56 protein-coding genes and 1 pseudogene are annotated in these 55,475 nt (G+C 61.0%); 33 read left to right on the top strand and 24 right to left on the bottom strand.

Going from position 1 to position 55,475, the window contains the following annotated elements; translation table 11 throughout:
- Positions 1-66: 66 nt before the first annotated feature.
- Positions 67-621, top strand: a complete 555-nt coding sequence (locus HX786_RS03715; RefSeq protein ID WP_008430812.1) for a UPF0149 family protein — start codon at positions 67-69, stop codon at positions 619-621.
- Positions 622-756: 135 nt separating this feature from the next.
- On the opposite strand, the gene HX786_RS03710 is transcribed toward HX786_RS03715, so the two are convergent.
- Both HX786_RS03710 and HX786_RS03705 read right to left on the bottom strand, forming a co-directional pair.
- Positions 757-1,386 carry a lytic polysaccharide monooxygenase auxiliary activity family 9 protein gene (locus HX786_RS03710; protein ID WP_178911746.1) on the bottom strand — a complete coding sequence of 210 codons (630 nt, stop codon included), beginning with the start codon at positions 1,384-1,386 and terminating at the stop codon, positions 757-759.
- Between the two features lie 212 nt (positions 1,387-1,598).
- Positions 1,599-1,952 (bottom strand): DUF1428 domain-containing protein, encoded by a 354-nt coding sequence (locus tag HX786_RS03705; RefSeq protein WP_003215254.1) that lies wholly within the window; start codon positions 1,950-1,952, stop codon positions 1,599-1,601.
- Positions 1,953-2,126: 174 nt separating this feature from the next.
- Between HX786_RS03705 and HX786_RS03700 the strand changes: the two genes are divergently transcribed.
- The 3 genes from HX786_RS03700 to HX786_RS03690 all read left to right on the top strand — a co-directional run bounded on the left by HX786_RS03700 (position 2,127) and on the right by HX786_RS03690 (position 4,706).
- Positions 2,127-2,927: an isocitrate lyase/phosphoenolpyruvate mutase family protein gene (locus HX786_RS03700; RefSeq protein ID WP_178911745.1), complete on the top strand. Its 801-nt coding sequence runs from the start codon at positions 2,127-2,129 to the stop codon at positions 2,925-2,927.
- Positions 2,928-3,027: 100 nt separating this feature from the next.
- On the top strand, positions 3,028-4,284 hold the full coding sequence (gene aroA, locus HX786_RS03695) for a 3-phosphoshikimate 1-carboxyvinyltransferase (protein WP_178911744.1): 1,257 nt from the start codon (positions 3,028-3,030) through the stop codon (positions 4,282-4,284).
- 32 nt (positions 4,285-4,316) lie between these two features.
- Positions 4,317-4,706: a hypothetical protein gene (locus HX786_RS03690; RefSeq protein WP_003215239.1), complete on the top strand. Its 390-nt coding sequence runs from the start codon at positions 4,317-4,319 to the stop codon at positions 4,704-4,706.
- A 528-nt stretch (positions 4,707-5,234) separates the two neighbouring features.
- On the opposite strand, the gene HX786_RS03685 is transcribed toward HX786_RS03690, so the two are convergent.
- Positions 5,235-6,146 carry an NAD synthetase gene (locus HX786_RS03685; RefSeq protein WP_178911743.1) on the bottom strand — a complete coding sequence of 304 codons (912 nt, stop codon included), beginning with the start codon at positions 6,144-6,146 and terminating at the stop codon, positions 5,235-5,237.
- Positions 6,147-6,331: 185 nt separating this feature from the next.
- Between HX786_RS03685 and HX786_RS03680 the strand changes: the two genes are divergently transcribed.
- Positions 6,332-6,820, top strand: coding sequence for a type VI secretion system tube protein Hcp (locus tag HX786_RS03680; protein WP_177047195.1), 489 nt, complete (start codon positions 6,332-6,334; stop codon positions 6,818-6,820).
- A 49-nt stretch (positions 6,821-6,869) separates the two neighbouring features.
- On the opposite strand, the gene HX786_RS03675 is transcribed toward HX786_RS03680, so the two are convergent.
- Both HX786_RS03675 and HX786_RS03670 read right to left on the bottom strand, forming a co-directional pair.
- Positions 6,870-7,244 (bottom strand): tautomerase family protein, encoded by a 375-nt coding sequence (locus tag HX786_RS03675; RefSeq protein ID WP_178911742.1) that lies wholly within the window; start codon positions 7,242-7,244, stop codon positions 6,870-6,872.
- 4 nt (positions 7,245-7,248) lie between these two features.
- The gene (locus tag HX786_RS03670; RefSeq protein ID WP_087692706.1) at positions 7,249-7,527 is read right to left on the bottom strand and encodes a carboxymuconolactone decarboxylase family protein; all 279 of its coding nucleotides are present in this window, start codon (positions 7,525-7,527) and stop codon (positions 7,249-7,251) included.
- A 107-nt stretch (positions 7,528-7,634) separates the two neighbouring features.
- On the opposite strand from HX786_RS03670, the gene HX786_RS03665 reads away from it, so the two are divergent.
- Entirely contained in the window at positions 7,635-8,492 is an 858-nt protein-coding gene (locus HX786_RS03665; RefSeq protein ID WP_178911741.1) for a LysR substrate-binding domain-containing protein, read from the top strand.
- Here HX786_RS03665 and HX786_RS03660 read toward each other — a convergent pair.
- Entirely contained in the window at positions 8,489-9,094 is a 606-nt protein-coding gene (locus HX786_RS03660) for an NAD(P)H-dependent oxidoreductase (RefSeq protein ID WP_178911740.1), read from the bottom strand. The two genes, HX786_RS03665 and HX786_RS03660, sit on opposite strands and share 4 nt — an antisense overlap.
- A gap of 90 nt (positions 9,095-9,184) precedes the next feature.
- On the opposite strand from HX786_RS03660, the gene HX786_RS03655 reads away from it, so the two are divergent.
- On the top strand, positions 9,185-9,787 hold the full coding sequence (locus HX786_RS03655) for a TetR/AcrR family transcriptional regulator (RefSeq protein ID WP_178911739.1): 603 nt from the start codon (positions 9,185-9,187) through the stop codon (positions 9,785-9,787).
- On the opposite strand, the gene HX786_RS03650 is transcribed toward HX786_RS03655, so the two are convergent.
- Complete coding sequence (locus tag HX786_RS03650; RefSeq protein ID WP_178911738.1) at positions 9,784-10,458, bottom strand: GNAT family N-acetyltransferase; 675 nt, start codon at positions 10,456-10,458, stop codon at positions 9,784-9,786. The genes HX786_RS03655 and HX786_RS03650 overlap by 4 nt on opposite strands.
- 95 nt (positions 10,459-10,553) lie before the next feature.
- Complete coding sequence (locus tag HX786_RS03645; protein WP_003215222.1) at positions 10,554-11,444, bottom strand: LysR family transcriptional regulator; 891 nt, start codon at positions 11,442-11,444, stop codon at positions 10,554-10,556.
- 111 nt (positions 11,445-11,555) lie between these two features.
- On the opposite strand from HX786_RS03645, the gene HX786_RS03640 reads away from it, so the two are divergent.
- The 7 genes from HX786_RS03640 (at position 11,556) to HX786_RS03610 (ending at position 19,537) form a co-directional block, all read left to right on the top strand.
- Complete coding sequence (locus tag HX786_RS03640) at positions 11,556-12,782, top strand: MFS transporter (protein WP_178911737.1); 1,227 nt, start codon at positions 11,556-11,558, stop codon at positions 12,780-12,782.
- A 46-nt stretch (positions 12,783-12,828) separates the two neighbouring features.
- Complete coding sequence (locus tag HX786_RS03635) at positions 12,829-13,539, top strand: FadR/GntR family transcriptional regulator (RefSeq protein WP_008436372.1); 711 nt, start codon at positions 12,829-12,831, stop codon at positions 13,537-13,539.
- Positions 13,540-13,644: 105 nt separating this feature from the next.
- A complete protein-coding gene (gene lhgO / locus HX786_RS03630; protein ID WP_177050575.1) occupies positions 13,645-14,838 on the top strand; it encodes an L-2-hydroxyglutarate oxidase in 1,194 nt (397 codons plus the stop codon).
- 58 nt (positions 14,839-14,896) lie between these two features.
- Positions 14,897-16,222: an MFS transporter gene (locus HX786_RS03625; RefSeq protein WP_008436370.1), complete on the top strand. Its 1,326-nt coding sequence runs from the start codon at positions 14,897-14,899 to the stop codon at positions 16,220-16,222.
- An 81-nt stretch (positions 16,223-16,303) separates the two neighbouring features.
- Positions 16,304-17,161, top strand: a complete 858-nt coding sequence (locus HX786_RS03620; protein WP_003215212.1) for a CAP domain-containing protein — start codon at positions 16,304-16,306, stop codon at positions 17,159-17,161.
- Between the two features lie 139 nt (positions 17,162-17,300).
- Positions 17,301-17,720, top strand: a complete 420-nt coding sequence (locus HX786_RS03615) for an organic hydroperoxide resistance protein (protein ID WP_177042206.1) — start codon at positions 17,301-17,303, stop codon at positions 17,718-17,720.
- A gap of 140 nt (positions 17,721-17,860) precedes the next feature.
- A complete protein-coding gene (locus HX786_RS03610) occupies positions 17,861-19,537 on the top strand; it encodes an ATP-binding protein (RefSeq protein WP_178911736.1) in 1,677 nt (558 codons plus the stop codon).
- Between the two features lie 3 nt (positions 19,538-19,540).
- Here HX786_RS03610 and HX786_RS03605 read toward each other — a convergent pair whose 3' ends face one another.
- Positions 19,541-20,668, bottom strand: a complete 1,128-nt coding sequence (locus HX786_RS03605) for a sensor domain-containing diguanylate cyclase (protein ID WP_032899500.1) — start codon at positions 20,666-20,668, stop codon at positions 19,541-19,543.
- Between the two features lie 150 nt (positions 20,669-20,818).
- Here HX786_RS03605 and HX786_RS03600 point away from each other — a divergent pair, with 150 nt between their 5' ends.
- The 3 genes from HX786_RS03600 (at position 20,819) to HX786_RS03590 (ending at position 23,029) form a co-directional block, all read left to right on the top strand.
- Positions 20,819-21,346 (top strand): GNAT family N-acetyltransferase, encoded by a 528-nt coding sequence (locus HX786_RS03600; RefSeq protein WP_177042201.1) that lies wholly within the window; start codon positions 20,819-20,821, stop codon positions 21,344-21,346.
- 133 nt (positions 21,347-21,479) lie between these two features.
- On the top strand, positions 21,480-22,520 hold the full coding sequence (locus HX786_RS03595; RefSeq protein ID WP_178911735.1) for an alpha/beta fold hydrolase: 1,041 nt from the start codon (positions 21,480-21,482) through the stop codon (positions 22,518-22,520).
- Positions 22,520-23,029 (top strand): cytochrome P460 family protein, encoded by a 510-nt coding sequence (locus HX786_RS03590; protein WP_003215197.1) that lies wholly within the window; start codon positions 22,520-22,522, stop codon positions 23,027-23,029. Before HX786_RS03595 ends, HX786_RS03590 begins: the two co-directional genes overlap by 1 nt.
- Positions 23,030-23,128: 99 nt before the next feature.
- Here HX786_RS03590 and HX786_RS03585 read toward each other — a convergent pair whose 3' ends face one another.
- The 4 genes from HX786_RS03585 to HX786_RS03570 all read right to left on the bottom strand — a co-directional run bounded on the left by HX786_RS03585 (position 23,129) and on the right by HX786_RS03570 (position 27,857).
- Entirely contained in the window at positions 23,129-23,557 is a 429-nt protein-coding gene (locus tag HX786_RS03585; protein ID WP_178911734.1) for a molybdopterin-binding protein, read from the bottom strand.
- Between the two features lie 164 nt (positions 23,558-23,721).
- A complete protein-coding gene (locus HX786_RS03580) occupies positions 23,722-25,131 on the bottom strand; it encodes an OprD family outer membrane porin (protein ID WP_023658889.1) in 1,410 nt (469 codons plus the stop codon).
- Between the two features lie 204 nt (positions 25,132-25,335).
- On the bottom strand, positions 25,336-26,745 hold the full coding sequence (locus HX786_RS03575; RefSeq protein ID WP_178911733.1) for an amino acid permease: 1,410 nt from the start codon (positions 26,743-26,745) through the stop codon (positions 25,336-25,338).
- Positions 26,746-26,822: 77 nt separating this feature from the next.
- A complete protein-coding gene (locus HX786_RS03570) occupies positions 26,823-27,857 on the bottom strand; it encodes a histone deacetylase family protein (RefSeq protein ID WP_178911732.1) in 1,035 nt (344 codons plus the stop codon).
- A 118-nt stretch (positions 27,858-27,975) separates the two neighbouring features.
- On the opposite strand from HX786_RS03570, the gene HX786_RS03565 reads away from it, so the two are divergent.
- Positions 27,976-28,476 (top strand): Lrp/AsnC family transcriptional regulator, encoded by a 501-nt coding sequence (locus HX786_RS03565; RefSeq protein ID WP_010169686.1) that lies wholly within the window; start codon positions 27,976-27,978, stop codon positions 28,474-28,476.
- Between the two features lie 226 nt (positions 28,477-28,702).
- Here the strand turns inward: HX786_RS03565 and HX786_RS03560 are convergent, their stop codons facing one another.
- A complete protein-coding gene (locus HX786_RS03560) occupies positions 28,703-29,740 on the bottom strand; it encodes an alpha/beta fold hydrolase (protein ID WP_178911731.1) in 1,038 nt (345 codons plus the stop codon).
- Between the two features lie 153 nt (positions 29,741-29,893).
- On the opposite strand from HX786_RS03560, the gene HX786_RS03555 reads away from it, so the two are divergent.
- Positions 29,894-31,525: a sensor domain-containing diguanylate cyclase gene (locus HX786_RS03555; RefSeq protein WP_003215172.1), complete on the top strand. Its 1,632-nt coding sequence runs from the start codon at positions 29,894-29,896 to the stop codon at positions 31,523-31,525.
- Positions 31,526-31,644: 119 nt separating this feature from the next.
- Here the strand turns inward: HX786_RS03555 and HX786_RS03550 are convergent, their stop codons facing one another.
- Positions 31,645-31,842 carry a hypothetical protein gene (locus HX786_RS03550; protein ID WP_177009444.1) on the bottom strand — a complete coding sequence of 66 codons (198 nt, stop codon included), beginning with the start codon at positions 31,840-31,842 and terminating at the stop codon, positions 31,645-31,647.
- On the opposite strand from HX786_RS03550, the gene HX786_RS03545 reads away from it, so the two are divergent.
- Entirely contained in the window at positions 31,841-32,461 is a 621-nt protein-coding gene (locus tag HX786_RS03545; RefSeq protein WP_178911730.1) for a LysE family translocator, read from the top strand. The two genes, HX786_RS03550 and HX786_RS03545, sit on opposite strands and share 2 nt — an antisense overlap.
- A 2-nt stretch (positions 32,462-32,463) precedes the next feature.
- On the opposite strand, the gene HX786_RS03540 is transcribed toward HX786_RS03545, so the two are convergent.
- Positions 32,464-33,168, bottom strand: a complete 705-nt coding sequence (locus HX786_RS03540; protein ID WP_003215166.1) for a CerR family C-terminal domain-containing protein — start codon at positions 33,166-33,168, stop codon at positions 32,464-32,466.
- Positions 33,169-33,267: 99 nt separating this feature from the next.
- Here HX786_RS03540 and HX786_RS03535 point away from each other — a divergent pair, with 99 nt between their 5' ends.
- Genes HX786_RS03535 through HX786_RS03525 form a run of 3 tightly spaced genes read left to right on the top strand, consistent with a single transcriptional unit; the run spans position 33,268 to position 37,371 of the window.
- Positions 33,268-34,380 (top strand): HlyD family secretion protein, encoded by a 1,113-nt coding sequence (locus HX786_RS03535; RefSeq protein WP_178911729.1) that lies wholly within the window; start codon positions 33,268-33,270, stop codon positions 34,378-34,380.
- Positions 34,373-35,953: a DHA2 family efflux MFS transporter permease subunit gene (locus HX786_RS03530; protein WP_177080898.1), complete on the top strand. Its 1,581-nt coding sequence runs from the start codon at positions 34,373-34,375 to the stop codon at positions 35,951-35,953. Before HX786_RS03535 ends, HX786_RS03530 begins: the two co-directional genes overlap by 8 nt.
- Positions 35,950-37,371 (top strand): efflux transporter outer membrane subunit, encoded by a 1,422-nt coding sequence (locus HX786_RS03525; RefSeq protein WP_178911728.1) that lies wholly within the window; start codon positions 35,950-35,952, stop codon positions 37,369-37,371. Before HX786_RS03530 ends, HX786_RS03525 begins: the two co-directional genes overlap by 4 nt.
- A gap of 146 nt (positions 37,372-37,517) precedes the next feature.
- On the opposite strand, the gene HX786_RS03520 is transcribed toward HX786_RS03525, so the two are convergent.
- Both HX786_RS03520 and HX786_RS03515 read right to left on the bottom strand, forming a co-directional pair.
- A complete protein-coding gene (locus HX786_RS03520) occupies positions 37,518-39,713 on the bottom strand; it encodes an OsmC domain/YcaO domain-containing protein (protein ID WP_003215159.1) in 2,196 nt (731 codons plus the stop codon).
- A gap of 101 nt (positions 39,714-39,814) precedes the next feature.
- On the bottom strand, positions 39,815-40,621 hold the full coding sequence (locus HX786_RS03515) for an alpha/beta fold hydrolase (RefSeq protein ID WP_178911727.1): 807 nt from the start codon (positions 40,619-40,621) through the stop codon (positions 39,815-39,817).
- A 185-nt stretch (positions 40,622-40,806) separates the two neighbouring features.
- Between HX786_RS03515 and HX786_RS03510 the strand changes: the two genes are divergently transcribed.
- Positions 40,807-41,442, top strand: coding sequence for an HAD family phosphatase (locus tag HX786_RS03510; RefSeq protein ID WP_003215155.1), 636 nt, complete (start codon positions 40,807-40,809; stop codon positions 41,440-41,442).
- 61 nt (positions 41,443-41,503) lie between these two features.
- Here the strand turns inward: HX786_RS03510 and HX786_RS03505 are convergent.
- Positions 41,504-42,388 (bottom strand): annotated as a pseudogene (locus HX786_RS03505) (LysR family transcriptional regulator).
- A gap of 112 nt (positions 42,389-42,500) precedes the next feature.
- On the opposite strand from HX786_RS03505, the gene argC reads away from it, so the two are divergent.
- Positions 42,501-43,433, top strand: a complete 933-nt coding sequence (gene argC / locus HX786_RS03500; protein ID WP_178911726.1) for an N-acetyl-gamma-glutamyl-phosphate reductase — start codon at positions 42,501-42,503, stop codon at positions 43,431-43,433.
- Here the strand turns inward: argC and HX786_RS03495 are convergent.
- Positions 43,417-44,547 (bottom strand): epoxide hydrolase family protein, encoded by a 1,131-nt coding sequence (locus tag HX786_RS03495; protein WP_178911725.1) that lies wholly within the window; start codon positions 44,545-44,547, stop codon positions 43,417-43,419. The genes argC and HX786_RS03495 overlap by 17 nt on opposite strands.
- Before the next feature lie 122 nt (positions 44,548-44,669).
- Between HX786_RS03495 and HX786_RS03490 the strand changes: the two genes are divergently transcribed.
- Entirely contained in the window at positions 44,670-45,551 is an 882-nt protein-coding gene (locus HX786_RS03490) for a LysR family transcriptional regulator (RefSeq protein ID WP_003215146.1), read from the top strand.
- Positions 45,552-45,567: 16 nt separating this feature from the next.
- On the opposite strand, the gene HX786_RS03485 is transcribed toward HX786_RS03490, so the two are convergent.
- A complete protein-coding gene (locus HX786_RS03485; protein ID WP_008436319.1) occupies positions 45,568-45,936 on the bottom strand; it encodes a hypothetical protein in 369 nt (122 codons plus the stop codon).
- 121 nt (positions 45,937-46,057) lie between these two features.
- On the opposite strand from HX786_RS03485, the gene HX786_RS03480 reads away from it, so the two are divergent.
- The gene (locus HX786_RS03480) at positions 46,058-46,594 is read left to right on the top strand and encodes an ATPase AAA (RefSeq protein ID WP_008436317.1); all 537 of its coding nucleotides are present in this window, start codon (positions 46,058-46,060) and stop codon (positions 46,592-46,594) included.
- A 159-nt stretch (positions 46,595-46,753) separates the two neighbouring features.
- Here HX786_RS03480 and HX786_RS03475 read toward each other — a convergent pair whose 3' ends face one another.
- Positions 46,754-47,317: a recombinase family protein gene (locus HX786_RS03475; RefSeq protein ID WP_102369205.1), complete on the bottom strand. Its 564-nt coding sequence runs from the start codon at positions 47,315-47,317 to the stop codon at positions 46,754-46,756.
- Between the two features lie 315 nt (positions 47,318-47,632).
- Between HX786_RS03475 and HX786_RS03470 the strand changes: the two genes are divergently transcribed.
- Positions 47,633-48,700 carry a fatty acid desaturase gene (locus HX786_RS03470; protein ID WP_178911724.1) on the top strand — a complete coding sequence of 356 codons (1,068 nt, stop codon included), beginning with the start codon at positions 47,633-47,635 and terminating at the stop codon, positions 48,698-48,700.
- A 71-nt stretch (positions 48,701-48,771) separates the two neighbouring features.
- Entirely contained in the window at positions 48,772-49,917 is a 1,146-nt protein-coding gene (locus HX786_RS03465; protein ID WP_102604937.1) for a serine hydrolase domain-containing protein, read from the top strand.
- Between the two features lie 175 nt (positions 49,918-50,092).
- Here HX786_RS03465 and HX786_RS03460 read toward each other — a convergent pair whose 3' ends face one another.
- Positions 50,093-50,659 (bottom strand): hypothetical protein, encoded by a 567-nt coding sequence (locus HX786_RS03460; protein WP_178911723.1) that lies wholly within the window; start codon positions 50,657-50,659, stop codon positions 50,093-50,095.
- A 239-nt stretch (positions 50,660-50,898) separates the two neighbouring features.
- Here HX786_RS03460 and HX786_RS03455 point away from each other — a divergent pair, with 239 nt between their 5' ends.
- On the top strand, positions 50,899-51,519 hold the full coding sequence (locus HX786_RS03455) for a LysE family translocator (RefSeq protein ID WP_177009454.1): 621 nt from the start codon (positions 50,899-50,901) through the stop codon (positions 51,517-51,519).
- 70 nt (positions 51,520-51,589) lie between these two features.
- Positions 51,590-52,753, top strand: a complete 1,164-nt coding sequence (locus HX786_RS03450; protein ID WP_008436297.1) for a GGDEF domain-containing protein — start codon at positions 51,590-51,592, stop codon at positions 52,751-52,753.
- A 13-nt stretch (positions 52,754-52,766) separates the two neighbouring features.
- On the opposite strand, the gene HX786_RS03445 is transcribed toward HX786_RS03450, so the two are convergent.
- A complete protein-coding gene (locus HX786_RS03445; protein ID WP_003215129.1) occupies positions 52,767-53,246 on the bottom strand; it encodes a VOC family protein in 480 nt (159 codons plus the stop codon).
- A 96-nt stretch (positions 53,247-53,342) separates the two neighbouring features.
- Between HX786_RS03445 and HX786_RS03440 the strand changes: the two genes are divergently transcribed.
- Positions 53,343-54,311 (top strand): alpha/beta hydrolase, encoded by a 969-nt coding sequence (locus HX786_RS03440; protein ID WP_008436293.1) that lies wholly within the window; start codon positions 53,343-53,345, stop codon positions 54,309-54,311.
- 292 nt (positions 54,312-54,603) lie between these two features.
- The gene (gene dapA / locus HX786_RS03435) at positions 54,604-55,467 is read left to right on the top strand and encodes a 4-hydroxy-tetrahydrodipicolinate synthase (RefSeq protein ID WP_178911722.1); all 864 of its coding nucleotides are present in this window, start codon (positions 54,604-54,606) and stop codon (positions 55,465-55,467) included.
- Positions 55,468-55,475: the final 8 nt, after the last annotated feature.

The raw sequence follows: 55,475 nt of genomic DNA, 5'->3' as shown, positions 1-55,475 counted from the left end.
ACACGCGCCATCCTCCGCGCTTTAAGCCGCCCCATCAGCGGCGTTCCACGCACAAAGGATATGCCCATGCACGACCAACCCCTCGCCCCCGCCGATTTCGAGTTCATCGACGACACCCTGCTCAAGTACGGCGACGACCATTCGGTGCTGAACCTGGCCGAGCTCGACGGTTACTTCACCGCCCTGGTTTCAAGCCCCGCGCAGGTGGAGGTTGCCGAATGGTTCCCCGGTATCTTTGGTGGGCAGAACCCGGATTGGGAAAGCCCGGAAGAAGCTGGCCAGTTCCTTGAACTGTGCGTGCGCCATATGAACGCCATTGCCACGCAACTGGCGACCGACGCCCAGGGTTTCAAGGCACGTTTCGAGGAAACCGAGCATCAGGACCAGCCACTGACCCTGGCGGAAGAATGGTGCTTTGGTTATATCCGTGGCGCCGCTATCGGCAACTGGCCAGAGCTGCCTGCCGAACAGGCCGGGCAACTGGAAAAGATTTCCTGGTGCGCCGAGCAGGACAACTTTGAACTGCCGGCAGACCTGGATGTAAATGCCCATCAGCAACGGGTAGCCGCTATCGAACCGGCCGCCCGTGCGTTGCACGACTACTGGTTGGCCCAGCGCTGAACGCAACACCTGTGGCGAGGGAGCTTGCTCCCGCTGGGGTGCGAAGCGCCCCCGATTTTTAGGGCTGCTCCGCAGCCCAGCGGGAGCAAGCTCCCTCGCCACATTTTTTTGTTTCGCCTCCGGGTTCAGTTGCCGCTAGTTGAAATCGACGTCAAACGCCTGATAGAACGCATTGCCGGTGTTGGCCACGATCCACATCAACACCAGCACATGCCGGCCCTTCTTGCCCTTGGGCAACGTCACCTGATGTTCAACCTTGGCCTTCAGTTCGGCCGAGTGCTGGTAATACGGCACCTGGGTATAGAAGTCCTCGAAGAAAGGCTTGGCCTCCAGTTGCGCGCGGCTGATGCGCTGCTTGGGGTCCCAACCGTTCTTGGTGATCAACCAGCGATAGCCACGGGTCACGTGCGCGGCGGTGTAATCCCACTGCACCTTGAACACCTGGCCGGCTTCAACATTCAACAACGGCCAGTTAAACGGAGTGTTGAGGTTTTTAGCCATTTCTTCGTCGGTGAAGTTCACACAGTCGCGGGCATCGGTCTTGCCGCCGCTGAGGATGTGCCCGTCGGCGGGGGGCGTGACGCTTTGATCGTCGGTTTCGTAAGGCGCCGGAAACGGCCCGGCGTTGAGGGCCGGGAAGTTCTTGCCGCCTTCCATTTCGTTGACTTGCCAGTTTTCCAGCAGGCCACGCTCTACCGCCACCGAGCCACGACTGGCGGGTGTCACGACGCGACCATGCCTGAGTTGAGTCTGGGGTTTGTTCATTTCAGTCACTCCTTGATTGAAGACTTCCCCTCATGGGAAGCGCCTTGAACTTAGCCCACCTCGCCGGGTTGTCTACCCGACGTTTCTGTCAGACAAATCGCGTCAAGTCCTTGTTTTGCAGAGTTTTCGCGCTGGTCTTGCACCAGAGTTATCGTCGGTCCTACCCTGCGACAGGCGATCGGACTACAGCCGCCGTCCATGAACGCCTGGCCTCAGGTGTTGAGGATCATCTCAAACCCGCCATAGATCATCCGTTGCCCATCAAACGGCATCGGATTGACGTCTGCCTTCAGGCGCGGGTCTTCCATCACCTTGCTCATCCCGGCGTCACGCACCTGCCGCGACGGCCAGACGATCCAGGAAAACACCACGGTTTCATCCTCCTTGAGCTTGACCGCCATGGGAAACGAGGTCACCTGCCCCTGAGGTACATCATCGCCCCAGCACTCGATGATATTCAGCGCGCCATGGTCCTTGAACACCACGGCGGCGGCCTTGGCATGCTGGATGAATTGTTCGCGGTTTGCGGTGGGCACCGCGATGACACAGCCATCTACGTAAGACATGATCACTCTCCTGATTCGACGGGTTGTTGTGCCTGTAGTCGATCCATCAGGCGCTCAATCGACATCAACGTGGGAAATGTCGACCAGTGGTGTGTTATCGATTGCGATGCCGGGCCGATTCTTGATATGACAGGCGCCTTCAACAACAAAGCCCACTCAAAGGACTGACCCGCCATGACCGCCCACGCCACCGCCTTCCACGCCCTGCACCACGCCCAATTGCTGATCCTGCCCAACGTTGCCGATGCCGGCGGTGCGCGCCTGGTGGCGCAACTGGGCAGCCAGGCCGTCGCCACCAGCAGCGCCGCAGTCGCCTGGACCCATGGCTACAAGGACGGCAATCAACTGCCTCTGCCGTTGCTGGTCAGCACCGTGCAATCCATCGCCCGGGTGATTGACGTGCCGCTGAGCGTGGACATCGAGGCCGGTTATTCCGACGACCCGGAGCACGTGGGCCGGGTGATCAAGGCGGTGATCGACGCCGGTGCCGTCGGGATTAACATCGAGGACGGTGCCGGCACCCCTGAACTGCTGGCGCGCAAGATCGAGGTTGCCCGTCGTGTGGCGGACAACTGTGGCGTGAAGCTGTTTATCAATGCCCGCAGCGACGTGTATTTGAAAGGATTGGCCCCGGAGCCACAGCGCCTTGAAGAACTCCTCAAGCGCGCCGCGTTGTACCAGGGCGCAGGCGCCAACGGGCTGTTTGCCGCCGGCATCCACCTGGAGCACGAAATCCAGCAGCTCTGCCAGGCGACCAACTTGCCAGTCAACGTGCTGGCCTGGGCCGGCCTGCCCGCGCCCGAGACGCTGCAAGCCTTGGGCGTACGCCGCCTCACGGCCGGCTCGAGCATCGCCGAATTCCTGTATGGCGCCATGCACAGCCTCGCCGAAGGCTTCCTGCGTACCGGGCAACTGGATACGCACGCGCTCAAGGCGTTCACCTATGGCGACATGAATGGCCGCATGGCGCCATAACCCGCGACTCTGAACGATCCCCGCTCGACAACGGTAGCGTGTTTGGCCGATTATTCGTGTCCGCCAAACGCCACCCGCCTTGAAGCAGGAGCCTTGTACCTTGAGTTCGCAGAAAACCGTGACCGTTACACCGCCCAACTTTCCTCTGAACGGCAAGGTAGCGCCCCCCGGCTCCAAATCCATTACCAACCGTGCCCTGCTGTTGGCGGCCCTGGCCAAGGGCACCAGCCGCCTGAGCGGCGCGTTGAAAAGCGATGACACCCGCCACATGTCGGTGGCCCTGCGGCAGATGGGCGTGGTGATCGATGAACCGGACGACACCACCTTCGTCGTCACCAGCATTGGCAAGCTGCAATTGCCGGCGCAGCCGTTGTTTCTCGGCAACGCCGGCACCGCGATGCGCTTTCTCACCGCCGCCGTGGCCACCGTGCAAGGCACCGTGGTGCTGGATGGCGACGCCTACATGCAAAAGCGTCCGATCGGCCCGCTGCTCGCGACCCTCGGCCAGAATGGCATCCAGGTCGACAGCCCTACCGGTTGCCCACCCGTGACCGTCCATGGCACTGGCCGCGTGCAAGCCAAGCGTTTCGAGATCGACGGCGGCCTGTCGAGCCAGTATGTGTCGGCGCTGCTGATGCTGGCGGCGTGCGGCGAAGCCCCGATTGAAGTAGCGCTGACCGGCAAGGACATCGGCGCCCGTGGCTATGTCGACCTGACCCTGGACTGCATGCGCGCCTTCGGTGCCCAGGTGGACATCGTCGATGAAAGCACCTGGCGCGTGGCCCCCACCGGCTACACCGCCCACGATTACCTGATCGAACCTGACGCTTCCGCCGCCACCTACTTGTGGGCTGCCGAAGTGTTGACCGGCGGCCGCATCGACCTCGGTGTCGCCCCGCAGGATTTCACCCAGCCCGATGCCAAGGCCCAGGCAGTGATCGCGCAGTTCCCGCAGATGCAGCCGGTGGTCATTGGCTCGCAGATGCAGGATGCCATTCCAACCCTCGCCGTACTGGCCGCGTTCAACAACACGCCGGTACGTTTCACGGAACTGGCCAACCTGCGGGTCAAGGAATGTGACCGGGTGCAGGCCCTGCATGACGGTCTGAATGAAATCCGCCCAGGCCTGGCGACCATTGAAGGTGATGACTTGCTGGTAGCCAGCGATCCGGCCCTGGCGGGCACCACGTGCAACGCGCTGATCGACACCCACGCCGACCACCGCATCGCGATGTGCTTTGCCTTGGCGGGCCTGAAGGTCTCGGGGATCAGGATTCAGGACCCGGACTGCGTCGGCAAGACCTATCCTGAGTACTGGAAAGAGCTGGAAAGCCTTGGGGTCCATCTGACCTGGTAAGCCGCCGGCGCCGGTAACGGGAGGGAGACTGCATGACGATTCGCCAACCCTGCCCACCCGGCGTCTGCGACTGCAATCGTGAGCAACTGCTCGACCTTCTCGGCGCCGATGCACGCATCCTGCACCTGACGCGCCAGGAAGAAAAACGCCTGCTCGAACGCCTCGAAAACCTGCAAAGCCTGCCCGATCTTGAGCGCATGCAACAGCTGATGTATCAGCAACTGGGCATTCGCGTGCATATCGCGCCGGGCCATACGGAAGTGAAGACGATGCGCGGGATTCAGATCGTTATCGATGACTTGCCGGGGTTGTGTCGCAAGACCCGGCAGTCGATTCCGGCGGCGATTCGCAAGGGCATGGAGAAGCGGCCGGAGATTGCGTATCGATTGCTGGATGCTCATGACTTGTTTCGCGAGGGTTGAGGGCCGCCTTCCATTTGCGGCGATTTTCTCGCTTGAGCCTGCGGGCCGTTTTGTATTCGAGACGAGCCTGGGCCATTTCCTGAGTACGCGGGGGCCGAAAGCCGGCTTTGTAGCGCTCGCGTTCGTGACGAAGTAGAACGAGTTCTGCGCGCATTTGGCGGTGGCGTTTAGTGTTCAGGAGGTAGAGGCCTAGAAGCGAGAACAAAAGCCCTGTCGAGAAAGTAAAAAGATCTGGTGTGTAGCTGATAGTGAACATCACCGCAGAAAAGCTCAGCACACAACAGCCAACCATTATCCAGACTCCCCACGCTCGCCCTCGCACAACAAGAGCATTTCCCACCGACAAGATCACTGACATTACGCCCATATCAAGACCCGAGTAATTGCGGTAACCAGAAATCCGATGTAGATAGGTGCTGCCCAAAAGCGCGCTCGCCATAACAAGCGCAAGAAGCGCGCAAAAAAAAGCACCAATAAAAACCGGGCCATACCGAGCCAGAAAGGCCTGACGTGAATGCCTCAATTCCATCATTCAAACTCTTCGTATAGGCCGATAGCGACGGTTCTAATATTCCCGGACAAACCGCTGCCGGTAATACTCATAGACGCGCCAATCGCATCCTTTATTTGCGTGACCGTCGCTTGATTGAATTGTGTAGCCGTGTAGCTTTTTGGCAGAGTCCCCATGCGTTGCTGAAGTTTCCGTAGTGCGCTGCCCATATTAGGGGCTCGAAGCGTCAACAGCTCCCTGGTCAACGCTTTTCTCTGTTGCCTACTCAGGTCCTTGGACAACTCCAACCAATTCCTGCCAGTTGATACCTTCCTGGCCCGCATGAGTTTCAGCGTCGTCAAACCAGACGTGCCAGCTCCTAGAAGCGATACGCCATCCAGTACCGGCATTACGTAGCGATACCACTCAGCTTCATTTAGATCATCGTTGATCGCAGGGTCTTTCATCTCATTACGAGTCCTGTACAGACCCGCGCCGCATTGAAAAGAGCTTGCCACGGCTGCTGTGAAAGCCATACCTGCCACAGCAGTACTTACGCCAGCCGTAAACGGTGTAGCAACTGAGCCACCCGAGAAAACCAGCCAACCCAATACGGCAGCACCACAGGATAACCCTGCGCCGAGCGCCTCAAAAACCACCTGCGACTCTCTCGGCTCCTGCTGCAGCTCCCGTATAAAATCCAGCCGCGCCATGTACCTCGGCGCTTCACGCAAAACCACCCGTTTGGGCAACACACTGCAAATCGGCTGAAACTCACGCAACGTCACCGGCCACAGTTGATCATCGAGGTACACCACTCCTGCCCCCGCAATCGCCGGATCGGCATCGATCGCGGCAAACAATCGGCCGAGGTCGATACTGCCTTCGATCCGTTCGCGGGTGGTGCGATGGGCCGCGGGAAAACCATCTTTCAAGACGCTGGAAGTCATTCCTTTACTCCTGGATTGCACAAGAACGCAGAGAGTAAGAGTGATCCGCTTAAAAAATTGTCGGAAAACTCCTCTTTTCCAGACAGGCACTTCCCGATCACATCTCAGCGTCTTGTGGGCAATCATTCCAATTGGAAAAGTACGCCCCGCGCCACTACCGGCGACAGTGACGACAAGGAGCAACAATGGCGACTGATATGTTTTTGAAGCTGGGCGATATCAAGGGTGAGTCCAACGACCAGGCACACCGTGATGAAATCGAGATCAGTAGTTGGGGCTGGGGAATGAAACAATCAGGATCGATGCATTCTGGTACGGGTGGCGGTGCTGGCAAGGTCAATATAAGAAACCTGTCGATTACCAAGACTCTGGACAAGTCCACGCCCAACCTGATGATGGCGTGTTCCACCGGCAAACATTATCCCGAAGCCCGGCTGGTGGTTCGTAAAGCGGGCGGTGCCAGCGCCGTGGAGTACCTGGTCATTACGCTCAAGGAAGTCATGGTGACGTCCTACGAAACCGGGGCTGTGACAACCAGCGATGTGCTGACCGAAGAAGTCGGCCTGAACTTCGCCAAAGTCGAGGTCAGTTACCAGCCGCAAAAAGCCGATGGTGGCAAGGATGGCGGAGCGCTCAAGTACGGTTGGAATATCCGCGAGAACGTTAAAATATAACGATTAAAACGGGCGCAAACTCGGTCGGCTTGACGGCGCGCCCACACCCCTAATTCCCTTTTCCCCCCGCAAACGACCACTCATCCGCCGCCGTCGTCGTAATCACTACCATCACATCCTCAGGGCTCAGCCCAATCGCAGCCTCCAGCCGCTCCACCAACACCTGGTAAAACCGCCGTTTGGTCTCGGTATCACGAGGTTTACCGCCCGTGATCGCGATAAGTACATAGTCGTGGCTGCGCGGGCCGCCCAAATAGTTGGGGTCGATGATCATCTCGCCAATTTCGTGCTGGTGGATCACGTGGAAGCGATCCGCGTCAGGAATCTTGAAGCTCTCAACCAGGGCGTCATGCAATCCCTGTGAAAGCGCTTGCAGATATTCAGGGGATTTCCCGCGGTGCAGGGAGATTCGAGCGTAAGGCATGGGGTTACTCCGCAAGACGGATGGCTGCCAACAGGTTCAGCGCCGACGCCGCTGTCGGCCAGCCGGAGTAAAACGCCAGGTGAGTGATGACTTCACCCAGTTCCTCGACGCTCAAGCCATTGCCAACCGCCCGCTGCAAGTGAAACGGCAGTTGCTCCAGACGGTACATCGCCACCAGTGCCGCCACGGTGATCAGGCTGCGCTCCCTGGGCGACAGGCCCTCGCGCTCCCAGATATCGGCGAACAGCACGTCGCGGGTCAGCTCGGTAAATTTGTTGCTCATGGACGCTCGCTCCGACAATTCAGTTGACGGGCAAAAACTAGCAAGCCAGGATCATTCCGAATATCAAATTTAATAGCATCCACCATCCCGTTTTAATGGACCATTCAATGCGCCGCCCCACCTTCGACCTTGATGTACTGCGCACCTTCGTCACCGGCGTCGAGCTGAACAGCTTTGCCAAGGCGGCGGATCGCCTGGGCCGTTCGACTTCAGCCGTCAGCGCGCAATTAAAGAAACTCGAAGAACAGGTCGGCACGCCGGTGCTGAGCAAATCCGGGCGCGGGCTGGTGCTGACGCCGGTGGGTGAAGCGCTGCTCGGCCACGCCAGGCGGTTGCTGGACCTCAATGACACTGTCTTCAGCAGCCTTAACGAAACCCAAACCGCAGGCACTTTGCGCCTCGGTTTGCAGGAGGATTTCGGCGAGCATGTGCTCAGTGACATCCTGCGGCGCTTCGCCAGGCTTTATCCGATGATCAGCCTTGAAGTGCGGATAGGCCGCAATGTCGAGCTGTTGACCCTGATCGACAGCGCGAGCCTGGACCTGGCGCTGACCTGGGAAACCGGTCAGACATCGTCCTGCCGCACCCGCCTGGGGCAAACCCCCATGCACTGGATCGGGCCCCGGGACAAACCCCAACTACCGCGCGCCGAGGACGCACCGCTGCCGCTGGTGATGTTCGAGGCACCCTGCGTATTGCGCAGCGCCGCCACCGAAGCCCTGGACCGCGCCGGCATTGCCTGGCGCATTGCCTTGACCAGCCCCAGCGTGGGTGGGATCTGGGCGGCGGTCGATGCCGGGTTGGGTGTGACCTTGCGCACCCGTATCGGTTTGCCTGCGCACCTATGTGTACTCGACGGTCTGCCGCCGGTGCCGTCCCTTGGCTATGAATTGCATTGCAGCCATCCAGCGCCAGGCGCTGCGGTCGCACAGCTGGCAGCGCTCATACAGAGCAGCCTGGTTTAGGCGGTTTCGCAGGGTTGCAGGGTGACGAACAGTTGTCGCCCCAACTTCGTCGCCGTCTCCAGATGCTGTTCGGCAGCGCCGCTTTCCGAGTCCAGCAGCAGCTCGGATGTCAGCACTTTCGCACCGCAGTAATCAAAGATCCCATGGTCGATTTGCGTGCGCATGGCGTCGGCATAGCCGTGGCGTTCAAACACCCCTTCGTCCGCCCCGCCAACGCCCAGTAAGTGCACCTGCAAGTGGCCGAGTTTTTTCACCACCTTCGTCTCAAGGCTGTAGTCGATCGCCCAACCGTTGACGAATACCCGGTCGATCCAGCCCTTGAGCAAGGCCGGCATCGACCACCAGAAGATCGGGTACACCAGCACCAAGGCGTCGGCGCGGTCGAGTCGGGCCTGTTCGGCCAGTACGTCGGCCGGCGGCGTGGCGCGGGTGCGATGCACTTTATGGTCGGCGGCGTTGTAACGCGGGTCGAAACCTTCAGCGGCGAGGTCGGCGATCTCGAAGGTGTGCGCTGCGGCAGTGATGCCGGCAGCAGCCTGTTTGGCGAGGCTGTGGGTGAGGGATTGTGGGTCGTGATGGGCAACAACGATCAGCGCGTGCATGGCAGTGACTCCGTCGGGGTAGCGATGAGCAGGCAAATTGAGTAGGCTTGAGCTAAGTTACCGCTGGTAAGTTACTTTTGGTATATAAGCATGTCAAGCGATCAATCCCCTGCCCCTCGCCGTCGCCTGTCCCGGGATGACCGGTTGCGCCAGCTGCTCGACGTGGCCTGGCAACTGGTGCGAGAAGAAGGCACCGATGCCCTGACCCTCGGGCATCTGGCCGAGTTGGCCGGCGTTACAAAGCCGGTGGTGTATGATCATTTCGGCGATCGCGCGGGGCTGTTGGCCGCGCTGTATGAAGATTTCGACGCCCGTCAGAACCAGGTATTTGCCGCCGCAATCGAGGCCAGCGAACCCACCCTGGACGAGCGCGCGTGGGTGATCGCCTCGTGCTACGTCGATTGTGTGTTGCTACAAGGGCGGGAAATTCCGGGAGTGATTGCGGCCCTGGCCGGCAGCCCGGAACTGGAGACCATCAAGCGTGAGTACGACGCAATTTTCCTTGGCAAGTGTCGCGATGCCCTCTCCCCCTTTGCCGTGGACGGTGTGATTGGCCAGCCCGGTTTACGCGCAATGCTGGGCGCGGCGGACGCCTTGTCCCATGCTGCGGCCAGCGGGGAGATCAGCCCGCTGGAGGCGCAAGAGGAGCTGTTTGCGAGCATCAAGTCGATGGTGAGTCGAGGAGCGCGTTAGCCCAGCCTTGCGTGCACGAACATCCGAGCCTTGTGGGTCATCTGGTCGAAGTGACGATCACGCTGTTTTTCGGCATCGACCATCGCCCGCTTGCCGTGCTTTTGCAGGAGGTAGGTGTGGATCTGCCGCACCTCCAGCGAGCTGTAGATCGACGCCACATCCAGCAACCCCATCAAGCCGTCAGTGCTGTAGTCGCGGGTGTTCATCAACACCTGGGTACCGCGCACACCGCGCAGTTGAAAGCCCATGAACTCGAACGCCGGGACCTTCTCCACTGCGCAGGTCAGTTCGGCATGGGGGTAGCGGGCCAGCATGTCCTGCATCATCGCCCGCGCCACGCCTTTGCGCCGATGGCTGGCGTGCACCGCCATGTAAGCCACGCCGCACGCCTCGGGATCGTCCTTCACCGGCAGGTACAGCAGGAAGCCGATCACCTGCTCCTGCGCGTCCAGCGCGACGATCAATTCCACCGCAATGCCCTTGGACCCGCCCAGCGCTTCCAGGTACAGGTGCACCTCGTAGCCGATGGCGTACTGATAGACGTTGTACAGCAGGTTGCTTGGCGGGATGGCGACCATGCTGATGTCCGTCAGGTAGTCGACCACCATCTGCAGGATCTGCGCGTTGATCGGCTCGGGGCATGGGGTTTCGTAATGGGTAAGGCTGAACATTTGAATTCCTGGTGTTTCATTTTAAGGCCCGGCGGATTGTACCTGCTGAAGGGCCGCCGTGGACCCACAATGGGTGCTGGATGTCCGGGCTCGGCTCATTGCGCACATACCTCCCGCAGGCAACCGCGCAGCCAGCGATGGGCCAGGTCGGCGTCCAGGCGCGGGTGCCAGAGCATCGATACGGTGAAGTCCGGGAACACGAACGGCAGCGCAAAGCGGTAGAGGTCGCTGTGCAGGTTGGCGGTATGCCGCTCCGGCACGCTGGCGATCAGGTCGGTGCTGCGGGCCAGGGCCAGGGCGGTCGAGAAGCCGGCGACGATGGTCACCACGTCCCGGGTCAGCCCGAGCGCTTCAAGGGCTTGATGGATCTGGCCCTGATCACGGCCGCGCCGGGACACGTAGATGTGCTGGCCTTCGGCGAAGCGCTGCGGCGTGACTTCGCCCTGGCTGAGCGGATGGCCCTTGCGCACCACGCCGATAAACCGGTCGCGGAACAGCGCCTGGGTCAGCACCTCGGGGCTGGCGCTGCTGTCGACCACGCCGGTTTCCAGGTCGACACTGCCATCGCGCAGCGGCGTACTGCCTTTGTCCGGCTTGTGCACGAAGCGCAACCGCACGCCAGGCGCTTCCCGGGCGATCCGCGTCAACAGCGCCGGGCCGAAGTTTTCAACAAATCCGTCGCTGGTGCGCAAGGTGAAGGTGCGTACCAGTTGGCTCACATCCAGCGTCGCAGCGGGTCGCAACACCGCTTCGGCGTCCTGCACCAACTGGCTGACCTGTTCGCGCAACGCCAGAGCGCGCGGCGTGGGTACCAGGCCGCGGCCGGCACGGACCAATAACGGATCGCCGGTGGTTTCCCGCAGTCGCGCCAGCGCCCGGCTCATCGCCGACGGGCTCAGGCGCAAGCGTTGAGCGGCACGGGCGACGCTGCCTTCGGCGAGCAACACATCCAGGGTGACCAGCAGATTGAAATCAGGTGTCGACACGGCAAACCTCATAGGGCGTTTGGCGCACGTATAAAGTGCAAATGCTGCGCCTTCCGCCATGTTAGGTGACGGCGTAGATTTCTGACAGCGGTCAAACCCTGGAGCCTCTTGATGAAATCACCTGCACCCCATGGCGCTCTCGTCGCCCTGTCACTGTCCATGTTGCTGGCGTCCTTGGGCACCAGCATCGCCAACGTCGGCCTGCCGAGCCTGGTGCAGGCGTTTGATGCATCGTTCCAGGCGGCGCAGTGGGTGGTGCTCGCCTACTTGCTGGCGATTACTGCGGTGATCGTCAGCGTCGGGCGCCTGGGCGACCTGATGGGCCGCAGCCGCCTGCTCTTGGCCGGGTTGTTGCTTTTCACCGTTGCCTCGGCCCTGTGCGGCATGGCTCCGTCCCTCGGACTGTTGATTGCGGCCCGCGCCCTGCAAGGCCTGGGCGCGGCGATCATGATGGCGATGACCATGGCGCTGGTGGGCGGCACCGTGACCAAGAAACGCACCGGCCGCGCCATGGGATTGCTGGGCACGATGTCGGCCATGGGTACCGCGCTGGGGCCAAGCCTTGGCGGGATGTTGATCGCGGGGTTTGGCTGGCGCGCGCTGTTTTTCATCACCGTGCCGCTGGGTTTGCTGACATTTGCCCTCGCCCGGCGCTATCTGCGCGTCGACCGCCATGGGCTACTGCCCGCGCAATCCGGGTTCAGTTTCTTGTCGACTTTACGGGATTCAACGCTAAGCGCTGGCCTGGCCATGAGCGCGCTGGTATCGGCGGTGATGATGGCGACCTTGGTGGTCGGGCCCTTCTACCTGACCCACGGTGCAGGCCTCGACCCTGCCTGGATGGGCCTGACAATGGCAGTCGGGCCCTGCGTTTCGGCATTGACGGGCATCCCTGCGGGACGTTTGACCGACCGTTTCGGCTGCGGCCCGATGACCATCGCCGGGCTGCTGGCGATGCTGGCGGGCTGCCTGCTGCTCTCCCTGGCGCCGCTGAACCTTGGGGTCGCCGGGTATATCGCTCCGCTGATCATCCTCACCCTCGGCTACGCCCAGTTTCAGGCCGCCAACAACACCGCCGTGATGAGCGACGTACTGGCAGACCGCCGTGGCGTGATCGCCGGCTTGCTTAATCTGTCGCGCAATCTGGGCCTGATCGCCGGGGCTTCGGCCTTGGGCGCAGTGTTTTCGCAGGTTTCAGGTGACCTCGCCACGGCCACTCCCGGCGATGTGGGAAGTGGGATGCAAGCCACGTTCGGTGTGGCGTTGGCACTGATTGGTGCAGGTCTTTTCCTGGCCCTACGCGCCCGGTTCCGCGTAACACCTGTCTTGACAAGGTAAAATCGTAACGACTATTGTCTGACAACCTGATTACCAAGGTTTTCCCATGCTTGAGCTCCAGCGCCCTGATTCGCTCGTTATGCGCGTTGTCAGCGCCATTCGTGCAGAAATCGATTCCGGCCAACTGGCGCCCGAAGCGCGCCTGCCCACCGAACAGCAACTGGCTGAACAACTCAATGTCAGCCGTTCGGTGGTGCGCGAAGCGATTGCCCAGCTCAAGGCCGATGGCGTACTGACTGCGCGGCGTGGCCTGGGCTCATTTATCTCGCAAACCCCGGCCGGCACCGTGTTCCGCTTCCCGGAAAAAAACGGTCGCCGCCCGGACCTGGCGCAAATGTTCGAAGTGCGCCTGTGGATCGAAACCCAGGCCGCCTCGATTGCCGCCCAACGCCGCGACGCCGCCGACCTGCAGCGCATGAAGACCGCCCTGCAGGAAATGCACGACAAGCGCGCCGACTTCGACGCCGCCGCCCTGGCCGATGTGGAATTCCATCGCGCCATCGCCGAGGCCAGCAAGAACGACTATTTCGTGGCCTTCCATGACTTCCTCAGAAGCCAACTGGCCAGCGCCCGCAAGACCGCCTGGGAAAACTCCGCCACCCGCTTTGTCAGCGGCTCGGCCGATGCCACCCAGGAACACACCGCGCTCTACCAGGCCATCGTCGACGGTGATGCCCAAGGTGCTGCCGCCTGTGCCGAGGCTCACTTGCGCGCCGCAGCAAGGCGCCTGCATCTGGAACTGCCCGCTATCAATTGACCGATCCGAACCCGTTTAAAGCGTGCCGATGGCGCGCTGTTTTTTTAACAAACCATTAGTCTGACAACCTGATAAGCAGACTGAAATGCGTAGGTACCCAAAACAATGATTTACGACTTTTGCATCATCGGCGGCGGCATCGTCGGTTTGGCCACCGCGATGGAGTTGCTCAAGCGCCAGCCCACCGCCTCGCTGGTGATCCTGGAGAAGGAAAGCCTGCTGGCCAAGCACCAGACCGGCCATAACAGCGGCGTGATCCATGCCGGCATCTACTACGCGCCGGGCAGCCTCAAGGCCGACTTGTGCAAACGCGGCGCCGAAGCCACGAAGCAGTTCTGCACCGAGCACGGGATCAAGTTCGAGGTGTGCGGCAAGTTGCTGGTGGCCTCGACTGATCTGGAAGTACAACGGATGGAAGCGCTGTACGCCCGCTCGCAGCTCAACGGCATGAAAGTCGAACGCCTGGACGCCGACCAGTTGCGCCAGCGCGAACCGAACATCGTCGGGCTGGGCGGGCTGTTTCTCGACGCCACCGGCATTGTCGATTACCGCGAAGTCTGCGAAACCATGGCCCGGGTGATTCGTCGCGCCGGCGGGGAAATCTGCCTGGAACGCACCGTCACTGCGATCGTCGAGGACACCGACAAAGTCACCGTCAGCACCCGGGGCGAAAGTTGGCAGGCCAGGCATCTGGTGGTGTGTGCAGGTTTGCAATCGGACCGCCTGGCCGTGATGGCCGGCGTCAAGATCGACCACCAGATCATCCCGTTCCGTGGCGAATACTTCCGCTTGCCGGAATCGAAGAACACCATCGTCAACCACCTGATCTACCCGATTCCCGACCCGGAGCTGCCCTTCCTCGGCGTGCACCTGACCCGCATGATCGACGGCAGCGTCACCGTTGGCCCGAATGCCGTACTCGGCCTGGGTCGCGAGAACTACCGCAAATTCTCGGTGAACTGGCGCGACGTGGCGCAGTACGCGAGCTTCCCGGGCTTCTGGAAAACCATCTGGCAGAACCTCGGTTCGGGCAGCGTCGAGATGAAGAACTCGCTGTTCAAGTCCGGCTACCTGGAGCAGTGCCGCAAGTACTGCCCATCGCTCAACATCGAAGACCTGCTGCCTTATGAAGCCGGCATCCGCGCCCAGGCCGTGATGCGCGACGGCACCCTGGTGCACGACTTCCTGTTCGCCCAGACCCCGCGAATGCTCCACGTGTGCAATGCACCCTCACCCGCTGCCACCTCCGCGATTCCCATCGGCTCGATGATCGCCGACCGCATGTTCAAGCCCCACTGACGCACCGCACCACGCCTCACTTTGACAATAAATATAATGACTCATAAGGAAGTACAGAATGACGGCTACAGCCCGCACCCCGGACGTTGAAACCCCCGAGCAAACCAGGAAACGCCTGCGCAAAGTCGCGGCCGCGACGATCTTCGGTTCGATGCTGGAGTGGTATGATTTTTACCTGTACGCCACCATGGCGGCGATTGTGTTCTCGAAGATTTTCTTCGATAACAGCGACCCGAAAGCCGCTACGCTGATGGCGTTTTCCACCTTTGCCATCGGCTTCATCGCGCGCCCGTTCGGCGGCATTCTGTTTGGCTACCTGGGCGACAAGTTCGGGCGTAAACAAGTGCTGGTGCTGACCTTCTGCATGATGGGCGTGTGCACCACGTTGATCGGGCTGATCCCCAGCTACGCCTCCATCGGCATCTGGGCGCCGATCGTGCTGGTGTTTATCCGCATCATCCAGGGCCTGGGGGCCGGTGCCGAACTGTCCGGCGCGGCGGTTACCTCCTACGAGCACGCCTCAGAAGGCAAGCGCGGCAGCCAGGGTGCGTGGCCGGCGCTCGGGCTGAACCTGGGCTTGCTGCTGTCTTCGCTGACCGTGTACCTGCTGACCATCAACGGCAATGAATTCCTGCTGGCCGGCGGCTGGCGGATTCCGTTCATTTGCAGCATCGCGCTGGTGGGTGTGGGCCTGTGGGTGCGCAACAGCATCCCGGAAACCCCGGAATTCAAGGAACTGAGCAAGGAAACCGCAAAGGCCAAGGCGTCGCCGCTCAAGGCGCTGTTCAAGAACGACCTCAAGGGCCTGGCCGTGGTGTTCTTCGTGGCGATTGGCTACAACGCGTTGAGCTACATCTTCAAGACCTTTTCCCTGGCTTACCTCACCCAGTTCAAGGGTGTCGATGTGCACGTCACGTCGCTGTCGGTGACCATTGCCAGCCTGATCGCCATCGTCGCCGTGCCATGCTTCGGCTGGTTGTGCGACAAGTGGAGCAGCAAGACCGTGCTGATGCTCGGCGGCCTGCTGTCGCTGCTGTTTGCCTACCCGTTCCTTGCGCTGCTCAATACCGGTGAAAGCCTGATGATCTACGTCGCCATTGGCGTGGGCACCGGCATCCTCGCGCCGATGATGTTTGCGCCGCAGGGTTCGTTCCTGAGCCGCCAGTTCCCGACCCAGACCCGCTCCTCGGGCTTTGGCACCGGGCGGGAAATCGGCACCGCGATCGCAGGTGGCCTGGCGCCATTAGGGGCGTTGTCGATGGTGGCGGCGTCGGCCACTCACTCCACTGATGGCGTTGTGATAATCCTCGCGATCTCGTCCCTGCTGGTGGTGGTGTTCGCCTTGTGCGATCAGGGCCGTAAACACTCGGCATTCAAGAACTGAGGCAAAAAGTTCGGACCAACGGGTGCATGGATGCCCCTTCATCGCGCATCATGGGCACTTTCAAGCTCAAGGGAAACGTCCATGCGCGTTCTGTCATTGATGATGGGTCTTACGACGCTGGCCGCCAGTCTGGTGTTTACCGCCCAGGCGCAGGCGGGTGAAGAAAGCCTGTTGGTCGACTCGATCAATCAATACCGCAGCCAGGTCCAGCGCTGCGGCAACCAGGGTTCCCAGGAATTGCCACCGCTGGCCAGCGACACGCGGCTGGTGTTGCCGGTCAACAGTGTCGGCGACTTGCAGCAGGCGCTGGCGAGGGCGGCGTACCCGATGGTCAACGTCCAGGCCATCAGCCTGTCCGGGCCCAGGAACGCCGAAGCCGCGATGAAAGCCGTGCGCGAAAGTTTTTGCCGGGTGGTGCTCGACCCGCAGTTCATTGATATCGGCGTGAGCAACAGCGGCCAGGACTGGCGCATCGTGCTGGCCCGCCCGCTGCTGACCAGCGGCCTGGGCGAGACCCAGACCGAAGGCAAGAAGGTGCTCGACCTGATCAACACCGCCCGCCAGCAACCACGCCAATGTGGCGCCCAGGCCTTTGCCGCCACCACACCCCTGAGCTGGAACGAAGCACTCGCCAACGCCGCCGCCGGCCACGCGCGCAACATGGCCAACGGCAACTTCTTCGATCACCTGGACCACGATGGCCGCACCCCGGGTGACCGGGCTGAACTGGCAGGCTACATCGGCCAGCAGATCGGCGAGAACATCGCCGCCGGCATGGACACCCCACGCAAGGTGGTCGACGGCTGGCTGGCCAGCCCCGGGCACTGTGCCAACCTGATGAACCCGCAGTTCCGCGAAATGGGCGCCGCCTACGCCATGGACCCGAAAAGTGATGCCGGCATCTACTGGACCGGTTTGTTTGGCGTGCAGCAGCAATAACGGTTTGTATCCCAACGTATCTTCCCGGCGAGGCGACACACTGCGAGGTGCAGGGCCCCGGCGATGACACATTGCGGATACGCCGGCGCGGTTTCCTGTGCACACCGGCCCACCCCGGGCCACTTGCGAGGAAACCGTCATGTCCCAGAACAGCACCGTGCTCTACACCGGCAAAACCCACACCACCGGCGGGCGTGAAGGCGCGTCCCACAGCGATGACCTGCACCTGGACATCAAGCTGTCGCCGCCCGGCTCCAAGGCGCCCGGCACCAACCCCGAGCAACTGTTTGGTGCCGGCTGGTCCGCCTGCTTTATCGGCGCAATGGGCAAAGCCGCACAAACCCTTCACATCCGCCTGCCCGCCGACACGGCAGTGAGTGCCGAAGTGGACCTGGTGAACAGCCCGGAAGATGGCTATTACCTACAGGCGCGCCTGCGGGTCAGCCTGCCGGGTATCGAACACTCGGCGGCGCAGGCACTGGTGGACCGTGCCCACCAGACGTGCCCGTATTCCAAGGCCACCCGCGGCAATATCGCGGTAACGATTACGGTGGCCTGAAGGGAGCTCAGCGAAGCATTATCCGGCCGAGACACTAAAGTGCCATCTAGTGGATAATCCCGCTGAACTGGCTGAGTCCCGGGATGTCTGTAGCTTGGCATCCCTACCTCAGCGAACCGTGGCAAGAAGGCGTTCACCGAATGACAAACTGGCTGCAAGGCGGCGGCGAAATGGCCGAACGGGTCCGGCATCACAACTGGGCCAATACGCCATTGGGGCCTTTGGAACACTGGCCGGACGTACTGAAGACCACCGTCGCCCTGTGCCTTGCCTCCAGTTTCCCCCAGGCGATCGTCTGGGGGCCTGCGCTGATCACGCTTTACAACGACGGGTTTATCCCGATTCTCGGCGACAAGCCTGATGCCCTCGGGCGGCCATTCAACGAGATCTGGCAGGAGGCCTGGCCCGAGATCAGTCCGATCGCGGATGCCGCCTTCGCAGGTGAAGCCACCTTTATCGAAAACTTCCCGCTGACGATCGAACGCGGCGGCGCGCCGGAGCAGGCGTACTTCACCTTCTGCTACAGCCCGATCCGCGACGTACAGGGCAAGGTGGTCGGCATGCTCGACACCGTGACCGAAACCACCGCCACCGTGGTTTTGTCCCAGCGCCTGGCCGAGCTGAATGCAAGCCTGGAGCAGCGCGTCACCGAAAGGACCACCCTGCTGACCCAGACCGAAGCCGCCTTGCGTCAATCGCAAAAGCTCGAAGCCATCGGCCAGTTGACCGGTGGCGTGGCCCACGACTTCAACAACCTGCTGACCATCATTCGCTCATCCGTCGACTTCCTGCGGATGCCGAGCCTGTCCGAAGAGCGTCGCCAGCGCTACATGAGCGCGGTCACCGACACGGTGGACCGGGCCGGCAAATTGACCAGCCAGTTGCTCGCATTTGCCCGGCGCCAGCCGCTGAACCCGGAAGTGTTCGATGCAGGCCTGCGGGTGAAAAACATCGGCGAGATGCTCGAGACGGTGACTGGCGCGCGGATTCATGTGCACGTCGAACTGCCCGGGCAGCCGTGCTACATCCGCGCCGACTCCAGCCAGTTTGAAACCGCCCTGATCAACATCGCCCTCAACGCCCGGGACTCGATGAACGGCCAGGGTAGCCTGACCCTGCGACTGGACGCCGATCAAGCACTGCCGAGCATCCGTGGTGACGCCGGTTCACGCCAGGCGTTCATCGCCATTTCACTCACCGACACCGGCAGCGGGATTCCCGGGGAGACGTTCGAGCGCATCTTCGAACCCTTCTTCACCACCAAGGAAGTCGGCAAGGGCACCGGCCTGGGACTGTCCCAGGTGTTCGGCTTCGCCAAGCAATCGGGCGGCAACGTCGATGTGGCCAGCCAGGTCGGCCAGGGCACGGTGTTTACCCTGTACTTGCCGCAAGTGGTACCTGAAGAGAGCTTCCAACGAGACACCCCGGACACCTGCGGGCTGATCACCGAATGCGCCCAGCGCCATATCCTGGTGGTGGAAGACAACCTGGAAGTGGGCCGCTTTGCCAATCAGATCCTCCAGGACCTCGGCTACCAGACCACCTGGGCAACCAATGCCGAACAGGCGCTGGAACTGGCCGGCGCAGACGCGTTGGGGTTCGATGCAGTGTTTTCCGATGTGGTGATGCCCGGCATCACCGGGGTGGCCCTGGCCAGGGAACTGCGACGCCGCCGGCCCGGCCTGCCGGTGGTACTGACCTCGGGCTACAGCGAGGAGCTGGCGGAAAGCGGCTATGAAGGCCTGGTGTTCCTGCCCAAGCCCTACTCGGCCGACCAGGTCTCACAGGTGCTGGCCAAGGCGCTGCTCAAGGGCTGAGGCCTATTCCGCGACGGCCACCTGGTTACGCCCGAGGGCCTTGGCGCGGTACAGCGCCTTGTCTGCGGTGTTCATCAGGCCGTGCAGGTCCTGGTCCACCGCGCGGGCCCAGGCCACGCCGAGGCTGGCGGTCAACCCCTGGACCGGCTCGCTGGTCAGCCCGGCGATGGCCTTGATCAACTGCTCGGCGATGTCCCGCCCGGTCTCCAGCGACGTATCCGGCAGCAGCACCGCAAACTCCTCGCCCCCCAGCCGCCCATACACATCGGCCTGGCGAAACGACGCGCTGATCACCCCGCCGATCTGACGCAGCACCTGGTCCCCGGCCTGGTGCCCGTAGGTGTCATTGATGTCCTTGAAGTGGTCCATGTCCATCATCAGCGCGCACAACGGCTGCTGGTTATGCCGGCACTGTTCGTAGAGCAACTGCGCGTGCTCGAAAAACGCCCGGCGGTTCATCAGGCCGGTGAGTTCGTCGGTTTGCGCGGCGCGGGCGGAGATGTTGTGGGCTCGTTCCATTTGCCGGGTCAGGCGAAAGGCTTTTTCCAGGGCATCCGACAGCTTGCGCGTGGCGCCACCGACAAACGAAGAGAACACCAGCACCGCCAGGGCCATGCCGACTTGCATCGACGACGGTTGAAACAGCAGCCACAGGGTGCACGGCAGCAGTACCAGGCCCATGGAGACCAGGGTCATGTAGCGATAGGCCGAATAACACGAGACTGCGCTGACCGACATGCCCACGGTGAACAACATCACCAGGGCCTGGGACAGGCGGTCGTCGGTGGGCATCAGGGCGAATGCGCCGATGCCCCAGACCCCGGCCGACAACATCAGCGTTACCCAGTAGCGCCGCTCCCAGCGCGCGGGGGTGCGTTCACTGTTGGGGCAGCGAAACCAGTCCATGAACATCCACACCCGCAGCAACGACGTCCCCGCCAATACCACCAGCCAGACCAGCATTACCCGGTGATCAAAACGTTCCCAGCACAGCCAGCACAGCATGGCGGCCGCCATATAACTGCCGAACACTGCAGAGAATGACTGGCGAAACAGCTGGTGCAATCGATCTGTTCGTACCTGCTCCTCGATGAAGCAATCCTGGTCCTGCCCACGCCCAAGGCCATTCATTTGGTCCGCCTGATCTTACTGCCGCGACAAAGTGTCATTGTGGCATCCTGCCAGTAGCCCTAACAACTGAATCAAGCGTGCTAGAGCGCCGAAAGCAGGATAAATATAGGTGAACACCTTCTCGCTCGCTCCAAGGATCAGAGTCCACCCATGAATACCCACCCGATTACCACCGAACGCCTGATTCTCAGGCCCGCAGCGGCCGACGATGTGGCCAGTGTATTTGCCATTTATGGCGATCCCGAGACCAACCGCTACAACCCGGCGGGCCCCTTGACGGACCAGGGCCAAGCCGAGGCCGCCCTGGCTCGCTGGCTGCTGCACTGGGCAGAACATGGTTTTGGCCAATGGGCGATTGCCACACAAGAGGCGCCGGACTGCGTGATCGGCTTTGGTGGCATCACCTTGTACCCCTACAACGACGTTGAGCGGATCAACCTGGGCTACCGCTTTGCGGTCAGCGCCTGGGGCCAGGGCTTTGCAACCGAGCTTGCCAGGGCGGCGTTGCAGTTTGCGTTTGTCGAGCTGGACCAGCCGCAGGTGTACGGCGTGGTGCGTCCGGCGCATACAGCGTCGATCAAGGTGCTGGAGAAAATCGGCATGCAGTACATCGATGAGCTGGACGATGTACCCGGTCAGGCGCCGAGCCTGGTGTATGTGGCCCGGCGGGCCCTCTGACCTTTGTATCGCAGTGTGTCCAAACACCGCTGCGATACAAAACCTTTAACCCAACCGCTTTCTCGAAACAGACGGGATACACAACTACGTTCAACTGTGAGCCAGGCACACCACCCGCCGCCGGAGACTCACCATGCACACACAGTTGAACACCCCACCCCGCCGCCTGATGGGCGCGTCGCTGCTGGCCTTTGCGCTGTTGCAGTTCGGTGCCCTCGGCGTCGCCAGTGCACAGGACGCGCAAGCACCTGCGGCTGCCAGCGCAACTGCCCACAGCGCGCTCGGCCCGTTGAAGCATGTGAAAGCCGGCTTGCTGGATGTGGCCTACGCCGAAGTCGGCCCGGCCGATGGCCCGGTGGTGATCCTGCTGCATGGCTGGCCCTACGACATTGACAGCTACTCCGAGGTAGCGCCGCTGCTGGCCGCCCAGGGCTACCGGGTGCTGGTGCCTTACGCCCGCGGCTATGGCGATACCCATTTCCTGTCGGCAAAAACCCTGCGCAACGGCCAGCCGGCCGCCCTCGCCGTCGACCTGATCGACTTCATGGACGCGCTGAAGATCAAGCAGGCCGTGCTCGGCGGCTATGACTGGGGTGCGCGCACCGCCGACATTGTCTCGGCGTTGTGGCCTGAGCGGGTCAAGGCGCTGGTATCGGTCAGCGGCTACCTGATCGGCAACCAGGCCGCGGGCAAGAACCCATTGCCGCCCAAGGCCGAGTTGCAATGGTGGTACCAGTTCTACTTCGCCACCGATCGCGGCGCCGCCGGCTATGCGAAAAACACCCACGACTTTGCCAAGTTGATCTGGCAGATCGCCTCGCCAAAATGGGCATTCGACGACGCCACCTTCGACCGCAGCGCCAAAGGCCTGGACAACCCCGACCACGTCGCCGTATCGATCTTCAACTACCGCTGGCGCCTGGGGCTGGTGCAGGGAGAGAAAAAATACGCTGCGCTGGAGCAGAAACTCGCCACCGCCTCGTCCATCAACGTGCCCACCATCACCATGGAAGGCGACGCCAACGGCGCGCCGCACCCGGCCGCAGAGGACTATGCCAAACGCTTTACCGGCAAGTACGAATACCGCCTGATCAGCGGCGGCATCGGCCACAACCTGCCACAGGAAGCACCGCAAGCCTTTGCCAAGGCAGTGATCGATGCGGACCACCTGTGATGAAGCGCCTGCATCTTGCTGCACTCGTCGCTGCAACAGCTGCCGTGGTGGCCACCGCTACCGGGTTCGCCTTTGGCGGCCCGGCTACCAGCGAGCCTTCGCCGATCTACGGCGTGACCATTCCCGACGGCTACCGCCAATGGGAGCTGATCGCGCCGGCACAGGAAGCCGACCCGCTGAATGAACTGCGAGTGGTGCTGGGCAATAAAGTGGCGCTCAAGGCGTACCGCGACGGCACGCTGCCCTTCCCCGACGGCACCGTGCTGGCGAAACTGGCCTGGAAGCACGTGCAATCGCCCGAGTTCAAGACCGCGTCGATTCCCGGCGCGGCGACCACCGTGCAGTTCATGGTCAAGGACTCGAAGAAATACGCAGCGACCGGAGGCTGGGGTTTTGGACGGTTCATCAATGGCAAGCCGGTGGACCAGGCGCAGCATGAGACGTGCTTTGCCTGCCATCAGGCGCTGGTGAAGAACCACGATTATGTGTTCACCCGGCTGGCGCCTTAGCGCAATAGCCCTTTTCAACAACAAACGCCGTGGCAACCGGGCATCCCGTAGCAGCTGCCTCGCTTGGGCTCGACAGCTGCTACGTTGAGTGGGGTTTTATCAGGCCGGAACGCCCAGGATGATATGGGACGCCTTGATCACCGCCGTGGCGCTCACGCCCGGCTTCAACCCCAGCTCGGCCACCGCGTCGCGGGTCACGATGGAAAACACCTTCGAACCACCCGCCAACTCGATCACCACTTCCGCATTCACCGCGCCGTCATTCACGCTCAGCACCTTGCCTTCCAGGCAGTTGCGGGCCGACAGGCGGATGTCGCTGGATTCGGTCATCAACATCACCCACGGCGCCTTGATCAGCGCGACCGCTTCCTTGCCTACGGCAATGCCCAGGTTGCGGATGCTTTCCAGGGTCACCACCGCCACCAACTGCTCGCCACCGGGCAGGGTCAACACCACTTCGGCATTGACCGCGCCGTGCTGGACCTGGCTGACCTGGCCTTTGAATACGTTGCGTGCACTGACTTTCATGGGAACGGTCCTTTTCTTGACTTATAGGTTAGGAATTGCCGCGCATGATTAAACGTTGCGTTGTGTAAAAACAACTATAGCGCCCTGCCCTGCCTGGAACCCCACGCCAATAAAGAAGGCCGCCCAATGGGCGGCCTTCATCTGGAGCAGTTACCGACGACTGATTAAAACAGCGCGTAGGTGTAGTTGAAGATCAGGCGAGTCTGATCCTGGTCGGCGGTGCCGGTGTTATGGCCGTGGTAGCTGCCGGTACGGAACGTAGTACCGAAGCCTTTCAGCGGGCCTTCCTGCACGACGTAATCAAGACGGAAATCGGTTTCGCGTTCCGACTGATCGCTGCCACCGGCAACCTTGGCCTTGATGTCGCTGCCGTTCAGGTAGGCAATCGAGGCTTTCAGGCCCGGCACCAGGGTTCTGAAGTCATACAGGTACTGACCGAAATTGACCTGCTCGCCCGCACGGGAGAACTGGCCAACCACGGCGTCGGTGAACAGGTAGAAGTCGGAACCGGCCGCGCCCTGGGCGGTTGGATCGGCGATGCTGCCCTGGTTGACCCAGACGAAGCCACCGTCATCACTCACGCCGATATGGCCGAGCATCAACTGGCTGCCGCCCAACTGATAGGTGAAGGCAGCACTGTAGGTTTTGTTGTCGACTTCACCGGCGTGCTTGGCATAGCCGCCGTTGTTGTTGAACGCATAGCCGGCCGAACCGTTTTTGCCGTCGCTGGTGCTGTCGAAATAACGCAGGTCGGTCTTGAACGACTGGTCATTGCCCAATGGCAATACGTGGACCAGGCCAAAATAGTTCTGTTTGTAGAAGTCTTCCAGGTTGGCGTAGTAGTACTGCAACGTCAGGTTTTTAGCGATGACGTTGTCAGAAGAACCAAACGGCTGGTAGTCGACACCACCGAAACGGAAGCTGTCGCTGTCGCGAGTGGCACCGGCCACGCTCAAGCCCGTGGAGTTGCTCGATGCACGACCTTCAGCCTTGTTCAGCTCGCCGCCGGTGAAGGTGACGTTGGGAATGTCCTTGGAGGTCAGGATGCCGCCGTCAAAGGTCTGCGGCGCGGCACGGCTGTCGTTGGACACCAGGATCGGCAGGATCGGGGCCAGGCCACCGCCCACGTGCAATTCAGTCTGGGAAATACGGAATTTAACGTTGCCGGCTGCGCGACCGAAGCTGTCAGCAGGCTCGGTGCCGTTGTTCTTCACCGGGAAGAAGCTGTTGCCGTTACCCGACAGGCCATTGCCCGCTGCGTGGCCATCGCCACCGTCCAGACGCAACGCGCCGAAAGCCATCACGTCGAAACCTACACCGACGGTGCCCTGGGTGTAACCGGATTTATAGTCGAAACGCAGTACTTGAGCCGCTTCCCGCAGGTCGTTCGCCGTGCCGGAGTGAACGTCGGCGTTGTAGTACATGGTGCGCGAACTGATCGAAGAATGACTGTCTTCGAGGAAGCCGCTATGGCCGTCACCCGTGCCGAGTGAGCCAAGACCAAAGCCGTCTGCGCTGGCGTGTTGTGCAAGGACAGCCGCCGTGATGGCCAACGCTAATGTAGAGAGTTTCATTTACTGCGCCCCTGTGAACATTATTTTTTTACTGTCCTTCGAGCGAATACCGTTGCGGCCCTGCAAACGCTGCGGATTGTGGCATGGGGTCTATGGCGCAGATTGTGAAATTTTTGTCATGTACCGATGAAAAAACCGTCATGAAAAGGCCGTACAAGCCGGCCTTTTTCGAGGGTTGAATGGCCTGCGGTTGTACGACAACCGCTACTGCGCCGTGCGTTGATCAGGCTGGAGTCGGTGGCGAAAATGCGAGAAATGGTAGGCAACCGCCAGCCACATAAACCATGCAGGCATCACGCACAGGGCCAGGCGGGTATCTGGGCGAAGTGCCAGTAGGCAAAGTACGAACGCCATGAAGCCAAGTGAAACCCACGCCAACGGTACGCCTCCGGGCATTTTGTAGAGGGATTTTTCATGTAGCTCCGGGCACTTTTTCCGATAGGCGATGTAGGACGCCAGGATGGTCGACCAGGTAAAGATCACCAGGATCGCCGAAACAGTGGAGACGATGGTAAAGGCCGTCATCACTTCCGGGACTATAAACAGCAGCAACAAGCCCAGCAGCATCAGGAAGGTGGTAAACGCCAGGCTGGTAAACGGCACGCTGTTTTTCGACAGTCGTCGGAATATCCCGGGTGCGTCTCCCAGGTCCGCCAGGCCGAACAACATGCGACTCGCCGAAAATACCCCGCTGTTGGCCGAAGAAGCCGCTGAGGTCAGTACCACGAAATTCACAATCCCGGCGGCGGCGGGAAAGCCGGCCACCAGGAAGAGCTCGACAAAGGGGCTCTTGCTGGGCGACACCTGCTCCCAGGATGTCACCGCAATGATGCAGGCCAAGGCCAGCACGTAGAACAGGATGATCCGCAGCGGAATCGAGTTGATTGCCTTGGGCAGCGTCTTCTCCGGCGAACGGGTTTCGGCCGCCGCCGTGCCGATCAACTCGGTGCCGGCAAACGAGAAGATCGCCATCTGGAACCCGGCAAAGAAGCCGAACACGCCATTGGGAAACGCCGCCTGTTTATCCAGCAAATGATTCAGGGAAGCCGTGACGCCGGTGGGCGACACAAACGAGCTGGCAATCAACACCACGCTCACACTGATCAGGGTCACCACGGCGATGATCTTGATGATCGCAAACCAGAACTCCACCTCGCCGAACAGCCGCACCGTCAGCACATTCAAGGCAAACAGGGTCAGCAGCATTGCAATCGCCGGTATCCAGGCCGGCACGTGCGGGAACCAGTACTGGAAAAAGCCCCCGACCACCACCGCATCCCCCACCACCGCCACGCTCCAGCTCAGCCAGTACGACCAGCCGAGAAAAAACGCCGCACGCGGCCCCAGGTATGCACCTGCAAAGTCGGCGAAGCTCTTGAAGTTCAGGTTGGACAGCAGCAGCTCACCCATGGCGCGCATCACGAAATACACAAACAGCCCGATGATCATGTAGATCAGGATGATCGAGGTGCCGGACAGCGCGATGATCTTGCCCGAGCCCATGAACAGGCCGGTGCCGATCGCACCGCCCATGGCCATCAGTTGGATATGGCGGTTGTTGAGGGTGCGTTGCAAAGCGGGCTTTTCAATCAGCCCGGGCACGGTTGTTTTCATCACAAAACCTCTTGTTATGTTTTTGAGTTTTGGCAGAAAAAAGTCAGGCGTTGTTTATTGTTGGAATGGCATCGGGATCAGGCGTGTTTGTTCTCGAAACCGTGCAGCACGTTGACCGCGTTGATGCCGATTTCATCGACCATGTAGCCGCCTTCCATCACAAACAGCGTGGGCACGCCGACACTGGCGATGATCTCGCCGATGCCGAGGAAGTCGCGGCTCTCCAGCAGGAAATGGCTGATGGGGTCGTCCTTGAAGGTGTCGACGCCGAGGGAAATCACCAGCACTTGCGGCGAGAACTTTCTGAGTTGATTGCAGGCGTCGAGCAACGCTTCTTTGTAGGTGCTCCACCCGGTGTTTTTCGCCAGCGGGTAGTTCAGGTTGAACCCCTCGCCCGCCCCGGCACCGCGCTCGGCACTGAAGCCCGAATAGTAGGGATACGACACGGACGGATCGCCATGCAGCGAGACGAACATCACGTCGCTGCGGTCGTAGAAAATGTTCTGCGTGCCGTTGCCGTGATGGAAATCCACGTCCAGCACCGCGACCCGTTTGGCGCCTTGGGTGATCGCCTGTTGCGCGGCAATGGCTGCGTTATTCAGGTAGCAATAACCGCCCATGTATTCCCGCGCCGCATGGTGGCCCGGTGGCCGGCACAGGGCGAAGGCGCTGTTGTGGCCTTCATCAATCAACGCAAGGCCGGTGAGCGCGATATCGGCGCTGGTCTTCACCGCTTCCCAGGTGGTGCTGGTGATCGGTGAACCGGCATCCATCGCGAAAAACCCGAGCTTGCCGTCGATGAATTCCGGCACCTGCTCATTGGCCAGGTCCCGCACCGGCCACACCAGCGGCAAGGCGTCATGGGCACGGCCAATCGCCGTCCATTCGGCCCAGGCGGTTTCCAGGAAGGACACGTAGCGTTCGCTGTGGGCATTGACGTAACAGGCCCGGTCGAACGTGCGCGGCACGATGATATCGCCCAGCCCAACGTGCTTGACCCGATCACGCACCGTGTCGGCGCGGCTGGGTTGTTCGAAGGACGGCTTGAGCACGCCATCCTTGAGTTCGGTGCCATGGTGCAAACGATGAGAATCACTAAAAACAGTCAACATGAAAGGCATCCACCCGTGAAAGACAGGTGATTATTTTGTTCTGGCTGTGGTGGGCTTTCTTTGCTTTTATGTGCGCCGATGCTAGTGTAATCGGGCATTTTTACCCCGATGAGCCGCCATTAAGAAAAATAAAACCAAACAGGTCGCACTTGACGACACCGATCTCGCCATCCTCGCATTGCTGCAGGAAGACGCGAGTATCTCCAACGCCGAACTCAGCGAGCGCCTGTCCCTTAGCCTCACGCCGTGCTGGCGACGGCGTAAGCGGCTGGAAGAAGAAGGCGTGATCAAGGATTACCAGGCCAACCTCGATCGCAAGATGCTGGGCCTGGAAATCATGGCGTTTGTGCACGTGAGGTTTGCGGTGCATTCCGACCATACGCCGGAGGACTTCGAGGCCGTGATCAAGGAACTGCCGCAGGTGCAGTCCTGCCACAAGATTACCGGGGATGCGGATTATCTGCTGCAGGTACTGGCGGAGGATCTGGATGCGTACAGCGATTTTGTGGAGAGCGTGTTGCGGCGGCAGTTGGGGATTGCGTCGATTCAGTCGAGTTTGGCGTTGCGCGAGGTGAAAGCGACAAGTCGGGTGGCGATTCCGGGTCGGGTGGGGAAGTGATCCAATGCAAATACTATTGTGGCGAGGGAGCTTGCTCCCGTTGGACTGCGTAGCAGTCCTGTCGTTGGAGGCGCTTCGCACCCCAGCGGGAGCAAGCTCCCTCGCCACGGGTTAGTGGTTTTCTGACAGCGCAGTGGCGTTTGGCGGATTGCCGGGGCTGCTGCGCAGCCCAGCGGGAGCAAGCTCCCTCGCCACAGGCTGTGTGTTGTCCGAAGACATCTGACGGCTAGCGCAGTGACTGCTGCAGAAACTCACTGATCAAGCTGAGGACCTGCTGCTGGATCTGCGGCTTGGGACGAGCACCCTTGGCATCCAGGCAAATGAAGCCTTCGCCGGGGTCGCTCTGTTCAATCCGCTCCACCGCGCCCGGCTTGCAGATGGGCAGGAAGCTGAAGTGCGTGGCGTCGCTGATTTCCACGTAGCGCGAAGTCTTCTGCGGCAGGCGCTTGGCCAAGTCGGCCGACTCGAGTGCGGCGGGCAATTCCGGCGATGGCGTGCCCGCCGCAATCACCAACGTTGGGCGGTTCAGCGCCGCGAGGCTGGCATCGCTGAAGCCGCGGGCGAATCCCAGGTCCAGGGAAACAATGGCCGCCACGCGCGGGTCGCTCAAGTCGCCGGCCAGTCGCTGCCTCGCCTGCTCGGTACGACCAACCTCAAGTTGTTCGTAGGCCTTGCAAGGGGCAATTTCCGGATGCAACTTGCAGTCCTCGGTAAAGCGCTGCGGATCAAAGCGGGCACCGCCGACTTCGAGTGCGGTCCAGCCACCGAGGGAGTGGCCGACGACGGCGATCTTGCGTTGGGCCACCGCGCCGAAGCGTTTCGGCTGGGCAATCACGGCATCAATCACCCGATGGATATCGAGGGGCCGTTTCCACAGCTCGGAAGCGGCCGGCTGTGTGCGGTCCTTGCTGGTGGTGCCGGGGTGGTTGGGCGAGGCGACGATATAACCCTGCCCGGCCAACGCACTGGCGAGCCAGGACTGGTTGATCCAGTTGCCGAAGATGCCGTGGGAGATCACCACCAACGGATGCTCGCCGGCAGCCGGTGCGGCGTCCTTCAAGGCCGGCGCGCCGACAAACACCGGATTGTCGGCGATCAGTTGTGGCGTGCCGGTGGCATCGGTCGCGTACCACACCGCCACCTGCAACGGTCTGCCGTGTTCAGCGTCGGGAATCACAATTTCCTGGAACCCGGTCCTCATCTCACTGGCCTGAGCCAGCCCGGTGACAACCATCAACAACAGCGCAGCACACAGCGTTTTCATCCTTGAGTTCCCTAAGTGGCTAAGCGCCATATTCTGGCATGGCCGTCATGGGAAAGCAGGTGGGAAATCAATGCGCGTATAAATCATCAGGCTATGGCAACTATCCGAATGGTACGACTACCATGTAGTCACACTCCTTTCAGATAGCCCCCAATGATCAAAGCCAGCCTGCGTAGTCACCTGACCCTCTGGTTTGCCGGTTTGTCGCTGCTCACCCTGGTGAGCGTAGGGTTCTACGTTGGGCACATCGCTACCGAGCAACTGAAACTGGCCAGTGGCAATGCCTTGTTGAGCACTGCCCGCTCCACCGCCGCGCTATTGGCGGTGCAGCTGCGTGAACGCCAGCTCGAAGTGTCGCTGCTCAGCCGCGCACCGCTGTTCAGACGGGGCAACCTGGACGATCCGGACATACTGACCTCCATGGAACAACGCACCCAGTCCCGCGCCGAGTACGCGTGGATGGGCGTCGCCGACACCGACGGGCGTGTGCGCCAGGCGGTGAATGGGCTGCTGGTCGACCAATCCGTAACGGCACGGCCCTGGTTCCAGGCCGGTTTGCAGGGCAACTACACCGGCGATCCCCACGAGGCGGTACTGCTTGCCAAGCTGCTGCCGGGCTCCAACGGTGAGCCCTGGCGCTTCATCGACTTTGCCGCACCGATTCGCAATGCCGGGGGCCAGGTGATCGGCGTACTGGGGGCTCACGCCCATTGGACGTGGGTGACACAAATTGTCGAAGCGGCCAAAGGCAATACGCCGGACATCGAGGCGCTGATCATCGACAACGACGGCAAGGTGCTCTACCCGGAACAACTGGCCGGCCAGCAACTGCCCCAGGACCGCCTGGCCAATGACACCGGCTGGTCGGTCGACAACGGCTACGTGACCAGCGCCGTGGCGGTGCCCAGCCCGTCGAATTCCAGCCTGACCTGGTACATCGTGATGCGCCAGCCGCTGGAAATCGCCCTGCACCCTGCCCGCGTATTGCTCTACAAACTGCTGCTGCTGGGCGTCATTGCCGCGGTGATTTTCGGCTTCGTGGCGTATTACCTGGCGTCGTACCTCAGCCGGCCCATCGAAGAACTCGCGCGTTCAGCCAAGCAGGTCCAAAACCAACAGCCTGGCGCGTATTTCCCTCAAGACCATTTCGTACTGGAAATCGCCCAGCTCGGGCGCTCCATCAAGGGCATGACCCAATCGCTGCTTGGCAAAGAGCGCGAACTGCAGGACACCAATGCGTCCCTGGAAGCCACCGTCGCCCAGCGTACTGCCGCCCTCACCCAGGCCAATGCCGAGCTGTTGAACCTGGCCAGCCATGACGCCCTGACCGGCGTCTACAACCGTCGGCGCTTCGATGAAAAACTGGCGGAGTACAGCCTGCTGTTCCAGCGCAGCGGGCGCGCGTTTGCCTTGCTGCTGATCGACGTTGATCATTTCAAGCGGATCAACGATACCCATGGGCATGCCGTCGGGGACGATGTACTGCGCCAGCTCGCGCAGTTGATTCAGGACGCCACCCGCGCCACTGACTTCGTCGCCCGTTACGGCGGTGAAGAGTTTGCGGTGCTGTTGCCGGAAATCGAAGCGCCGGACAGCCCGGATGTGGTGGCCGAGAAGATTCGCGCGGCAATTGCCGGAGCGTATTTCGAGACCGCTGGGCAGGTCACGGTGAGTATTGGCGTCGGGCTCGTTGAAGCGTCGGACAGCGACACCACAGTGCTGATCAAGCGTGCGGATCAGCAGTTGTATCGGGCCAAGTCGTCGGGGCGCAATCGCGTGGCGTGACGGTGTAATGCGTCATGAGCCTTTCCAGAAAGCCACAACGCTCTTGATTAAATATCGACAGCCGCGCGCCCATGACCGTAATCTGCCCCACGAACGATGAACACAACGTATGCAGGTCATCAATGGCTGAGGTGCTGGACCGTTTCGACCAATGGCTGGCTCGGTGCGGCAAGCGTTAGGTTCATCTGGACTCGGGAGATGACGATTTCCAGGGCTTTATCATCGATGCTGAACAGGTCGCGGCAACCATCGAGCTGGCGTGTTTCGCCGGTATCAACGCCAGTCTTGAGAGTTTCTGATTTCAGGTAAATATCCATGTCCATCACCGACAACCTGCTCGCCTTCACCTTCGCCGCCACGTTGCTCACGTTGACGCCCGGACTGGACACGGCCCTGGTATTGCGCACTGCAACGGTGGAGGGCAAGCAACAAGCCTTGCGCGCCACCCTGGGCATCAATGCCGGCTGCCTGCTGTGGGGTGCAGCGGTGGCCTTTGGGCTGGGCGCGTTGATTGCCGTGTCCGAGGTGGCCTTTAACGTCTTGAAGTACTGCGGCGCGGCTTACCTGGCGTGGCTGGGCTTGAACATGCTGTTGCGCCCGCGCAGTTCGCTGGCGTCCGTCGAGGCCGATGGAAAACCCGGTGCCAACTGGTTCCTGAAAGGCATGATGGGCAACGTGCTCAACCCCAAGATCGGGATTTTCTACGTGTCTTTCCTGCCGCAGTTCATTCCCCAGGGGCATCCGCTGGTGGCGTGGACGTTCGGGCTGGTGAGCATCCACGTGGTGATCAGCCTGGCCTGGGCACTGATACTGATCGGTGCCACGCAGCCATTGGCCGGTGTGCTGCGGCGTGAAAAGGTGATCAAGTGGATGGACCGCACCACCGGCATGATATTCGTGCTGTTCGCGGCCCGGCTGGCCTTCAGCAAGCGCTGAAGTCAGCGCCGGTCCCGATGCCGTACCAGGCCTTCCAGGGTAAACCGCGCCTGCATCAGCACCACATCCCGCACCAGTTCCATTTCCTTCTGGCTCACTTCGGTCCAGTTCAAGGCGGAGAGCAGCTTGGGTTTCTGCACCCGAAACGCCAGGCCCTGGGTGAACAGCGCCATCGAGTGGATCACCGTGCGCTCGTCGTCAACGGCAAGGCCGGCAACGCGCGCGATCAGCAGGCGGATCACGTTGGCGATGCGCGCCTTGAAGCGTTCCTCGAACGCCATGGTCGCGCTTTCAGGGCAGAGCCCGGCTTGATGGCGATCAAGAAACGCTCGCCACGCGGTGGTCTGGGGACTGTCCTGGATCGTTGAAACCACCGCGCCGAGAATGCCCAGTGAGGCGTCGATCAACCTCTGATCGTCGACCCCGGGATCGGCCAGCGCACCTTCTGCGGCTTCAACGGTAGGCGCCATCTTCTGCCACAACAGCGCGATCAAGTGCTCGACGCATTCCAGGTACACGCCTTCCTTGCCATCGAAGTAGTACTGGATCGCGGGCGCATTGACGCCGGCAGCATTCGCGATGTCTCGCGTGGACGCGCCGTCGTAGCCACGCTCGCCAAATACCTCGACAGCCGCCTCGATAATGCGTGCGCGGGTTTCTTCACCCCGCTGATAACCCCCTTCGGCGGCCGGTTTGTGTCGTGCCATGTGCCACTCCATTTTTTTAACGTAACCAAAATATACCAGTTGACAAAAATTCGCGAAAAAACGAATTTATTCCAACTGATATAAAACTGGAGTGACTTGATGTCCGCTGCACCTCCCTCTCCTCAGGTCATTCCTGAAACCACCGTCAACGGCCAACGTGGCAAAGCCCGACGGATTCTACTGTCACTCGCCGGCGTGGCGCTGTTGGCCGGGCTGGCGTGGGGCGCCTGGTGGTGGCTCACCGGGCGCTTTATCGAGACCACCGACGACGCCTATCTGCAAGCCGACAGCATCAGCGTGGCGCCGAAAATCAACGGCTACGTCGCCGAGGTGCTGGTGGCCGACAACCAGAACGTGAAGCGTGGCGACGTGCTGGTGCGCCTGGATGCGCGCAAATACCAGGCAGTCAGTGACGAAGCCTCGGCGACGATTGCGGCCCGCGAGGCCGACTTTGCCAAGGCCCAGGCCGACCTCGTGCAACAGGACTCGACCATCGCCGAAGCCCGCGCCCAACTGCAAGGCGCCCAGGCCGACGCCCAGCACGCGCAAACCGAAGTCGCACGTTATGCGCCGCTGGCACGTTCCGGGGCCGAGCCGGAAGAACGCCTGGCGCAGCTCAACAACCAGCTCGCCCAGGCCCGCAGCACCGTGGCCGCCAAGCAGGCCGCGTTGCGCTCCAGCCAGACCCGCTACGGCACCCTCGAAGCCCAGCTCAAGCAAGCCCAGGCGCAACTCGGCGTGGCCAAGGCCAGCGAAGCCCAGAGCCAGCTGGACGTGGAAGACGCGGTGATTCGCAGCCCGCTCGATGGCCGCGTCGCTGATCGCGGTGTACGCGTCGGCCAATACGTGCAGCCGGGCACACGCTTGTTGACCGTGGTGCCGGTGAGCGCGATCTACCTGACCGCCAACTACAAGGAAACCCAAATCGGCGAGATGCGCGCCGGGCAGACCGTCACCGTGCATGTGGACGCACTGCCAGGCCATGATATTCAGGGCCATATCGACAGCCTGTCCCCCGGCACCGGAGCACAGTTCGCGTTGCTGCCGCCGTCCAACGCCACCGGCAACTTCACCAAGATCGTGCAGCGCGTGCCGGTGCGGATTTCCCTGGATGTACCGGATGACGACGTGCGCCAGGCACTGGTGCCCGGCTTGTCCGCCACCGTGGAAGTCGACACCCGCACCCACAAGGCAGACGCCAACCATGGCTGAAGCCATCTTGACCGAAGTGCCCGCGGACAAACCGCGCAACGCTTCGCTGACCGACTGGATCGCAGTCGCCGCCGGCTCGCTGGGCGCCTTGCTGGCGACCCTGGACATCTCGATCACCAACTCGGCGCTGCCGCAGATCCAGGGCCAGATCGGCGCGACCGGTACCGAAGGCACGTGGATCGCCACCGGTTACCTGATGTCGGAAATCGTCATGATTCCCCTCGCCGCCTGGCTGACCCGGGTATTCGGCCTGCGCCGGTTCCTGATCGGCACCGCGTTGATGTTCACGTTTTTCTCGATGTTCTGCGGGTTGTCTTCAAGCCTCGGCGCGATGATCGCCGGGCGTATCGGCCAGGGTTTTGCCGGCGGCGCGATGATCCCGACCGCGCAGACCATCGTACGCACCCGCCTGCCTGCCCATCAGTTGGCAATCGGCACCACGATGTTCGGCATGACGGTGATCCTCGGCCCGCTGCTGGGCCCGGTGATTGGCGGCTGGCTCACGGAAAATATCAACTGGCGCTGGTGCTTCTTCATCAACTTGCCCGTCAGCATTACCTTGATCACCTTGCTGATCACCGGCCTGCCCAGCGACCGCATGAACCTCCAGCAATTCATCAAGGCCGACTGGCTGGGCATCATTGGCCTGGCCATGGGCCTGAGTTCGCTCACCGTGGTGCTGGAAGAAGGCCAGCGCGAACACTGGTTCGACTCGCAGTTGATCATCTGGTTGAGCATCACGATGGTGATCGGCTTCTTCCTGATTGCCGTCGGGCAAGTCCGCTCGAGTACGCCGATCCTGCGCCTGCAACTGGTGCTCAACCGCAGCTTTGGCAGCGTGCTGCTGATCGCCACGGCGGTCGGCGCCGGGCTGTATGGCACGGCGTACCTGGTGCCGCAGTTCCTCGGCATCCTGTCGGGCTATAACGCGCAACAGTCGGGTTCGATCATGTTGCTGTCGGGGATTCCGGCGTTCCTGCTGATGCCGATCCTGCCGCGAATGCTTGGCCGCCTGGACCTGCGGATGATGGTCGGCGTGGGATTGTTGATGTACTGGGCCAGCTGTTTTCTCGACACCCAGCTCACCGCCCAGAGTGTCGGCCATGATTTCTACGGGTCGCAGATCCTGCGGGGCTTCGGGCAGATCCTGGTGATGATGCCCCTCAGCCAACTGTCGATGCGCTCGGTGGAAACCCGCGATGCGGGTGATGCGGCCGGGCTCTACAACATGTCACGCAACCTCGGCGGTACCTTGGGGCTGGCGCTGCTCGGCGTACTGATGGACCGGCGCAGCCACTTCCACGACGACATGTTGCGCGAAGGCATCCAGGCCAACACCCAGTTGACCCAGGATCAAATGGCGAGCGATACCGCCAGCTACCTGGCGCAAACCGGCGACCCGTCCACCGCCTCGCTGCAGGCCCTCAGTCATCTGGCCAACGACATCGCCCAACAAGCGGCGGTGATGGCCTACAACGACGCGTTCTACGTGCTGGGACTCGCCATGCTGGCGTGCCTTCCCCTGATCTTCATCCTGAAAAAGCGCGCGGCGCAGGCAGGCCAACGAACATGATTTATCGCTCACTTCCCTTACTCTTCACCGTCGGCCTGCTGACGGCGTGTACCGTGGGGCCGGACTACCAGGGCGCGCCGGATGCCGCGCCAAAGACCCTCGCGGCCGGGCGCTTGCCCCACGCCGACATAGGCTTGCCGCGCACACCTGCGGTCGCCCAGTGGTGGCAAGCCCTGGGCGATCCGCAGCTCAACCAATTGGTGGCCCAGGCCCTGCAAAACAGTCCGGACATGGCGACCGCCCAGGCGCGCCTCAAGCAATCGCGAGCCAGCCTGAGTGGCGCCAACGCCAACGCCCTGCCCAAGATCACCGGCGATGCAGCGATGCTGAAGCTGCGCTCCCCCGACACCTCGGCGCTGGGTGGCAGCAGTGGCGGTGGTCGCGGGCCGTTGAGCCTTTACCTCGCCGGGTTTGATGCCAGTTGGGAGGCCGACCTGTTCGGCGGCACCCGGCGTGCAATCGAGGCGGCCCAGGCGGAAAACAACGCCTCGCAGGCGCAACTGGCCGATGCCCAGGTGCAACTGGCAGCCGAGGTGGTGCAGACCTATGCCGACGTGCGTGACCAGCAGGCGCGACTGGCGCTGGTGGACGCCAGTGTCGAGATTGAGGAACAGGCGCTGGACCTGACCCAGCAGCGACGCAGCCGTGGCGTGGCCTCGCAGTTACAGCTGGAGCAGGTCCTGACACAGGCCGAAAACACCCGGGCCCAACGCCTGCCGCTGCAAGCGTCAATCGTCGAGGCGATTGACCAGTTGAACCTGCTCTGCGGCCTGGAACCGGGCGAGTTGGACGCGAGCCTCAACACTCCCCGCGCCCTGCCCGCTATCCCTAGCCAGGTACCCTTTGCAGACCCGGCGGCGATCCTGAAAGCACGCCCGGATATCCGGGTGGCCGAGCGTCAACTGGCTTCCAGCAACGCGCAGATCGGCGAGAAAACCGCCGACTGGTTTCCCAAGCTCAGCCTGATGGGCGACTTGTCGTTCTCGGCGGCCGATCCCGGGCACCTGGCGCGCAAGGACAGCGGCACCTGGCTGCTGTTGCCGCGGCTGACCTGGAACGCATTGGATTTCGGCCGGGTGGCGGCCAGTGTCAAAGGTGCGGAAGCCGGGCGCGACGAGGCCCTGGCCCATTACAAAAGCGTGGTGTTGAGTGCGTTGCGTGATGCGGATGTGGCCCTGGCGCGGTATGGCAACCAGCGGCAGAACGTGGTGCTGCTGCGTAACGTGGAATCTTCGGCAGTACGGGCTGCGGACCTGACGCGCCAGCGTTATAAGGCAGGTACGGCGAGCACGCTGGATTGGCTGGACGCGGAACGTACGCGGTACCAGGCGCAGGAAAGCCGGATTTCCGGGGATGCGCTGTTGCTCAAGGACTTTGCGTCATTGCACAAGGCGCTGGGGTTGGGATGGACGTTGTAAGAGCCAGAGCAAGCAACCAATAACCTGTGGCGAGGGAGCTTGCTCCCGCTGGAGTGCGTAGCAGTCCCATTTTCTGGGGCCGCTTCGCGACCCAGCGGGAGCAAGCTCCCTCGCCACAGGTCAATATCTTCCCTGACAGGTATGGATCAGCGCGCGGTATTGGCCCGCGCCGCGTGCAGCTTCTTGTAGCTGTCGATCAACCGCAGGTGCCGGTCCAGCCCTTCCAGCTTCATGCTCGTCGGCGTCAAACCATAGAACCGCACACTGCCATTCACCGACCCAATCGCCGCGTCCATCCGCTCGTTGCCAAACATCCGGCGGAAATTCACTTCGTAGTCCGCCAGTTCCAGGTCTTCGTCCAACTCCATCTCCAGCACCGCATTCACAGCCTGATAGAACAAGCCGCGCTCGACGGTGTTGTCGTTGTACTGCTGGAACATCTCCACCAGTTCCTTGGCTTCTTCGAACTGCTGCAGGGCCAGATAAATCAGCAGCTTCAATTCCAGGATGGTCAGTTGACCCCACGCCGTATTGTCATCGAACTCGATGCCGATCAAGGTGGTGATGTCGGTGTAGTCGTCCAGCTCGCTTTCCACCAGACGCTCAACCAACCCCTTCAATTCCGCTTCGTCGAGGCGATGCAGGTTCAGGATGTCCTCGCGGAAAAACAGCGCCTTGTTGGTGTTGTCCCAGATCAGGTCGTCGATCGGGTAGATCTCCGAATAGTCGGGCACCAGGATGCGGCAGGCGGTCGCGCCGATGTGCTCGTACACCGCCATGTAGACTTCCTTGCCCATGCCTTCGAGGATGCCGAACAACGTGGCGGCTTCCTCGGCATTGGAGTTTTCACCCTGGCCGGAGAAGTCCCATTCGACGAACTCGTAATCCGACTTCGAGCTGAAGAAGCGCCACGACACCACGCCGCTGGAGTCGATGAAGTGCTCGACAAAGTTGTTCGGTTCGGTCACCGCATGGCCTTCAAACGTCGGCTGCGGCAGATCGTTCAGGCCTTCAAAACTGCGGCCTTGCAGCAGTTCGGTGAGGCTGCGCTCCAACGCCACTTCCAGGCTTGGGTGCGCGCCGAACGAGGCGAATACGCCGCCGGTGCGTGGGTTCATCAACGTCACGCACATCACCGGGAATTCACCGCCCAGGGACGCATCCTTCACCAGTACCGGAAAGCCCTGGGCTTCCAGGCCCTGGATACCGGCCAGGATACCGGGGAATTTCGCCAGCACTTCCTGCGGTACATCCGGCAGCGCGAATTCACCTTCGATGATTTCGCGTTTTACCGCGCGTTCGAAGATTTCCGACAGGCACTGCACCTGCGCTTCAGCCAGGGTGTTACCGGCACTCATGCCGTTGCTGAGGTACAGGTTCTCGATCAGGTTGGACGGGAAATACACCACCTCGCCATCGGACTGGCGCACGAACGGCAGCGAAACAATGCCGCGCTCTTCGTTGCCGGAGTTGGTGTCGTAGAGGTGTGAGCCGCGCAGCTCGCCGTCACGGTTGTAGATGTGCAGGCAATGCGCGTCGAGTATCTCCGGTGGCAGTTCGTCCTTGCGGCCCGGCTTGAACCAGCGCTCGTCCGGGTAATGCACAAACGCCGCGTTGGCGATGTCTTCACCCCAGAACTGGTCGTTGTAGAAGAAGTTGCAGTTCAGCCGCTCGATAAACTCGCCCAATGCCGACGCCAATGCGCCTTCCTTGGTCGCGCCCTTGCCGTTGGTAAAGCACATCGGCGAGTGCGCGTCGCGGATATGCAGCGACCATACGTTGGGCACGATATTGCGCCACGAAGCGATCTCGATCTTCATGCCCAGGCCCGCGAGAATGGCCGACATGTTGGCGATGGTTGTTTCCAGCGGCAGGTCCTTGCCCGCGATGTAGGTGCCCGCGTCGGACGCCGCGCTCGGCATCAGCAATGCCTGGGCATCGGCATCCAGGTTTTCCACTTCCTCGATGACAAACTCCGGCCCGGCCTGCACGACTTTTTTCACGGTGCAGCGGTCGATGGAACGCAGGATGCCCTGGCGGTCTTTATCGGAGATGTCCGCCGGCAATTCGACCTGGATCTTGAAGATCTGGTTGTAGCGGTTTTCCGGGTCGACAATGTTGTTCTGGGACAGGCGAATATTGTCGGTAGGGATGTTGCGGGTTTCGCAGTACAACTTCACAAAGTAAGCCGCACACAACGCCGACGACGCCAGGAAGTAATCGAACGGACCGGGGGCCGAGCCATCGCCCTTGTAGCGAATAGGCTGGTCGGCCACCACGGTGAAGTCGTCGAACTTGGCTTCAAGTCGAAGGTTATCGAGAAAATTGACCTTGATTTCCATGCGGGATTACCAGAATAGCGAGCAAAATATGGCCGCCATTATCCGGGTTTCGAGGCGTAAGTCTTGTGCTTTCGGGCCTGGCCGATCGTTGGCGATGGGTATCAGCCGTGTTGAAAGTCCGCAATCTGCTGCCACATCGCGATCGGGTTGGAGTACATCGGGAAGTGCCCGCACCGGGCAATCGGCGCCAACCGCACGCCTTGCGCCTGGATATGCGCCAGGTACGACAAATGGGCATTCTGCTCGCCGTACATGAACATGCGCGAGCATTCCAGGCCGAGGAACTTGCCCATCAAGTCGGCGTTATCCGACAGTTCGACCATCGACTGGAAGATCCCCCGCACCGCCCCGGCACGCACCTTGTGCCGCAGGCTCGCCGAATACAGCGCGCTGGCGTAGGCCGGTGCCTGCCGGGTGCGCTCGATAAAGGCGCTGAAAAACGCCTCGGGATCGTCCGCGGGGTAGTCGACGATCTGCCGGCTGAGAAAGCAGTCTTCCGGGGCGATATTGCCTTCGATATCGACAAAGCTCAGCACCCGGCCCGGCAACCGGTGCGCCAGCATCAGCGCGGTGAGGCCGCCCATGGAGTGGCCTACCAGATGGAAGCGCTCGATGTTGAAATGCTCCAGCACCTGCAAGGCGGTTTGCAGCAGGAACGGGATGGAGATCTTCGACAGGTCATCGCAATGGCTCTCACCGCAACCCGGGGCGTCATAAGCCAAAAATGGATGACCGTCGAAGGCAGGTTGCTGGACGATGTCGGCGTAATCTTCCTTGGTCGAGCCAAAGCCATGCAGGAACACGATTGGCGCCAGGGTACCCGCGCGGTGGATCGCGGCGATGTTCAACGGTACATCGTCGACGGTCTGGAGAAGCCGTGTATGGGTGAACGGTTCGGGTGACGACATAGTGTTGATTCCTCGAAAGACGACCGCACTGGACGGATTAGCTGCCCAAAGCCGCCAATTTCAAGGATATTCATGCCGGTGTAAATTCCCGATTCAAGAAGGCATTCATAGGCCAATCGTATGAATCATGGCATTGCAGCGTGGTATCTGCAGTACATACAACCACCACGGGGAAGAGCGGCACGATGATCCACGCGATAATGGTCGATGTAGACGGTGTACTGATTAACGGGCGGCCTGCAGATGGCAGGCCTTGGGCATCTGAGATTGAAGCGGATCTGGGCATCAGTAACGCCGATTTGAACCGCGAGTTTTTTGGCCCTTACTGGAGCGACATCATCGTCGGACACTCGGGGCTTGCCGAGCAACTGAAGCTGGCACTGGCGCGACTTACGCCGTCCGTTCCCCACGAAGACTTGATTGCCTATTGGTTTGCAAGTGACGCCAGGCTAAACCGGCCGTTGCTGGAAGCACTCGCCCAACTGCGCGAGAGAGGTACGAAGGTCTTCCTGGCGACCAACCAGGAGCACCTGCGGTCGGCCTACCTGATGGATCAACTTGGCCTCGGCCCGCACGTTGACGGCATCTATTATTCGGCGGCACTGGGCAGTCGCAAGCCTGAACGGGACTTCTTTGAACAGACAGCCGCTCTCTCGGGCTTCGCTCCAGAGCAATTGCTGCTGATAGACGACACCCCTGCGAATGTCGTCGCGGCAAGGCAACTGGGCTGGAATGCGGTGCTATGGACAGCGGGCAGCTCCCTGTCTGCCGAACTGGCCAAGCTCCAGGCTGAGGGCGTGAACCTCGCACCGCCCTCATAGGCCTGTTGCGGCCTTACTCAATCACCGCCTATCAGCCACCCAGTTCACAGACAACGACGCCCTACCCCGCACTCAATCCCCACAACACGTCCAACACATGTTGCGTAGGCCGCTCAACCTCCCCGGCGCGATGGGCGATCCCCAGTTGCCGCCACAGCAACGGTTGCAACGGCCGCATCGCAATCCGGGTGTCGTGCAAGGGCGTGGACGCTTCATGGGGCAACAACGTGGCCCCGTAACCGGCGGCCACCAGGCTTTTGATTGCGTCGTTGTAATTCAGCTGAATACGCGCCGTCGGCTGGTAGCCGTCATTGGCAAACCACTCCGAGGTCAGGCGCGAAAGCCGGGTGGTGTTGTCATTCAGGATTAACGGCTGGGCAGCCAGCCAGGCGGGTGTTACCACCTCGGGGCATTCCCGGCGCGCCGGCAAAAATGCCATGACCGGGTCGCGCCGCCAGGGCTCGATCCGCAAGCCCTTCACCGGTGCCTGGGGCAGCGCCACCAGGCCGATCTCCAGGGCGCCCTCGGCCAGCTTCTTCAATGTGTCCTGCGACGTGAGCACCGCCACCTGCACATCAATGGCGGGATGATGTTGGCTCAAGGTTTCCAGGGCTTGCGGCAGCAACTATGCGATGGCTCCGTTTGAGGCTCCCAGACGCACCCGCCCCGCCAGCCCCTGCACTTGTCGCTCCACGTCTTCAAGCGCCTGCTCGGCATCCGCCAACAAGCGGCGGGCGCGCTCCACCAGGGTTTCGCCAATAGCCGAAGGCTGCACTCGTCCACGGGTACGCGACAACAGCTTGCCGCCCACTCGCGCCTCCAGGTCGGCGATATGCAGGCTGACGGTGGGAGGCGCCAGGTTGAGCATGCGGGCTGCTTCGGCGAACGAACCGAGGTCGGCAATCGCCACCAACGTACGCAGGCGGTCCAGGCTGATTTCGCGCATGGGTCAATCCTCGTTCATAAAACCTGAACTTCATCGTTTGGAAATTCAACTTTTCCTATCCTAGCGGCTCGCCGAAGATTGGAACACCTGATTTCCTATCCGAGTGCATCCCATGGCAAATCCTCTTGTATTCATCGACGGCGACCAAGGCACCACCGGGCTGCAGATCCATCAACGCCTGCGCGACCGCACCGATCTGCAACTGATCACCCTCAGCCCTGAACACCGCAAGGACCCGCAGCAGCGCGCCGTGATGATCAACGCCTGCGATATCGCGATTCTCTGCCTGCCCGACGACGCCGCACGGGACGCCGTCGCCAGCATCCACAATCCGGCCGTGCGGGTGATCGACGCGAGTTCGGCACACCGCACTCACCCCGACTGGACCTACGGTTTCGCCGAGATGAACCCGCAACAGGCGCAACGCATTGCCACGGCGCAGCGGGTGAGCAATCCCGGTTGCTATCCCACCGGTGCGATTGGGTTGCTGCGCCCGTTGCTTGAGGCCGGGCTGCTGCCCGGGGACTACCCGACGACCATTCATGCCGTCTCGGGCTATTCCGGCAAGGGCCGCGCCGGGGTGCAGGAGCATGAGGGCGCCGACGCCTCACAGGCGCCCGCGTTCCTGGTGTATGGGCTGGGACTGGCACACAAGCATGTGCCGGAGATTCAGCAGCAAAGCGGGCTGACGGAAAGGCCGACCTTTGTGCCGGCCTACGGGACTTTTCGCCAGGGGATCGTATTGACCATCCCCCTGCAACTTCGGTTATTGGCGCCGGGTGTGAATGGCTCGCGGTTGCATGACTGTTTGACTCAGCACTACCGCGATACGAATCACGTCCAGGTGCTGTCGATGCAGGCCGCCAAGGAGCTGACCTACCTTGACCCTCAAGCGCTGAACGGCACGGACGATGTGCGCCTGATCGTGTGTGAAAACCACGAGACGGGCCAGGTCCTGCTGGCGGCGATATTCGACAACCTCGGCAAGGGCGCCGCAGGTGCCGCCGTGCAGAACCTGGATTTGATGATCAAGCCGAGACCGTAGCGATAAAGGCGCGCAGGTCCGCCAGCATCAACGCCGGCTGCTCCCAGGCCGCGAAGTGACCACCGGCGGGCATCTCGCTCCAGTGCACGATGTTGAAGGTCTTTTCGGCAAATGAGCGCGGCGGCGGCACGAACACCGGATCACGAAAGGCGGCAAATCCGGTCGGCACCTGGATGCGGGTGCCGACCGGGAATTTTGACGATCCCTCAAGGCGCTTGCCGTGATACATCCACGTCGCGGTGACCATGGAAGATGGCGCGAGATACAACATGATGTTGGTCAGCAGTTGCTCCTCGGTAAAGGTGCCCCAGAGATCCGGGCTGCCATCGGCGGTAGTGGGCAGATCGGCCCATGTGCCGATTTTTTCGAGGATCCATCCCGCGGCCCCCACCGGGCTGTCGGCCAGCGCGACACCCAGGGTCTGCGGGCGGGTTTCCTGCTGGTGGTTGTAGCCGGTTTCCCAGTCGATCAGCACGTCACGCCGGGCGACGAAAGCCTCCTCCTCCGGCGTGGTCGCAACGGTGCCCTGGGCCAGCAGGTCGGCCATGTTCAGGTGAATCCCCAGTAACGCCTCGGGCCGATCGTGGGCCATCCAACCGGCGATGCCCGAACCCCAGTCACCGCCCTGAACGATGAAGCGGGTTGGCCCGAACAGCCGGGCCATCAGCCCATGCATGAGTTCGCCCGCCCGACGTGGGCCAATCACTCCGGTGATCGGCCTGGAGAATGCAAACCCCGGAAGCGACGGCACGATCACATCGTGTCCGTCAGCCGCCAGCGGTTCCAGCAGCGCCTCGAATTCCAGGTACGAACCTGGCCAGCCATGGAGCAGCAGGATCGGCGGCCTGGAACCGTCGCCCCGCACATGGACGAAGTGCAGGTGCTCGCCCTCAATCTCGGTGATGAAGTTGGGCAATTGGTTGAGGTGTTTTTCGACCCGGCGCCAATCATAGGATTCCAGCCAGTAAGCGACCAGGCGCTGAAGGTCGCGCACGCCTACGCCCGACTTCCACCCTCCCAAATCGGGAAGCTGGGTCCAATCGTAGGCGGCGACTTTGTCGCGGATGGCCACGAGGCGTTCGTCGGGGATATTGATGGTGTAGGGCAAAATCATGGGATTCTCCTGGTGAGTTTCCGTATTACATTGCTTTACGCAATACTGAACCCGACAAAAACCGATGTGAACCCCATTACGCCGCTCAAGGCCTTTGCGAAAAACGCACAAGTGAGTTTCCCGTGGACATAACGGACGAACTGGAAATCTTTACCCTCGTGGCCGAGACCGCGAGTTTCTCGGCGGCCGCGCGTCGCTTGAACCTTGCGCCCTCCTCCATCGCGCGGGTGCTGGACCGCATGGAGGCCCGGCTGGGCGTACGCCTGTTGCTGCGAACCACGCGCTCACTGACCGTGACCCCGGAGGGTGCCGCCTACCTGTCGTGCGCCCGGCGGATCCTCACGGACCTGCGGGAAACCGAACAGCAGATTACCGACCAGAGTTCACCCCGCGGGCGCCTGCGGGTCAGCAGTTCGCTGCTGTATGGCAGGACCTTCGTGATCCCGTTGTTGGGCGAGTTCATTCAGCGTTACCCGGACATCCTGGTGGACATCAACCTGACCGACACCGTGGTCGACATCGCCGCCGGGCAAGCCGACGTCGCAGTGCGATTGGGCCCGCTGCCCGACAGCAGCCTGACGTCCCGCCGGCTGGGCGCCACCCACAAGGTCATCATTGCTGCGCCGAGCTATCTGGCACGACGCGGCACGCCGCAGGTGCCGGAAGACCTGCTAGATCACGACTGCATCGGTTTCAACTTCAAGCGTGCGGCGCCCACCTGGCCGTTTCGCAAGGATGGCCACGACTATTCACTGACGATCAAGGGCCATGTCGAAACCAATAACGGTGACACCCAGGGCCAATTGGCGGCCGAGGGCATCGGCATCGCGCGGGTCTGCGCCGAGACCGTGGCGGACGCCATTCAGGCGGGTCGGCTGGTGCCGCTGCTGGAGGCATTCAATCCAGGCGATGGCGAAGAGATCCATGCCGTGTTCCTCGGCGGTACCCACACGCCGGCGCGGGTCCGGTGTTTTGTCGACTACCTGGTTGAGCGGTTCCAGTAGGCGCGAAATTGCATGATTACTCGGCAACGAGTTCGACGTAGCTCGACTCCCCGCCTCCCGTCGCGCCCGACAACCAGCCCCAGACGAAGGCCAGGGTGGTACGCCCGGCGTCATCCACGCCTAGCGTGCCCCGGGACCAGCCGGCAAGAATCTCGCCCTCGGTGGTCAGGCACTGGTACAGCAACTCGATGGTATCGGGGCCTGTGGCGCGCCCGACTTGATTGCCCATGCGAATCCGGCCGCCCTGGTAGGTGCCCCATATGGCGTTTTCATCGACGTGGTAATGAAACACGGTGCCTGTACCGGACACACCATGGGTGTTGCCCGCGACGATAAACCGGCGGTTGTCCAGGCGTTCGCTGATTTGGCAAAAGGCATTTGGCATTGACAGGCGCTTCCTTGGTCGAGAGGGTTCATTCCGGGGCGCCCAACCTACCTCATATGGCTTTTGTTGGTCATGTAAAACCTGCACAATTGTGGGCTTTCCCGCGACAGGACGTCCCTTCATGCAACGCATCGTGATTCTCGGTAATGCGGGCAGCGGAAAATCCACCCTCGCCCGCGCCCTCGGACAACGCCTGGGCCTGCCCGTGGTGCACCTGGACACCCTGTTCTGGTCGCCCGGCTGGGTCGAGCCCGACGCCGAGCAGTTCCGTACCCGCGTGCGCGACGCCGTTGCCGCCGATGGCTGGGTGTGTGAAGGCAACTATGCGCGGCGCACGTTCGACCTGCGCCTGCCCCGTGCCGATTTGATCATCTGGCTCGACACGCCACGGCTCACCTGCTTTACCCGGGTGATCCTGCGCAGTGCGCTGAACCGCCCGCGCCCGGATATTCCCGCCGGCTGTACCGAGAAACTCGACCGGGAGTTCCTGACATTCCTGAAGTACGTGTGGACGTTTGATCGCGGCCACCGGCCAGGTATCGAGGCGGTGCGGTTGGCGGCAGGCCCGTCGGTGCCCGTGGTGCACTTGCGCGGTGGCCAGCAGATCGCCGAGTTTCTCGAGCGCTTGCCCGCAGCATCTGAAGGCTGCCTTGAATAGAGGGAGCAGGAGCGTTGGCCGCGATAGTGGGTCGTCTTGCCAGTGAAGAAATCATTGATGGCAAGACTTCCACCGCCCTCGGGCCATGCCGTCCTGACAGTTTTTTTCAACTGTAGGATCTTGTTGGCAGCCGCTCCCTCGTGCGACCTGAAGAAGCCCCTATCTGGACCTCAGGTACCGATAGAGCGTCTGCCGACTGATTTCAAAATCACGCGCCAATTTGGATCTACTTTCTCCTGCAGTGGCCCGGTCAATCAAGTTTACAACCTGATTGTCAGACAGCTTTTTCTTGCGACCTCTATAAGTCCCACGATTCTTTGCACTGGCAATTCCCGCCGCCTGTCTTTCCCTCATCGCAGCGCGCTCGAACTCTGCAATCAGCTCCATTACCGCAATGATCGACTCCACGACTTCAAGACAGTCATGCCGGAAAACCAGGTTTTCGTTCAAACACTCCAGCGTGACCTGCTTTTCAATCAACCGGCGAATGATGGCGCACAGCTGCTCCGTGCTTGAAGTCAGCGCTGCCATGCTGTCCACCACCACGGTATCCCCGCACTGCAGGTAGCGGAGTAGCCTTTCCAGGCCTGCAGGATTCGCGGCATTTTCTGCCGGTTCATCGCAAAACACGGCATCAAATACATCGTCGCTTGTTATTTTCTCTGCGCCACCCTCGGGCTCTTTTAGAGCGCGCCGGACATATTTGATGCGATGCAATCTCATGGTGCCTCCTTGGCAATACTTGTACAGCGTCATTTTATACTTGTACAAACTGTAACTAAATCATCAATTCCTTACACCGCACTTGTAACACTGAACCCACCCAAAATACACAGTTGCAAAGAGTTGAACTTCCCTTATCATTTTGAAGCATGGAATTCTAACAAGCTTTTCGCAAAAAAGTCGATTTCGTATTCCTTGAATGCCCCGTGCAATTCAAGCAACCCATATGAGTATCTACTGTTTTACAGCTCAAATAATTGACATGACCGGCTTGACGCGGCTGTTAATTTTTCGATGCAATCAGAGGATGAATGGATGAAAGTCTTGGAAGGCGCCATCGAAATTGATCGCCCAACTACCGATCAGGAAAAGATTGATAAGGTAACCCGCAGTATTACCGATCATGGGAACTACCTGCGAAAGCGTTATCCGATCCTGCAGCACCAGGATGCTCTGGGCGCGAGTGTCATGGCGTTTTCCCTGATAGGGATGGTCATTACGGGAGGGCTCTATCTAAAGGGTTTTATCCCCGCATGGATGTGTATTCTGGTCAATGCGCTGCTGACTTCGTTCATTCATGAAATCGAACATGACCTGATTCATCGCCTTTATTTTAGAAAACAGCCGCTGGCCCATAATGCCATGATGCTCTTCTGCTGGCTGGCACGCCCGGGTATGCCCAGCCCGTGGCTAAGACGCAGTCTGCACTTTCATCACCATAAGGAGTCCGGAACTGATTCTGATGTTGAAGCCTGGATCACCACGAGCGGCAGTCCTTGGGGAATACTGCGATTACTCAAACTGGTGGACGGATTTGTATTTGGTTTTCTAAATGCGGTGTTTGCTCCGGGATGGCGGCAAAAGGTAAAATTGTTAGGCAAGATCATTCGGCTCAATACACCATTCGGGCTTCTGTATTGGGGGTGCTGGTATGTGTTCCTCGGCTACCACCTGTATGTCTGGCTTGGGTCAATTACCGGGATGGAGGTTCACAGTTCAGCTACGACGCAGGAATTAATGGATATCGTCAATAGCGCAGTGGTTATTCTTATAGCGCCCAATATGATACGGCAGTTCTGCCTGTTCTTTATAAGTTCAAATATGCACTATTACGGCGATGTTGCCCCGCGTAACGCATTACAACAAACCCAGGTGATGAACCCTTGGTGGCTGTGGCCGTTCCAGTTGTTCTGTTTTAACTTTGGCAGCACTCACAGCATCCATCACTTCGTGGTGAGAGACCCGTTTTATCTGCGTCAGATGACGGCACCTCATGCTCATAAAGTCATGGCCCAGGCCGGTGTCAGGTTCAATGACTTCGGCACCTACAAACGAGCCAATCGCTTTTCCATGGAGCACTCCCAAACTCGGTCTCGTGGGTGAATTCCTCCACAACCATTATCCGTGTTCGGCAAGTATCAAGGGCCGCACTTCAAATACGAGGACGTTGAGGTATGAAAGCGCAAGGGATATGTGCGAAGCAGTTTGAAGCGGTCAAGCAGGCCTTCGAGGACATGTTCGATGATCCGCAGGAACGTGGGGCCGGCCTGTGCGTGCAGGTAGGCGCAGAGATCGTTGTCGACCTGTGGGCCGGCATGGCAGACCAGGCGGGCACGAAACCCTGGACCCGCGATACGCTGGCCAATACCTTCTGCGTAATAAAACCCTATGTCGCGGTGGCCGTCCTGATGTTGGTTGAGGCGGGCAAGCTGGAGCTGGATGCACCCGTGGCCCGTTACTGGCCCGAGTTCGCCCGGAGCGGGAAAGCAAAGGTCACCCTGCGCCAGGTGATGAACCATACCGCAGGCCTGCCGGCGCTGCGGGGGCCCGACCACAACCCCATGATGTATGACTGGGAGCATATGCTGCGACTGCTGGAGGCCGAGCCGCTGTGGTGGGAACCGGGAACGGACCTGGGCTACGGCACCACCACGTTTGGCTGGATCCTCGGCGAGTTGATTCGCCGGGTGGACGGACGAGATCCCTGTGTGTTTATCCACGAAGAGATTCTCGATCCCCATGAGTTGGACGTGCACCTCGGCGTGAACGAAGAACACTTTCATCGTATCGCGCGTTTCGACAGTGCCACGGGACGAGTCGGTGACCCTTACTCGCAGGCGTTGCGAACCGTGGTGAAAAACGAGCCGTCGCATATCGCGACGCTCGCCTTCACCAACCCCGGAATGGTGCCCAGACGAACCAGTGACCCTCGCTGGTGGGCCTACCGGCAACCCGCCGTGTGTGGACACGGTTCGGCTCACGGCCTGGCCGGTTTCTACAGTGCATTGATAGCAGGAAACTTTATCGGTCCCGAGTTGCTTACTGAATTCAGCCGTGAGCACAGTCATGGCATGGATCGAGTATGGATGCGCCCCATGCGTTATGGATTGGGTTGCATGCTGGAGCAGCAACGCGACCCGACGGCTTCCCATGCAATGGGCCCGAACACCTTTGGCCATATCGGGCTTGGTGGCCCGATCAGTTTCGCTGATCCCGAAAAACAAGTGAGCTTCGGTTTTGTCACCACGACTTCGGGCAGCCATTCGATGATTGATCCACGCCCCCGCCGACTTTCATCCCTTGTCTATGCGGCGCTTTGAAGGCAAGGGGCGGATCTGTTCATCTGAGGCTTTCAAGGGGGCGCAATACTGCCGAATGCAACGCAGCAAGTTTGTGGCAAGACACAAGTGGCTGATGGCAAACCGAAACCTTCCCCTCCCGGCCAACAATGAGTCATTGGCTTATGAACGAAGGCTGGTACAACGACGACATGATTTATTTATAAATAAATTCATACGCCTCGATATAAGAACCTATCTTGTTTGAATGAGCAGTTACCCACACTGCATTCATGCCTGTCTTTCTTTGATCGTTGAATTCCGACTGAGTGGTACAAAGCGCAACCCAGCGCTCAGTCTTTAAATCCTTAATCCGCAGACCCGCCTCACAACGACTGAACTTTCCAACGTAGGGCCCCGGAGTCACCAGCTCGTAAGGTGACGCATACTGAACAATGTCGCCGGGCAACAGGTACGTAACGACGTCATAACTGTGCAAGGACAAAATCAGACCCAGGCAAAAACCACCAAAAAAAGATTCTCCAACACGGTTCGGGTTTCTTACAGCCGGACGATAGTAGGTGGCCCTTGCAGCAAAAAAGAGTCCAACCAGACAACCAATGACTATATAGGTCGTCCACTCGGGAATCGATGGCATTAAAACCGTTCGCATTACAATGCGACCGGCCCAGAGCGTATAAGCAATCCATGCTCCTAATAACAGACACACCACCAACAACAAGGTTCTTTTCTTTGATTTGTTTTCAAATGAAGGATATTCCATTCCCTGCCTACTCTATTTTTAATTCCCGGGAAAAGCGCTTCGTGCTTCACGCCAACTTCCTTTACCCGATTGGCATGCCGGGCATATTAACGAATGAGCGTCATGGTGACCGATCTATTTACCCACGACTCACAGACATGGCCAGAGCGCCATCGGTTCTACCCATTAGCGCAAATTGTTCAACCGCCTCACATCCCTTATCCTCGTGGCCTTACCTGCCAGCGCCCGCCGGAGCCCCCATGGACCTCGCCACCCTCACCCTCTTCCTCCCGGCCTGCTTCGCCCTGAACATGGCGCCAGGCCCGAACAACCTGCTGTCCGTGAGCAACTCCACCCGCTACGGCTACCGCACTTCGTGCCTGGCAGGCGTCGGGCGACTGCTGGCCTTTGCCGGGATGATCGCCCTCGCGTCCGCCGGGCTGGCGGTGGTGCTGCAAACCTCGGAGTTGCTGTTCTACGGGATCAAGATCCTGGGGGCGGCGTATCTATTTTATCTGGCGTATCAACTGTGGCGGTCCAATCCGCACGCGGAGGCTGAGTCGACGGCGCCCAAGGCGGGCTTGTGGGCCTTGGCGCGACAGGAGTTCCTGGTGGCCGCCGGCAATCCCAAGGCAATCTTGATATTTACCGCCTTCCTGCCGCAATTCGTCGACCCGGCACGTCCGATCACGCCGCAATTTGCCCTGCTGGGAGCGATGTTTCTGGCGCTGGAATGGTTCGCCATCAGCGCCTACGCCTATATGGGTTTGCATATGCGCCGCTGGTTCGCGCAGCCTCGGGGCAAGCGGATTTTCAACCGCTGCTGTGCGGGGTTGTTGTCGGCCGCCGCGACGGTATTGCTGATGGCGCGCAGGGCCTGAGCACTGCGAAAAACCGGCGAAAACGCTTACAATCGCCGTCTCACCGCAACTCAGGCAGGCCAGTTCGCCCATGGCGCTCGACCCCATCACCATACTGGTCCTCACCATCGCCCTGGCAGGCGCCGCCGCGCTGTACCTGGCGGTCGAGTGGCGCAACGTTCGCGAACCGTCGCTGCTGTACTGGACCGCCGGTTTCGCCATCATCAGCGTGGGCAGCACCCTGGCGCTGTTGCGGGCCAGCGGCCTGCTGTTGATCGGCATCTGGTTCGCCAACGGGTTGCTGATCACCGCCCACTGGCTGTTCCTGCTGGGCGTTGCGCGTTTCACCCAGGTGCGCCTGTCTCGCGCCTGGTACCTGATGTTCGTGGCCTGGTTTGCCATGCTGCTGTTGCCGGAAGGACAGTCGTGGTCCAGGGCCATGCTGCTGGCCAACTCGCTGCTGGTTGCCCTGCCGACCCTGCGGGCCAGTTTCCTGTTGCGCCCCCATGGCCGATCACTCAGCGTGGGCGCGGTGCAACTGCGCTATGTGCTGCTGGCCCACGGGCTGTTCTATCTGGCCAAGTCGCTGGTGGCGATCGTGCCGGGGACACTGATCGACCTGACGGCGTTTCGTGGCGAGATCATTCAGGTGTCGCTGGTGGAAGGCGCCATGGCGATCATGCTGATTGCATTGTCGATGACCGGCACCGAGCGCTACCGCCGTGAGGAACAGATTGCACGGTTGGCCGCCCGCGACCCGTTGACCGCGCTGTACAACCGCCGCGCCCTTGAAATGCGCGCGCCGAGCCTGCTGAGCGAGGTGTCGCAGGCCCGGCCGGGTGCCCTGCTGTTGATCGACATCGACAATTTCAAGCTGATCAACGACCTGTACGGCCATACCGCGGGCGACCGGCTGCTGGTGGCCCTGAGCGAGATGATTCGCGCGCAGTTGCCCGATGATTCGCTGGCGGCGCGGTTGGGTGGCGACGAGTTCGTGATCCTGCTTAATGACACCTCGAACGCGCGCATTGTCGCGCTGGGCAGCGCCCTGCGCGAACAGTTTCATCAGGCTGCCTCGCAGGCCTTCGCCACGCCCGAAGCGGTGACATTGAGCATCGGCGCCAGCCTGTTCGACACGCCCCCCGCCAGCCTCGCGGCCTTGATCGAACAAGGCGACGCGGCGCTGTATGAATCCAAGCGCGGTGGACGCAACCGTATTCGTCTGGTGGACCGGACTGCGGTGGGCGCCGATTGACTCAATCGGTGCATCAACCTTTGAGCGCCGCCTCAATCCCCGCTATATCAATCCTGGTCATCCCCATCATCGCATCAAACGCCCGCTTGGCCGCTGCCGGGTCGGGATGGGTGATCGCCGCGCTCAGTACACGCGGGGTAATCTGCCATCTCACCCCCCATTTATCCTGGCACCAGCCGCAGACGTTTTCCTGGCCGCCATGGCTGACAATCGCGTGCCACAAGCGGTCGGTTTCCGCCTGGTCGTCGGTGGCCACCTGGAACGAGAACGCCTCGTTGTGCTGCACGCCGGAGCCGCCGTTCAGCCCCAGGCAAGGAATACCCATGACGGTGAATTCCACCGTCAACACATCGCCCTGTTTGCCCGCCGGATAATCCCCGGGGGCGTGATGGACCGCAGTCACTGCGCTGTCCGGGAAGGTCCTGGCGTAGAAGTTGGCAGCGTCCAGTGCACTGCCGTCGTACCAAAGGCACACCGTGTTTTTGTTGAGCATGAGTGTTCTCCAGCGTGGAGGTTCGGACTTGCAGTGTAGTACCGCTACCGACAAGAATGCGTTCGCGTCCTGACATGAACCCAAACGGTGCAGAGAATGAGTAATGGTGTAAGGATCGACCCGCGAATCATCCCGGTTCCGCGGTCCATCAGCCCCGAGGCCCAGGCGATGCTGCAACGCATGGTGAACGCCGATGGCGTGCCGCTGAACAGCCTGTACACCCTGCCCGCACCCGATGACCACGCTGGCTGGCGCCGTATGCAGGCCGCAGTTGCCCAACAGTACGCGGCGTCCCAGGCGGGACAGACGGCAGACCACGTTGAGACATTCACCGTGGAAGACGCCACGGTGTACCGGGCGACGCCGGCATACGGGGCCGAGTTCGCCTATATCGACCTGCACGGCGGCGCCCTGGTGTTCGGCGGCGGCGAAAACGCCCGCCTCGCCGCCGGCAAGCACGCCGACCTGCACAACCTGACCTGCTACGGCGTGGACTACCGCATGCCGCCTGACCATCCGTACCCGGCGGCACTCGATGACTGTCTGGCCACCTACCGGCATGTGCTGAAGCACCACACCCCGGACAAGATCGTGATCGGCGGACGCTCGGCCGGAGGCAACCTCGCCGCTGCCATGGTGCTGCGCGCCCGCGACGAAGGCTTGCCGCTGCCGGCCGCGCTGGTATTGCTGTCACCTGAAGTGGACCTGACCGAATCGGGCGACAGCTTCCAGGTCAACCGCACCGTCGACGTGGTGTTGCCCAACCCGCTGATGAGCACCAACCTGCTGTACGCCGCTGGCGCGGATTTGTCTCACCCGTACCTGTCGCCGCTGTTCGGGGATTTCGCACCAGGCTTCCCGCCGACGTTCGTGCAAAGCGGCACCCGCGACCTGTTCCTGTCCAACGCCGTACGCCTGCACCGGGCGCTGCGCCGGGCCGAGGTACCGGTGGAACTGCACATCTTTGAAGCAATGCCCCACGGCGGTTTCATCGGCGCGCCGGAAGACGCAGAACTGTCGGCAGAGCAGGTGCGTTTCGTGCGCCACTGGTTGAACCGCGACTGATCGCCGTGAGTTGACACACCCTGTAATAATCCATAAAGATAAGCGTCTTCTTCAGGGTGTGTCCTCAATGTCTGCAACGACCTTCAACTTTTCCGTCATTGGCTTGATTGCCAAGGCGCAAGGTTGCGTTGCGCACGCCCTCAAATCGAAGAAACAGTCGCTCATGTGACCGGGGCGCGCTGTCCCGTCAGATGAGCTGACAGGACATTGAGCGCGAAGGCCCCCTCCTCTTGCTTACTTCCCTCTGCCCTTCTGACGGTGACGAAATCGGTCAACCATCAGGAGAAAGCGCATGTCATCGTTTCAAGGTATCTGGGTTCCCGTCGTTACACCGTTTCATAACGGCGTTATCGACTTCATCGGCTTGCGCCGCCTGGTCTGCCATCTGCTGGAACAAGGCGTGGCCGGGATCATGGTCTGTACCACCACCGGCGAAGCCGCAGCACTGAGCCGCCGTGAGCAGTTGGCGATGCTGGATGCCGTACTGGAACTGGTACCGCCGCAGCAGGTGGTGATGGGCCTGGCGGGGTATAACCAGATTGAGCTGCTGCAGTTCCAGAGTGAAATCCTGCAACGCCCGGTGGCCGGTTTGCTGGTACCGCCGCCGAGCTACATCCGCCCGTCCCAGGCGGGCCTTGAGGCGTTCTTCCGCACCGTGGCCGATGCGTCCAGTGTGCCGATCATTCTGTATGACATTCCCTACCGCACCGGTATCGCCTTCGAACAGGCGACGTTGCTGAGCATCGTCGCCCATGAACGGATCGTCGCGATCAAGGATTGTGGCGGCAACCTGGCCAATACCCTGGCGCTGCTGGCCAGCGGGAATGTGGATGTGTTGTGTGGCGAGGATGTGCAGATATTCAACGCGCTGTGCCTGGGAGCGACCGGCGCGATTGCCGCGTCGGCGCATGTGCGTACCGCAGATTTTGTGGCGCTGCATCGACAGGTTCGCGACAACCGGTTGCTGGCGGCTCGCGAGACGTTTTTCGGGCTACTGCCGTTGATTCACACACTGTTCGTGGAGCCCAATCCGGCACCGGTGAAGGCCGCGCTGGCGATGGACGGTTTGATCGGCAGTGAGTTGCGGGCGCCGATGTTGGGGGCGAGTGAGACGGTGACAAATCGGTTGCAGCAAGTATTAGGCGTGCGGCAATGACCCGTGGC

The sequence above is a fragment of the Pseudomonas sp. 21615526 genome, assembly GCF_013386245.1.
GTDB lineage: Bacteria > Pseudomonadota > Gammaproteobacteria > Pseudomonadales > Pseudomonadaceae > Aquipseudomonas.
The sequence above is the reverse complement of the archived record's forward strand: the minus strand, read 5'-3'. Positions and strand labels throughout refer to the sequence as shown.

Bases quoted from the DNA above. Each gene is read 5' to 3' on its own strand.
- HX786_RS03715 (WP_008430812.1), top strand. From the start codon at position 67: ATGCACGACCAACCCCTCGCCCCCGCCGATTTCGAGTTCATCGACGAC.
- HX786_RS03710 (WP_178911746.1), bottom strand. From the start codon at position 1,386: ATGAACAAACCCCAGACTCAACTCAGGCATGGTCGCGTCGTGACACCC.
- HX786_RS03705 (WP_003215254.1), bottom strand. From the start codon at position 1,952: ATGTCTTACGTAGATGGCTGTGTCATCGCGGTGCCCACCGCAAACCGC.
- HX786_RS03700 (WP_178911745.1), top strand. From the start codon at position 2,127: ATGACCGCCCACGCCACCGCCTTCCACGCCCTGCACCACGCCCAATTG.
- HX786_RS03690 (WP_003215239.1), top strand. From the start codon at position 4,317: ATGACGATTCGCCAACCCTGCCCACCCGGCGTCTGCGACTGCAATCGT.
- HX786_RS03685 (WP_178911743.1), bottom strand. From the start codon at position 6,146: ATGACTTCCAGCGTCTTGAAAGATGGTTTTCCCGCGGCCCATCGCACC.
- HX786_RS03680 (WP_177047195.1), top strand. From the start codon at position 6,332: ATGGCGACTGATATGTTTTTGAAGCTGGGCGATATCAAGGGTGAGTCC.
- HX786_RS03675 (WP_178911742.1), bottom strand. From the start codon at position 7,244: ATGCCTTACGCTCGAATCTCCCTGCACCGCGGGAAATCCCCTGAATAT.
- HX786_RS03670 (WP_087692706.1), bottom strand. From the start codon at position 7,527: ATGAGCAACAAATTTACCGAGCTGACCCGCGACGTGCTGTTCGCCGAT.
- HX786_RS03665 (WP_178911741.1), top strand. From the start codon at position 7,635: ATGCGCCGCCCCACCTTCGACCTTGATGTACTGCGCACCTTCGTCACC.
- HX786_RS03660 (WP_178911740.1), bottom strand. From the start codon at position 9,094: ATGCACGCGCTGATCGTTGTTGCCCATCACGACCCACAATCCCTCACC.
- HX786_RS03655 (WP_178911739.1), top strand. From the start codon at position 9,185: ATGTCAAGCGATCAATCCCCTGCCCCTCGCCGTCGCCTGTCCCGGGAT.
- HX786_RS03650 (WP_178911738.1), bottom strand. From the start codon at position 10,458: ATGTTCAGCCTTACCCATTACGAAACCCCATGCCCCGAGCCGATCAAC.
- HX786_RS03640 (WP_178911737.1), top strand. From the start codon at position 11,556: ATGAAATCACCTGCACCCCATGGCGCTCTCGTCGCCCTGTCACTGTCC.
- HX786_RS03635 (WP_008436372.1), top strand. From the start codon at position 12,829: ATGCTTGAGCTCCAGCGCCCTGATTCGCTCGTTATGCGCGTTGTCAGC.
- lhgO (WP_177050575.1), top strand. From the start codon at position 13,645: ATGATTTACGACTTTTGCATCATCGGCGGCGGCATCGTCGGTTTGGCC.
- HX786_RS03625 (WP_008436370.1), top strand. From the start codon at position 14,897: ATGACGGCTACAGCCCGCACCCCGGACGTTGAAACCCCCGAGCAAACC.
- HX786_RS03620 (WP_003215212.1), top strand. From the start codon at position 16,304: ATGCGCGTTCTGTCATTGATGATGGGTCTTACGACGCTGGCCGCCAGT.
- HX786_RS03615 (WP_177042206.1), top strand. From the start codon at position 17,301: ATGTCCCAGAACAGCACCGTGCTCTACACCGGCAAAACCCACACCACC.
- HX786_RS03610 (WP_178911736.1), top strand. From the start codon at position 17,861: ATGACAAACTGGCTGCAAGGCGGCGGCGAAATGGCCGAACGGGTCCGG.
- HX786_RS03605 (WP_032899500.1), bottom strand. From the start codon at position 20,668: ATGAATGGCCTTGGGCGTGGGCAGGACCAGGATTGCTTCATCGAGGAG.
- HX786_RS03600 (WP_177042201.1), top strand. From the start codon at position 20,819: ATGAATACCCACCCGATTACCACCGAACGCCTGATTCTCAGGCCCGCA.
- HX786_RS03595 (WP_178911735.1), top strand. From the start codon at position 21,480: ATGCACACACAGTTGAACACCCCACCCCGCCGCCTGATGGGCGCGTCG.
- HX786_RS03590 (WP_003215197.1), top strand. From the start codon at position 22,520: ATGAAGCGCCTGCATCTTGCTGCACTCGTCGCTGCAACAGCTGCCGTG.
- HX786_RS03585 (WP_178911734.1), bottom strand. From the start codon at position 23,557: ATGAAAGTCAGTGCACGCAACGTATTCAAAGGCCAGGTCAGCCAGGTC.
- HX786_RS03580 (WP_023658889.1), bottom strand. From the start codon at position 25,131: ATGAAACTCTCTACATTAGCGTTGGCCATCACGGCGGCTGTCCTTGCA.
- HX786_RS03575 (WP_178911733.1), bottom strand. From the start codon at position 26,745: ATGAAAACAACCGTGCCCGGGCTGATTGAAAAGCCCGCTTTGCAACGC.
- HX786_RS03570 (WP_178911732.1), bottom strand. From the start codon at position 27,857: ATGTTGACTGTTTTTAGTGATTCTCATCGTTTGCACCATGGCACCGAA.
- HX786_RS03560 (WP_178911731.1), bottom strand. From the start codon at position 29,740: ATGAAAACGCTGTGTGCTGCGCTGTTGTTGATGGTTGTCACCGGGCTG.
- HX786_RS03555 (WP_003215172.1), top strand. From the start codon at position 29,894: ATGATCAAAGCCAGCCTGCGTAGTCACCTGACCCTCTGGTTTGCCGGT.
- HX786_RS03545 (WP_178911730.1), top strand. From the start codon at position 31,841: ATGTCCATCACCGACAACCTGCTCGCCTTCACCTTCGCCGCCACGTTG.
- HX786_RS03550 (WP_177009444.1), bottom strand. From the start codon at position 31,842: ATGGATATTTACCTGAAATCAGAAACTCTCAAGACTGGCGTTGATACC.
- HX786_RS03540 (WP_003215166.1), bottom strand. From the start codon at position 33,168: ATGGCACGACACAAACCGGCCGCCGAAGGGGGTTATCAGCGGGGTGAA.
- HX786_RS03535 (WP_178911729.1), top strand. From the start codon at position 33,268: ATGTCCGCTGCACCTCCCTCTCCTCAGGTCATTCCTGAAACCACCGTC.
- HX786_RS03530 (WP_177080898.1), top strand. From the start codon at position 34,373: ATGGCTGAAGCCATCTTGACCGAAGTGCCCGCGGACAAACCGCGCAAC.
- HX786_RS03525 (WP_178911728.1), top strand. From the start codon at position 35,950: ATGATTTATCGCTCACTTCCCTTACTCTTCACCGTCGGCCTGCTGACG.
- HX786_RS03520 (WP_003215159.1), bottom strand. From the start codon at position 39,713: ATGGAAATCAAGGTCAATTTTCTCGATAACCTTCGACTTGAAGCCAAG.
- HX786_RS03515 (WP_178911727.1), bottom strand. From the start codon at position 40,621: ATGTCGTCACCCGAACCGTTCACCCATACACGGCTTCTCCAGACCGTC.
- HX786_RS03510 (WP_003215155.1), top strand. From the start codon at position 40,807: ATGATCCACGCGATAATGGTCGATGTAGACGGTGTACTGATTAACGGG.
- argC (WP_178911726.1), top strand. From the start codon at position 42,501: ATGGCAAATCCTCTTGTATTCATCGACGGCGACCAAGGCACCACCGGG.
- HX786_RS03495 (WP_178911725.1), bottom strand. From the start codon at position 44,547: ATGATTTTGCCCTACACCATCAATATCCCCGACGAACGCCTCGTGGCC.
- HX786_RS03485 (WP_008436319.1), bottom strand. From the start codon at position 45,936: ATGCCAAATGCCTTTTGCCAAATCAGCGAACGCCTGGACAACCGCCGG.
- HX786_RS03480 (WP_008436317.1), top strand. From the start codon at position 46,058: ATGCAACGCATCGTGATTCTCGGTAATGCGGGCAGCGGAAAATCCACC.
- HX786_RS03475 (WP_102369205.1), bottom strand. From the start codon at position 47,317: ATGAGATTGCATCGCATCAAATATGTCCGGCGCGCTCTAAAAGAGCCC.
- HX786_RS03470 (WP_178911724.1), top strand. From the start codon at position 47,633: ATGAAAGTCTTGGAAGGCGCCATCGAAATTGATCGCCCAACTACCGAT.
- HX786_RS03465 (WP_102604937.1), top strand. From the start codon at position 48,772: ATGAAAGCGCAAGGGATATGTGCGAAGCAGTTTGAAGCGGTCAAGCAG.
- HX786_RS03460 (WP_178911723.1), bottom strand. From the start codon at position 50,659: ATGGAATATCCTTCATTTGAAAACAAATCAAAGAAAAGAACCTTGTTG.
- HX786_RS03455 (WP_177009454.1), top strand. From the start codon at position 50,899: ATGGACCTCGCCACCCTCACCCTCTTCCTCCCGGCCTGCTTCGCCCTG.
- HX786_RS03450 (WP_008436297.1), top strand. From the start codon at position 51,590: ATGGCGCTCGACCCCATCACCATACTGGTCCTCACCATCGCCCTGGCA.
- HX786_RS03445 (WP_003215129.1), bottom strand. From the start codon at position 53,246: ATGCTCAACAAAAACACGGTGTGCCTTTGGTACGACGGCAGTGCACTG.
- HX786_RS03440 (WP_008436293.1), top strand. From the start codon at position 53,343: ATGAGTAATGGTGTAAGGATCGACCCGCGAATCATCCCGGTTCCGCGG.
- dapA (WP_178911722.1), top strand. From the start codon at position 54,604: ATGTCATCGTTTCAAGGTATCTGGGTTCCCGTCGTTACACCGTTTCAT.